We start from the raw sequence: 56200 nt of genomic DNA on the forward strand, positions 1-56200 counted from the left end.
CACTACCGTCAAAAGCAAACACCCGGCTGTCGGCAACAAAGATGTCATTGACGCTCGATCCCTTGATCACCTCGATGTCGGTGTAGGTATCCCCCGCTGCGATCCCGGAATTGACCCCGGTCTTGAAGTTGAGCGTTACACCCACGGTGCTGTCGGTGTAGTCCACGGTGTCTCTGCCCGCACCACCGATGAATTGGTCCGCGCCGGCGCCGCCCTGGAAAATATCGTTGCCGATGCCGCCCGTGATGATGTTATCGCTGGCGTTGCCAAATCCGGAAAAACTGGCGGTTCCGGTGTAAGTCAGTCGTTCGACGTTGGCCGACAGGTATTGAATTGCATAATTGGTACGGACTTCGTCATTTCCGCCTCCAGCCTGCTCGATCACCGTGCTGACAACGGTGTCGTTGATGATGTAGACATCGTCACCCGCACCGCCTTGCAGGACCACGGTACCGCCCGCCACATTGAACGTGTCGTTGAACGCGGTGCCGATCACCTTCTCGATGCCGGTCAAGGTGTCGCCCTGAGCATCACCACCGATGCCGGCACGGCCGGTACCATTGGTTACGAGTTCGACATTGATCGCCTCGGCAGACGTCGAATAATCCACCACGTCAGCCGTACCGGCGCCGCCGTCAAAAGCAAACACCCGGCTATCGGCGACAAAGGTATCGTTGCCGCTCGAGCCGAGGATTCGTTCAATGCCGGTGTAGGTATCGCCCGCCGCGATGCCGCTGTTGACACCGGTTTTCAGGTTGATGCTGACGCCGACAGTACTGTCGCCGTAGCTGGCGGTATCGATGCCGGCGCCACCGATAAATTGATCGGCGCCCGCGCCTCCATAGAACAGATCGTTACCGACACCACCGGTAATAATGTTGTCGCTGGCATTGCCCCAGCCGACGAATGCCCCGGTGCCGGTATAGGTCAGACGCTCGACGTTCGCGCTCAGGTAGATCTGGCCGAAGCTGGAACGCACCTCGTCGTCGCCACCACCTGCCTGCTCGATCACCGTACCGCCATTGTCGAGGATGTAGACGTCATTACCGGCGCCGCCTTCAAAGGTGAACGTGCCCTTCTGCGCCGTGAACGTGTCGTTGAATGCGCTACCGATAACCTTCTCGATATTGGTCAGGGTATCGCCCTGGGCATCGCCGCCGGTACTGGCAAGACCTGCAAGGTTTACATTGACCGCCGCTGAGGACGCCGAGTAATCGACGGTATCGGCGTTTCCATCACCACCATCGATCTTGTCAGCTCCGGCACTGCCCCTGATGAGATCATTACCCGCCAGACCGTTGATCTCATCATCACCCGAAGTACCGTTCAGCGTATCCGCGCCGCTTGTTCCGTTTATGACTGCCATCGTTTCTTCCTTGCCTTTGTATGAACCGGTACCTGTCAGCGTGGCGAACGCACTTGATCGCGGCGCACCGCTCGTTAAGCGAATCTGTTGATATCGACAGAAAAATCCCAACGCTTGAGTGCGCCGACAAAAAAAAGTATCGCGATTGATACAAATACGTTTTTTGCAGCGCAAAAAAACAGGCGACTCGAAAGTCGCCTGTTTTGCAGAGGGTCATGCGCGAGCGGATCAGTCCGCCAGCCAGCCCGCTTCCCAGTACCGCAGGTTGTCGCCGCGCAGTACGTAGTCGCGCAGTACGACTTCACGCAGCTCATCACCCATGCGATAGCTGGCGTCCGGGTCGGCCAGGTGCATGCGGATCGCTTGCAACCACTCATCCGTGGAGTTGGTCTTGATCCGCGTGCAAGGCAAATAACCGCGATAAGCCTCGGTGTCGGTGCAGATCACCGGGTAGCCGCAAGCGCCATACTCCAGCAGGCGCAGGTTGCTCTTGCAGTCGTTGAAGATATGGAACTCCAGCGGTGCCAGGGCCAGGTCGAGGTTGAGGCTGGCCAGTTTCGCCGGGTACACGTCGAGGCCGATCACGCCATGGAACTCATGCATGTACGGACGCAGATCGTCCGGGCACATGCCGAAGAACACCCAGTCGACCTCGTTCGCCAATTCGCGAACCACATCGGCGATGACAGCAAGGTCACCGTGGTGACTGGTGCCGCCACCCCAGCCGACCCGCGGTTTTTTCGACGTGCGGCGCTGGCTGCGCAGGTCTGACCACAGGTGTTTGGCCAACATGTTCGGAACAACGCGAATATCGTTGTGCATGCTCGACAGCGCATTACCCAGCGGTGCCGTGGACACCACGACCCGGTCGCACATGCCGATCGCACGACGTACCAGCGCCTCCATCTCATCCTTGCCCGGCATGTTGCGAATGTGGGCATTGCGATGGGGAACATGGATCACGTAATCGTCGAGCTCGTAGATCCGGCGGGCATTCGAATATTTTTGCAGGCTCGGAATCTCGTTGATCGGGCCTTCGGAATATCGTCCCTGCAAAATGATCACGTCCGGCGACTGACGCTCGATCTCAATGATCGTCGGCAGGTTGTAGTGAATACGCCCCAGCGCCCGGCCGGCCGCTTCCAGCTCGATCAGCGGTTGCGTCACGCGGTAGTGACCGATGGCCGATGCGTTGACCGGCAGTGCGAGGATTTTCGGCAACTGCGGCTGCGAAAACGGGCTCCAGCCCGTGCGCAACCCCGGATCGAGACGGAAGCTTGACCCGACAATCCCGTTCAATGACAGGTTGGCGTTGTACGCAGGATCGCGCGCCACAATCGGCAGCCAGCGCTTGTAGAAGACTTCCTGCTCCTGACTGTGCAACGCCACTTCAGCGTCGCTCGCCGCCACGACCGGCTGTGCGCCGAGTGCCAGTTGGGCGAATGGTGTCCAGACCACCAGATAGCCTTCCTGACCAACGCGCAGGCACAGGTCGACCTCGTGCAGCGACTGCGCCAGGTTCTGCTCGTCAAGCCCGCCGACCGCATCGAACACCGACTTGCGCACCATCAGGCAATCGCTGCCGACTGCGCTCAGATCCTGAGCGACCAGCAGCCGGTACATGTAACCCGTCGCGTGCATCGACTCGCCGTAAAACGGCACACCCGCCGGCCCTTGCAGGCCGAGAATCAGACCGGCATGCAACACCCGGCCATCCGGGTTGAAAATCTTGGCACCCACCACGCCGACTTCCGGGCGCTGTGCGTGATTGAGCATTTCCGCCAGCCAGTCACCGTGGGTGATCACGCTGTACGGATTGAGCAGCAGCACATACTCGCCACGAGCATGGCTGACCGTGACATTGCGCACCGCCGCCACATTGTCCTGCAGCGGGCAGTCGAGGACGCGAATCCGCTCGCTGCCCAATTGCGACATGCCGTCAAACCAGGCCTTCGCCTCGGCGCTCTGGCTGCCGTTGTCGACCAGCAACAACTCATACTCGCCGTAGATGGTTTTCTCCAGCAGACTCTCGACACAACGCTGAACCGCCGCCGTCTGATCCTTGCTGACGATGACAATCGACACCAGTGGCTGGCTGGCGTGGTGGTAGTTCACCCGATTGAGCAAAGCCGAACTGCCCCGGCGGATCTCATGCGAGATGCCCAGACGGTGCAGGTGTGCTTCCAGCAATTGCGCGTTGTTGTCTGCCAGTTGCGGCTCCGACAGCCATTTGGCCAGATCGAATGCCGACTCCAGCAGAATCTCCGAAATGTGGCCGACCGCCTGCAAACCGTCGTTCTCGACCATGCGCAGCAATAAGTCGTGCGGCGCCAGTTCGCCAAGGGCGGAGTCGAAACCACCCAGCGTCAGGAAGCGTTCACGCTCGAATGCCAGCGCCCTGCCTACGTACGGATAGCTGCGCATCAGGTCCAGGTTGAAATCCGGCTTGAACACGGGCTCTGTGGATTCGCCCTGGCTCAACCCGCCTTCATCGCTGTACAGACACATCAGCGTGCGCGAAAGCGCAATGCGCTCAGCCATCACCAACAACGCCGGCACGACCAGACGATCACCGGCACGCAGCAGATAGAACCAGTCAGCGCCGTCCAGTTGCGGCAACAGTTCATTGAGCTGCTGGCGCCAGTCATCCTGTAGCGGCATGCGCACGACACGCTCATCCAACTGCGCTTCGCTGCACGATGCCGACAATACGAGGGTCAGCTCAGGCACATACTCCTGGGCTGCGAGCGATTGAAGCGTCAACTCCAGGGCAGAAACGCTGTCCTGCTCGTCGATGATCACCGGCACGATCTTCGGAATGCGCGGCCAGTTGGCCATCGTCTCCGGCAACAGCTCGCGCTGCCCTTCTGTCAGGCTTCGGCACGCCAGCCATTGTGCGTACAACTGAGCAAAACTGACGCTGGCGATACCGACGTGCCAATCCTGGGTCGTCTGCTTGGTGCCCAGAGTCCGGCTCAACGGCAACTCTTCCCAGACCCGAGGCGACTCCTGCGCCTTGGTGACCGGCAAATAACGCACCCAGCCCGGCGCAGGCGCTGACTCGCCGCTGCGAGCCTTGAGCATCTGGGTCAACCATTGCCGTTCGACCATTGTCGCATCGCGCATCGCTTGCTGAGCGCTCAAGCGCTCGGGGTACAGGCGCTCGACGCTCAGAATGTGATTGGACACCACCATGTTGGCGCGACGCAGCAGGCACACATACAACGCAAAATCCAGGGAAGCGACAAAACAATGGCCCGGCTGTGTCAGGGCCGGCAGCAGCTCCAGCACATCGGCTCGACGGAACAGGGCATTACTGAAGCCGCCAAGAATATTGACCGGGAAGTTTTCGAAAATGGCCAGCAGGTCTTCGCCCTTGAACAGGCCGGACACCGGAGACAGCGGAGTATTTTCCAGACGCGAAGGCAGCGGCAGATCGTCGGCATCCCAGAACAGTCGCTGGGCCAACACCAGATTGACATCTTTCTGATCGATGAGCGTTTGTGCCTGACTTTCGATGCACGTAATAAACAACTGATCGTCGTCGCACAGGAACTTGATGAACTCACCCTGCGCCTGTTCCAGGCACGCCTGGAAGTTGCCGACCATCCCCAGAGTGTGCGGATTACGCACATAGCGCACGGCAAACCCGGTTCTTTCGACGGTCGATACGACAACCGCTTCGATCTCGTCGCCACGGCTGTCGTCGCAGACAATGATCTCGAGATTGCCGTAGCTTTGGCTCACGGCACTGTTCAAGGCCCGTTCGAAAAAACGCGGATTGAAGGCAGGGATGACGAGGCTGACAAGGGGAAGTGAATTCACGGCGGACTCGCAAGCGGCGGGAACCCGCCCGGAACAGCGAGCCCTTTGAAACCGCAAAAAAAAGACGATTGATACAGAGCGGTCAGAGCAAACGGGCGCTTGCGCGCCCGTTCAGGATCAGATCTTGTTGAACAGGCCCAACTGAGAGATTTTGCTGAACGCCAGTTGCGAGGCCTGCAGCATGGTCTGCTGCAAGGTCAGGCGGGTCATCACCTCGGCCGGATCCGAATCACGGATCGTGCCCTGGGTGTTGGAGTTTGCCAGCTGCAGGCTCTCGTTGGTGGTGCTCTGGTCATCCAGCGACTGCCCGCGGGCACCGATGGACGTCACCGCGCTGCCGATCTGGTTGGCGGCGCTGTCGATGTTGCCGAGGCCGGCTTCCATGGCACCCTGGAATTTCTGCTTGGCAACCGGATCACCGTCGATCGGAGTGTTCAGCGCCGTGACCATCTGGCCCAGGGTGTCGAGCACGTTCTGGGTCTGGTGGTTGTTGGACTGGATCGAGAACTGGTCACCGGCCGCCGGTGTGCCACCGAGGGCGAAGGTCACACCCGCTGCCGTGGCGTTGCCACCGGCCACGGTACCCGACGAGATCGGCTTGCTGTCGGCAGTGACAGGCGCCGCGTACAGGTCGAACGCGGTGGCGCTGGTGAACTTCAGGACTGCGCCGCCACCCGACGGGAAAGCCGCGTCGTAGGCTGCCTGGTTGGTCACGCTGGAACCGGTGATGACTGCGGTCGACGGGTTGCCCGGGCTGCGCGAAGTGGTGAACGAGTCCGGCGAAGCCGACAACTGGAAGCTGTGACCGGCAATGACCGCGTCCGGGTTGGTATCGCCGGCCTTGAGGTTGATGTTCAACTTCATGTCGACGCCACGGAAGCTGACCGTCTGGTTCGCGCCGTTGCTGTTGCTGATCAGACCGTTCTGGCTGGCTTCGGCGGTCACGTCGTTGCCCAGGGCATCGGTGATCTTCAGCTGAGTGCTGCTGATGAAGTCCACGGTGTAAGGCTGACCGGCCGCAAACTTGGCGTTGTAGGTGGCGGCGGTGCCGATCGTACCGTTGGTCAGCACCACGCGACCGTCATCGACAGCCGGAGCCGTCATTGTGGTCTGGGTGCGGCTGGTGTTGATGGTCTGCTGGAACGCATCCCAACCAGTGGTGTTGGTGGCCACCGACAGGCCGTCGCCAATGCCCAGGTTGATCTGGGTCTGGTCACCGTTGTAGGTGTAGGTGCCATCGGCGTTCTGCGAGTACGGCGCGGTGTCGGTCTTCGAACCGGAGAACAGGTAGTTGCCGTTGGCATCCTTGGAGTTCATCAGGCCCAGCACTTGTTGCTGGATCTGGCTCAGTTCGGCGGCGTAAGCCTGACGGTCCTTATCGGTGGCGATGCCGTTGTTGGCGGCCAGACCGATTTCCTTCGCGCGCTGCAAAGCAGTGGTGATGGAGTTCAGTGTGGATTCCTGAACGGTCAGCGCGCTCTTGGTAGTGTCGATGTTGCCTTTGTACTGATCAAGCATCGCGGCCTGCTGGCCGAGCTTGAGCAAGCGACCGGCGCCGATCGGATCGTCGGCGGCGGTGTTGATGCGCTGCAGGCTGCTGGCTTCGTTCGCGGTCGCGACAGCCTTGCTGTAGTTGCGCTGATATTGAGCAGCTTGCGTCGCGTAATACTGAGCGGTGGAAATGCGCATGAATTACGACTCCTTAAAGACTGTTGATCAGCGTGGCGAAGGTTTCCTGCGCAGCTTTGATGATCTGCGAAGACGCTGTGTAGTACTGCTGATACTTGACCAGGTTGCCGGTCTCTTCGTCCAGGTTGACCTGAGACAGCGAATCACGCGCGCCCTGCGCCTGATCCAGAATGGCCGTGGTGGCTTCAATGTCGGACTTGCTTTGAGCAGCCTTGGTACCGACGTTGGTCACCAGCTTGTTGTAGGCGTCGGTCAGGCTGATGCCCTTGCTGCCCGAGCCGGTGTCCACGGTCTGCTTGGTCTGCAGGCCGACCAGCGCCTGGGCGTTGCGGTTGTCCGAAGACGCCGCGCCGGTCAGGCTCATGGTGAAGGTTTCGCCGGCTTTCGGCGTCGCGCCCACGGTGGTCTGCACGGTGAAGGTTTTCTGCACGTTCGGCGTGACGCTGGTGTCCATCACCGGAGCGCCGGTGGAGTCGACCATGCCGATCTTCAGGTTCAGGGTGTTGGCCTGCCCCGGCACGATGGTTCCGCTGCCGATGGTGTTGCCCTTGGCGTCGACCATGTTGTACGACTGGCTGCCGCTGGCGACTGCACCGAACACCAGTTTGACCGGGGTCGAATACTTGAGCGCGTTCTGCAACTCGGCCTGGGAAGTCGGGTTGTAGATGTCGATGGTGTCGGTCAGCGTCGGCTGGGTGTAAGTGCCGGAGTTGTTGGCACTGGCAACGCCGGTCAACGGTGCCGCCGCCGCGATTTTCTTCGGGTCGGTGAGCACGGTCTGGATGCTCGAGGCCGCGCCACGGGTCGGGGTCACCTTGAAGGTGTCACCGGCGCTCAGGGCACCGCCATTGAGGGCCAGAGTAAAGCCGTCGATCACCGGAGGCGGCGTGGTCGTGGTGCTGAACGAACCCATGTCGGTGCCGTCCGAGCGCTTGACCGTGTAGTTGGTCGCGCTGGTGAAGGTGACCTGGTAATCGTTGGTGGTCAGCTTGCCGGTGTCCTTGATGGTGACGTCAAGGTTGCCCGAACCCGCACTGTTGCCCGCCTGGGCAATGCTGCGCTGACTGATCAGCGCGGCACTGTTGATGTTGTTGAAAATCGCGGCGCCGAAGTCACCGTTCTTGTCGATGCCCTGGGCTTGCTGACGGTTGACCTGATCGGCGATCACCAGCGCTACACGGCCCAGTTCGTTGAGCGACGGGTCGAGCACTTCCTTGCGATAGCTCAGCAGACCGCCGATTTCGCCACCACTGATCACCGAAGTGATGTCGATGGTGCTTGAACCGCGATCCATCTGGATGCCCATGCGCGACGGGTCATCCTTGCTCGGCACAGTGCTCAGGGTGTTGGTGGTGTTACCGACAACCAGCGGCTGACCGCTGCCGACGTAGACGTCGAAGCTGGTGCCGCGCTCGACGACCTGCGCGCCGACCAGTTGGGAGAGCTGGCGCACGGCTTCGTTACGGGTGTCGAGCAGATCGTTCGGCTGGCCGCCGCTGGTGGAAATCTCGCCGATCTTCTGGTTGAGATTGGCAATCGAGGTGGCCAGCTTGTTGACCTGAGCCGCCATGTCGCCGAGGTTGCCGTTGAGCGTGGTGTTCTGGTCGTTGAGCTGCTTGGCCAGGGCGTTGAAGCGGCTGGTCAGGGCTTGCGCGCCGGTCAGCACCGATTGACGGGAAGTGTCGTCGGTGGCCGAGGTCGATACGCCTTGCATCGAGGTAAAGAACTTCTGCAGCACGCCGGTCAGGCCGGTGTTGGTGTCGGACAGCGAGCCGTCCAGTGCGGTCGCCTGTGCGCCATAGGCGGCGGCTTCGCTGCTCAGCGAGGTGGCGGTGTGCAGCTGCGATTCGAGGTAGGAGTTGTACACCCGGCGCACGTCGGCGAGGGTCGTACCGGTACCGATGAACACGTTACCGTACTGAATCGAGGACTTGGTGCCCTGCACGGTTTGCTGGCGTGAATAACCGGCGGTGTCGACGTTGGCAATGTTGTTACCTGTCACAGCCAGAGAGGACGAACTCGCGGCCAACCCCGACATCCCGATATTGAGCAAACTCATGATTCAAACCTTACCTTGTGTTTATAAGGGCGTTGTTGAAACGCCGGCCGCAGCGTAGTTCTGATTGACCGTCATCTGCCTGGCAATCTGCGAAATCTTCGTCGCGTAGTTCGGGTCGGTCGCGTAACCGGCCTTCTGCAATTCGCGTACAAACTGTTCTGGGTTATCGGCCGACTTCAGCACATCTTGATAGCGATTATTGCTCTGCAGCAAAGTCACCAGATCGTGGAAGCTGTCCTTGTACGAGGCATAGGAACGGAACTCGGCCGTCTCCTTGACCATCTGCCCGTTGCGGAACTCACTGGTGATCGCCCGGGCCGAATCGCCCTTCCAGTTGCTGCTGGCCTTGATGCCGAACAGGTTGTGACTGCTGCTGCCGTCCTGGGCGCGCATGACCGATTTGCCCCAACCGGTTTCCAGTGCAGCCTGAGCCACCAGATAACGCGGATCGACGCCAATGCGTGCGGCGGCTTCCTGGGCCATCGGCAGCATGGTGTTGACGAACTGGTCGGCGTTGCTGAACGCGCGCTTGGCCGGTGCCAACGGGATCTGCGCCATGGCGCGGCCGTAAATCTGCATCTGTCCGCCAGAGGCCTTGTCCGCCTCGGCGCGGTCCAGCCAGTCGCCGTTGTACAGCGGGCCGGAACCGGTGACAGCGGCGGTCGTGGCGCGTTGCGGCAGTTGAGTGGCCGCTGCCGGCGTGGCCGACGGCACCAGACCTGCGAGCAAGCGATCCGCCAGTTTCGGCGGCAACGCCAGACGACGCTGGTTGATCATTTCCATGTCATTGCGATGGGTCAGCTCGGTGTTCGGCGCATGCACCGAGCGCGACGCCCACAACGGACGCTCGCCATTGAGTCGCGACAACGGGCCATTGGTGGCCACGGTGCCGGCGGCAATCGGCGTGGCCACGGCAGCGGCCTTGGCCTTGGCTTCTTCCTGCTTGGCGGCGGATTCGGCTGCAGCCTCGCCCGGCGCCATCGGTTTGTTCTTCGACATCTGCTTGATCAGCACGTCGGCCAGGCCGATACCACCGCCCTCGCGAGACATGGAAACCGCCAGTTGCTGGTCGTACATTTCCTGATACTGCTTGGCGGCCGGCGTGTTGAGCGGGTTGTCCTGGCCCAGCGCTTCGGTGGCCGAACGCATCGACTTGAGCATTTCACCGAGGAACAGCGATTCGAACTCCTGCGCAACCTTGCGCATGTTTGCGTCGCTGTTCTTGTCGCCGACCTTGAGCTGGTTCAAGCGATTGAGGTCGGAGTACGAACCCGAATCGCTGCTGCTGACCAGACCGCTTTTGCGCATATCCATGGTCGCCGTCCTCAGATCACGATCAGGTCGGCTTGCAACGCGCCGGCCTGCTTCAGTGCTTCGAGAATGGCCATCAGGTCACCCGGCGCTGCGCCGACCTGGTTCACCGCCCGGACGATCTCGTCGAGGGTGGTGCCCGGGCCGAACTTGAACATCGGTTTGGCTTCCTGCTCGGCATTCACCCGCGAGCGCGGCACCACGGCGGTCTGGCCGTTGGACAGTGGGCCCGGCTGGCTGACGATCGGGTCTTCGGTGATGGTCACGGTCAGGCTGCCGTGGGTCACGGCGGCTGGCGATACCTTCACGTTCTGGCCGATGACGATGGTGCCGGTACGCGAGTTGATGATGACTTTCGCCACCGCCTGACCCGGATCGACTTCGAGGTTTTCCAGGATCGACAGGTAGTCGACGCGCTGGCTCGGATCGAGCGGCGCGGTCACGCGGATCGAACCGCCGTCGATGGCCTGGGCGACGCCAGGGCCGAGCATGTCGTTGATCTTGTCGACGATGCGCTTGGCGGTGGTGAAGTCGGAACGGTTGAGGTTCAGCGTCAGGCTGTTGCCCTGGTTGAAACCGCTCGGCACCGAACGCTCGACCGATGCACCGCCAGGGATGCGACCGGCCGACGGAACGTTGACGGTGATCTTCGAACCGTCACGACCTTCAGCGTCGAAACCGCCAACCACCAGGTTGCCCTGAGCGATGGCGTAGACGTTGCCGTCGATACCCTTGAGCGGGGTCAGCAACAGAGTGCCGCCGCGCAGGCTCTTGGAGTTACCGATGGACGACACGGTGATGTCGACCTGCTGACCCGGCTTGGCGAACGCCGGCAGATCGGCACTCACCGATACCGCCGCAACGTTTTTCAGCTGCACGTTGCCCGATCCCGGCGGCACCTTGATGCCGAACTGCGAGAGCATGTTGTTGAAGGTCTGCAGGGTGAACGGGGTCTGCGTGGTCTGGTCGCCGGTGCCGTTAAGACCGACCACCAGGCCATAGCCGATCAACTGGTTGGAACGCACGCCGGAGATGCTGGCGATGTCCTTCAACCGTTCGGCTTGTGCATTGAAGGCCGCCGACAGCAACAGCGCAGCCACCATAAAGCTTTTCAGATTCAACGTAGCCACCTAGAAAGGGAACAGCGGGCTGAGGAAGAAACGGTCGAACCAGCCTGGCTGACTCGCATCGGCGAACGAACCGGTGCCCGAGTAGGTGATGCGCGCATCGGCAACCCGGGTCGAGGACACGGTGTTGTCGGTGGCGATGTCATCGGCCCGCACGAGACCGGCGATCCGCACCAGCTCGTCACCGGTGTTGAGGGTCATCCACTTCTCGCCACGCACGGCGATGATGCCGTTGGGCAGCACGTCGGCGACGGTCACGGTGATCGAGCCGGTCAGGGTGTTGCCCTGGGCGGCCTTGCTGTCACCTTTGGTCGCGCGGTCGCCTTCGTAGCTGGCGCTCAGGCTCAGGTCATTGCTGCCGATCGGGTTGTTGGTGGTCGCACTGCTGCCGAACAACGATGTCAGACCGATGCCGGTCTTGCTGTTCTTGGCCACCTGCGAGTTGGCGTTCTTGCTGGCCTGGGTCCGCTCGTTCAGGGTGATGGTGATGATGTCACCGACCCGGAACGCCTTGCGGTCGCTGTACAGGTTCTGCTCGAAACCGGCCTGATAGATCGAGCCGTTGTTGGCGGCCGACGGCAACGGTGTGCGCGGCAACACCGGGGCGTAGTAAGGATCATTGGGCTTGGGCGTCGGAGCGACGCAGCCCGCGAGCGAGACGACCCCACTCAATGCCACAACAGATACAAAGCGCTTCATGACCCTTACCTCACGGTGTTGCAGGCGACCTCATGGCCGCCTCATAGACTTGATTACAGATTCTGCGTTACGAACGAGAGCATCTGGTCGGCGGTGGAGATCACCTTGGAGTTCATCTCGTACGCGCGCTGGGTGGTGATCATGTTGACCATCTCTTCCACGGTGCTGACGTTGGAGGTTTCCAGGGTGTTCTGCAGGGTGGTGCCGAAACCGTTCAGGCCCGGAGTACCGACTTGCGGTGCACCGGAAGCGGCGGTTTCCAGGAACAGGTTGTTGCCTACCGCTTGCAGACCGGCCGGGTTGATGAAGTCGGCGGTTTGCAGGTTGCCGATCACTTGCGAAGCGGCGTTGCCGGCCACGGTGATCGACACGGTGCCGTCACGGCCTACGGTGAAGGTCTGGGCGTTGTTCGGGATGACGATAGCCGGCTCCAGAGCGAAACCGCTGGCGTTGACGATCTGGCCGTTGGAGTCGAGGTGAAAAGTACCGTCACGGGTGTAGGACGTGGTGCCGTCCGGCTGCAGGATCTGGAAGAAACCGCGACCGTCGATAGCCATGTCCAGCGGCTGCTCGGTAGTTTGCAGGCTGCCGGCGGTGAAGTTTTTCTGGGTGCCGACGATGCGCACACCGGTACCCACTTGCAGACCCGACGGCAGTTCGCTGTCCTGGGTCGACTGGGCGCCTGGCTGACGCTTGATCTGGTACAGCAAGTCCTGGAACTCGGCGCGGTCACGTTTGAAACCCGTGGTCGACACGTTCGCCAGGTTGTTGGAAATGGTGGTCAGGTTGGTGTCCTGGGCGGACAGACCGGTTTTGGCAACCCATAGAGCCGGAAGCATTCGATTCTCCTCGTGCGCCTGTTTTACGGCGCGACGTTCTGATAATTAGCTGATCTGCAAGACCCGAGCCATGGCCTGGTCGTCGTCTTTGGCGGTGTTCATCATCTTGACGTGCAGTTCGAACTGCTTGGCCAGGGCCAGCACCGACGTCATTTCTTCCACGGCATTGACGTTGCTCGACTCCAGGAAACCCGACACCAGTTTGACGTTGGCATCGGCCGGCGCAGGCTGGCCGTCCTTGGTGTAGATCGAACCGTCCAGGCCCTTGTTCATGTTCTTGATGTCCGGGTTGACCAGCTTGATGCGGTCGACTTCGGCCATGACGCGCGGGCCCTCGCCCATCGCACGGATGCTGATGGTGCCGTCTTCACCGACTTCCACCTGCTGCTCCGGCGGCACGGCGATCGGACCGCCGTTGCCCATGACCGGCATGCCGTTGCCGGCACGCAATACGCCAAGGGCGTCGATATTGAGGCTGCCGGTGCGCACGTAGCTTTCACCGCCATTGGGGTTCTGCACGGCGATCCACCCGTTGCCCGACACGGCCACGTCGAGGTCACGGCCGGTCTGCACCAGCGAGCCCGGCGTGAAGTCGGTGGCGGGCCGTTCGCTCATGGCAAACGCACGCGCCGGAAAGCTGTCACCGAACACCGGCATCGAACGCGCCTGCTCCAGGTCGCGCTGAAAACCGTTGGTGGAGATGTTCGCCAGGTTGTTGGCATGAGCCTTTTGCGCCAGTGCGTTCTGGCTGGCGCCGGTCATTGCCACATAAAGGTACTTGTCCACACTCTTTCCTCTGCATGCCGGACGTTTGCCGCCCACCGCTGTACTGCTGAGCCATAAGCAATTTGCAGACCAACTTTTTTCTGGCGGCCGAGGGCCCGGTAAACAAAGGACTTGAGGGATTTTGCGAGGATGAGGGAAATGTATCGAAGTCGAAAAACCGGCGGTGTCATGCCGCTTGGCGGCAAACACTGATGCGGAGGTTGCCCGGACTACCGCTTTCGCGAGCAAGCTCGCTCCCACAAGAGATCGCGTTTCCACTGTGGGAGCGAGCTTGCTCGCGATGAGGCCATCAGAAGCGATGCAACTACCGGTCAAGACTCGCTCTTGCCGACTTCATACTCACGCAGTTTGTTGGCAATCGTGGTGTGCGAAACCCCGAGCCGCTTGCCCAGCTGCCGGCTGCTCGGATGCTCTGAATACAGTCGCTCAAGCACCGCTTTCTCGAAGCGCCCGACAATCTCGTCCAGCCCGCCTTCGAGGGAGAAATCGCCAAGCGGCTGACGCACGCCGTAATCCGGCAGGCGAATGTGCTCGGCCTTGACCGTGCCGCCTTCGCACAGCGAAACCGCCTGGAACAACACGTTCTCCAACTGCCGCACATTGCCCGGCCAATGGTAATGACTGAGCCGGTCCATCGCCGCCGGCGCCAGTTTCGGCAACGGGCAGCCGATCTGCCGGCTGGCCTGATCGAGGAAGTGTTCCACCAGCGGCGTCAAACCGTCGAGGCATTCGCGCAGTGGCGGGATGTGCAGCGACAGCACGTTCAAGCGGTGATACAGATCCTGGCGAAACTCGCCGCGCGCGCACAACTCCGACAGGTCGACCTGGGTTGCGCAGATCACCCGCACGTCCAGGTAAACCTCTTCATCACTGCCCACCCGCCGGAAGCAACCGTCCTGCAGGAAGCGCAGCAATTTCACCTGCAAGCGCGGGCTCATTTCGCCGACGCCATCGAGGAACAGCGTGCCGCCCGCCGTCAGCTCCAGCAGCCCGAGCTTGCCTTCGGCGCGCGCGCCTTCAAAGGCACCGGGGCCGTAGCCGAACAGTTCGGTCTCGGCCATCGACTCCGGCAGTCCCGCGCAGTTGAGCGCCATCAACGGCGACTGACCGCGCGGGCTCGCCAAATGGCAGGCCCGTGCCAGCAATTCCTTGCCAGTGCCGGTTTCGCCCTCAATCAACAACGGCGCATCCAGCGGCGCCATGCGTCGCGCTTCACGCACCACCGCCGCCATCACTTTCGAGCTCTGGAAGATGCTATCGAAGCCACGCAACTCTTGTTTGCGCACGTTATAGATGCGCTCGCCGACCCGGTCCGCGCGGTGCAGGGTGAGCACGGCACCGGCCATGGCCTCGCTGTCGTCGTGTTCCGATTGCAGCGGCGCGATGTCGGCCAGAAAGATGTCGCCCTTGACCTTGACCCGCATGCCGTTGATTCGCGATTTGTTGGCGCGCACCAGTTCCGGCAGGTCAAAATCTTCGGCGTAACGCGACAACGGAATCCCCGGCACCTCGTCCACCCGCACCCCGAGCAACTGCGCCGCCGCACGGTTGGCCGCCACGATGGAGCCGCCCATGTCGATCGACAGCACCGGAAACTCCAGCGCACCGAGCAGCGCATTCAACTCCATGTGCCGCCGCTCGCTGGGCATCAGCCCGACCCGCTTGACGCCGAACACCCCGGCAATCGCCTCGAACTTCGGTCGCAACGCCTGGAACTGAATGTTGATCAGGTTCGGGCAATGCAGGTAGATCGCGTTGCCATGCTCACCGCCCACCTCGCCACGGGCGACGTTGATCCCGTACTCCACCAGCAGATTGAGAATGTCGCGCAGGATGCCGATGCGGTTCTGGCAGTGGACTTTGATACGCATATAAAGGCCCGAAACAGGTGAAGAGGCGGTCTGACGCCGGAATTTTCTGCGCAGCGCGCAAGATAGTCGTCAAGATTATGTGACAGCCATCGGCCTTTTCAAACCCGGCAGTCACCGCAAACACGACTTATCGCACGAAGCGTAACGAAAATTTTACGAATTAAAGAGACTTTTCCTACTCGACCAGCCTTCAACCTGCTGCAACAACGAACGTTCCGGGGTATTTCTCAGTCCATCGCAGGACATAACAAGAACGAAATTCCCCTCGCAGGAGAGCAGTATGAAGCAGACGCAATACGTGGCCCGCGAGCCCGATGCGCAAGGTTTTATCGACTACCCCGCCGAAGAACACGCGGTGTGGAACACGCTGATCACCCGCCAGTTGAAAGTGATCGAGGGTCGTGCGTGCCAGGAATACCTGGACGGTATCGAAAAACTCGGTCTGCCCCACGACCGCATTCCGCAACTGGGCGAGATCAACAAGGTGCTCGGCGAGACCACCGGTTGGCAGGTTGCCCGCGTCCCGGCGCTGATCCCCTTCCAGACCTTTTTCGAATTGCTCGCCAGCAAGCAGTTTCCGGTGGCCACGTTCATTCGTACCCGTGAAGAGCTGGACTACCTGCAAGAGCCGGACATTTTCCACGAGATCTTTGGCCACTGCCCGCTGCTGACCAACCCGTGGTTCGCCGAATTCACCCACACCTACGGCAAGCTCGGCCTGCAAGCGACCAAGGAAGAACGCGTTTATCTGGCGCGCCTGTACTGGATGACCATCGAGTTCGGCCTGGTCGACACCCCGCAAGGCAAACGCATCTACGGTGGCGGCATCCTGTCTTCGCCGAAAGAAACTGTTTATTCGCTGTCGGACGAGCCCGAGCATCAGGCCTTCGATCCGCTGGAAGCCATGCGCACGCCGTATCGCATCGACATTCTGCAACCGCTGTATTTTGTCCTGCCGAACCTCAAGCGCCTGTTCGACCTGGCCCACGAAGACATCATGGCCATGGTCAAGCAAGGCATGCAGCTGGGTCTGCACGCACCGAAGTTTCCGCCAAAACCAAAAGCCGCGTGACCCGCGACTTTTGCTTACAAGTGAGTCTGTCCGTCGTCGCCACTTTGGTTTAGCGTGGCGACACTGACCGCCAATATAAAAAAACACCTTCAGATTTCAGGAAGTCCACCATGTCCACTTTGAACCAAGCCCATTGCGAAGCCTGCCGCGCCGATGCCCCACAAGTCAGCGATGAAGAACTGCCGATCCTGATCAAGCAGATCCCTGACTGGAACATCGAAGTACGCGACAGCATCATGCAGCTGGAAAAAGTCTTCCTGTTCAAGAATTTCAAGCACGCGCTGGCCTTCACCAACGCCGTCGGCGAGATCTCCGAGGCCGAAGGTCACCACCCGGGCCTGCTGACCGAGTGGGGCAAAGTCACCGTGACCTGGTGGAGCCACTCGATCAAAGGCCTGCACCGCAACGACTTCATCATGGCCGCGCGCACTGACGAAGTGGCCAAGACCGCAGAAGGACGCAAGTAATGCACTTCGACGCCATCGGCCGGGTGCCCGGCGACCCGATCCTCGGCCTGATGGAGGCCTACGCGCAGGACTCCAACCCGCGCAAGTTCGACCTCGGCGTGGGCGTCTACAAGGATGCCCAGGGCCTGACGCCGATCCCCGAAGCGGTGAAAATCGCCGAGGCGCGTCTGGTCGAGAGCCAGGACACCAAGACCTACATCGGTGGCCACGGCAATCCGCTGTTCGGCAAGGTCATCAACGAGCTGGTGCTCGGTGCCGATTCGGCACTGATCGCCGAGCAACGCGCCGGCGCCACCCAGACCCCGGGTGGCACGGGCGCCCTGCGCCTGGCAGCGGATTTCATCGCGCAATGCCTGCCGGGCAAAGGCGTATGGCTGAGCAACCCGACCTGGCCAATCCACGAAACGATTTTCGCGGCCGCCGGGGTCAAGATCAGCCATTACCCGTACGTCGGCAGCGACAACCGCCTCGACGTCGACGCGATGCTCGCCGTGCTCAATGAAGTGCCGAAAGGCGATGTGGTGCTGCTGCACGCGTGCTGCCACAACCCGACCGGTTTCGATCTGAGTCACGACGACTGGCAGCGAGTGCTGGATGTGGTGCGCAGCCGTAATCTGCTGCCGCTGATCGACTTTGCCTACCAGGGCTTTGGCGACGGTCTGGAGCAGGATGCATGGTCGACCCGGCTGTTCGCCGCCGAGTTGCCCGAGCTGCTGATCACCAGTTCCTGCTCGAAGAACTTCGGCCTGTACCGCGACCGCACCGGTGCGTTGATCGTCAGCGCGAAAACCGCTGACAAGCTGATCGACATACGAAGCCAGCTGGCGCACATCGCCCGTAACCTGTGGTCAACGCCGCCGGATCACGGCGCGGCTGTGGTCGCCACGATCCTCGCCGACCCGGAGCTGAAAAGCCGCTGGGCCGACGAAGTGGAAGCCATGCGCCTGCGCATCGCCCAATTGCGCAGCGGGCTGGTGGAAGCGCTGGAACCGCACGGTCTGCGTGAGCGCTTTGCGCACATCGGCGTGCAACGCGGGATGTTCTCCTACACCGGCCTGTCGCCGGAACAGGTGAAAAACCTGCGCGAGCATCACAGCGTGTACATGGTCAGCTCGGGCCGGGCCAACGTCGCCGGGATTGATGCAACGCGCCTCGACCTGCTGGCCGAAGCGATCGCCAGCGTCTGCAAATAACTCCCCCTTGTCTTGATCGTTCCCACGCTCCGCGTGGGAATGCCTCAATGGACGCTCCGCGTCCGCTTCGGCAGGGACGCAGAGCGTCCCGGGCTGCATTCCCACGCAGAGCGTGGGAACGATCATCGCGAACAGGCTCGCCCCTGCATTCGCCCTGCGTCACCCTGTCGCACTTGTCTAGACAATCCCGCCCGTCGAAACAAATGGATTTAAAAATCTGTTTGTCACTTTTCCTGCTGTATCCTTCGCAGGCTTTCTGAAAGCGCGGATCTACCAGATCTATCAACAGACTTAGCGAGGAGCGCAACCATGCACGAGATTCCGAATCTCCCCTTCCCAAGCCTGCACGAAACTGAGCAGACGACCACGCAACAAGCCGGTGCCCAACAGCCCGAGCCGAAAGAAGCCGCCGAGAGCCGTCCGGCCGACAGCGAAGAGTAAGCAACACCCGCCGTACAGACCGTGTGGAAAGCGCTAACATGCGCTTTCCACACTGCCTGAAACCTGAGCTGCCATGTCCAAAGAATTCGATGAACAACAGGCCGAGATCCTGATCGGTGCCACCGAGAAGATGATCGAGATCTGGAGCCGTCTCTCGCCCGAGAAACAGGCCGCCCTGCTCGCCCGTTTCGGCAGCGAGGAAAACGCGCTGGCCGCACTGGTCACCACGCAATTGGTCGCCCCGGCCAAATAGTTTTACTTTTCCCCGCCCCAGACGCGTCCGCATCGGTATCATGAGCAGCCTATCTATTCTGCTCTTCCCGTGGATCGTAATTCATGTCGTCCTCTATGCCAGAACCCCAGCGCCCCCTGGCGGTCACGCTGCAAGTCGTTTCCATTGTTTTGTTCACCTTCATCGGCTACTTGAACATCGGCATTCCGCTGGCGGTGCTGCCAGGTTATGTGCACAGCGACCTGGGCTTCGGCGCGGTCATCGCCGGGCTGGTGATCAGCGTGCAATACCTCGCCACGCTGCTCAGCCGCCCGTATGCCGGCAAGATTATCGACAACAAGGGCAGCAAACGTGCAGTGATGATTGGTCTGGCCGGTTGTGGCTTGAGCGGTGTGTTCATGCTGATTTCGGCGTGGACGCCCAACCTGCCGCTGCTGAGCCTGATCAGCCTGTTCGTCGGCCGTCTGGTGCTGGGCAGCGCTGAAAGTCTGGTCGGCTCAGGCTCGATCGGCTGGGGCATCGGCCGCGTCGGCGCCGCCAACACCGCCAAGGTCATCTCGTGGAACGGCATCGCCAGTTACGGTGCGCTGGCGGTCGGTGCGCCGCTGGGGGTGTGGCTGGTCAGCCGTTTTGGCTTGTGGAGCATGGGCGTGAGCATTCTGTTGCTGGCCACGCTGGGGCTGTTGCTGGCCTGGCCGAAAACCGCCGCGCCGATTGTGGCTGGTGAGCGTCTGCCGTTCATGCATGTCCTCGGTCGCGTCTTCCCGCACGGCTGCGGACTGGCGCTGGGCTCGATCGGTTTCGGCACTATCGCCACCTTCATCACTCTGTATTACGCCACGCAGCACTGGGATAACGCGGTGCTGTGCCTGAGCCTGTTCGGCGCCAGCTTCATCGGTGCGCGGCTGCTGTTCGGCAACTTGATTAACCGCCTCGGCGGCTTTCGTGTGGCGATTGCCTGCCTGTCGGTGGAAACCCTGGGCCTGCTGTTGCTGTGGCTCGCGCCGGACGCGCACTGGGCATTGGCCGGTGCGGCATTGAGCGGTTTCGGTTTCTCACTGGTGTTCCCGGCGCTGGGCGTGGAAGCCGTAAACCTGGTGCCAGCCTCCAGTCGAGGTGCGGCGGTCGGGGCGTATTCGTTGTTCATCGACTTGTCGCTGGGCATCACCGGGCCGCTGGCGGGAGCCATTGCGGCGGGCTTCGGTTTTGCCTCGATCTTCCTGTTCGCCGCCCTCGCCGCGCTGAGCGGCCTGGCACTGAGCGTCTACCTGTACCGCCACACGGCGAAGTACCGCGAAGACTAGAAATCCACCTTGCCGCGCCCGGCCTTGATGCTGCCGCGCTTGGTTTTCGACTCGAGCCGACGCTTCTTTGAACCCAGCGTCGGCTTGGTCGGCCGGCGCTTCTTTTCAACCTTGGTAGCGCTGAGAATCAACTCGGTCAAACGCTCCAGCGCATCGGCGCGATTCTGTTCCTGCGTGCGGTACTGCTGGGCCTTGATGATCAGCACGCCGTCGCCGGTAATGCGACTGTCGCGCAACGCCAGCAGCCGCTCCTTGTAGAACTCGGGCAAGGACGAGGCCGGAATGTCGAAGCGCAGGTGCACGGCGCTGGAGACCTTGTTGACGTTCTGCCCACCGGCGCCCTGGGCGCGGATGTACGTCAGTTCGATCTCGGCATCCGGCAGATGCACGTTGTTGGAAATCACCAGCATGGAAAAGCGTCCGTATTCAGAACCCGCAGGATACCGCGAAAGCACAAAAAACCCGGCACGTGGCCGGGTTTGTTGTTTTTGCTGCGACGCTTACTTGGCAGCGTTCGCCGCGTGCAGTGCCTGCTGTGCACCGCGCTTGTTCTTGATCACGTAGCAGACCCACATGAACACCACCCACACCGGGATCGCGTACACCGAGATCTGGATGCCCGGGATCAGCAGCATCACGCCGAGAATAAACAGGACGAACGCCAGGCAGATGTAGTTGCCGTACGGGTACCACAGCGCCTTGAACAGCGGCTTCTGGTGGGTCTTGTTCATGTGCTGGCGGAACTTGAAGTGCGAGAAGCTGATCATCGCCCAGTTGATCACCAGCGTTGCAACCACCAGCGACATCAGCAGTTCCAGCGCGTGTTGCGGGATCAGGTAGTTGAGCAGCACCGCCACCAGAGTCACTGCCGCCGAGGCCAGGATCGAACGCACCGGCACGCCGCGCTTGTCGATCTTCGCCAGCGCTTTCGGTGCATCACCCTGCTCGGCCATGCCCAGCAGCATGCGGCTGTTGCAGTAGGTGCCGCTGTTGTACACCGACAATGCCGCGGTCAGAACCACGAAGTTGAGGATGTGCGCAGCGGTGTTGCTGCCGAGCATCGAGAACACCTGCACGAACGGGCTGCCGCTGTAGGAATCGCCGGAAGCGTTGAGGGTTTCCAGCAGGCTGTCCCATGGGGTCAGCGACAGCAGGATCACCAGTGCGCCGATGTAGAAAATCAGGATCCGGTAGATCACCTGGTTGATCGCTTTCGGGATCACGGTTTTCGGCTCGTCGGCTTCGGCTGCGGTGAAACCGAGCATCTCCAGACCGCCGAAGGAGAACATGATGATCGCCATGGCCATCACCAGACCGCTCACACCGTTCGGGAAGAAGCCGCCGTGGGACCACAGGTTGCTGACCGAAGCCTGCGGGCCGCCATGGCCGCTGACCAGCAGGTAGCTACCCAGGGCGATCATGCCGACGATTGCCACGACCTTGATGATCGCGAACCAGAATTCGGCTTCACCGAAGACTTTGACGTTGGCCAGGTTGATCGCGTTGATCAGCACGAAGAACGCGGCGGCGGTGACCCAGCTCGGGATCTCCGGCGCCCAGTAGTGGATGTACTTGCCGACTGCGGTCAGCTCCGACATGCCCACCAGGATGTACAGGATCCAGCAGTTCCAGCCCGACAGGAAGCCGGCGAAACCGCCCCAGTATTTGTGTGCGAAATGACTGAAGGAACCGGCCACCGGCTCTTCGACGATCATTTCGCCGAGCTGGCGCATGATCATGAAGGCGATGAAGCCGCAGATGGCATAGCCGAGGATCATCGACGGGCCGGCGGATTTCAGCACCCCGGCCGAGCCGAGGAACAATCCGGTACCGATCGCGCCACCGAGGGCGATCAGTTGAATATGGCGATTTTTCAGGCCGCGTTTCAGCTCGCCTGATTGCGAGTTTTGTCCACTCATGAAAAAGGTCTCACGCAAGGTTTGATGATGTTCAGTAGACGTTGCTGCAAGGTTGCGATTTCAGCCAACCTTGATCAAACCCCAGCGCAGGCACCAGGAATTCAGCTTTTTTACAACGGTCATGCGTCACCTGTTTGTTTTTATCTGTGACGAAATCGAACCCGACACGCTTGTGACGCGGCGGAGTGAACAAGGCGGATAAACCTTGAGGTTTGCGCGATTACGCAGAGGGTCACAGTTAAAACGCGGCGCATTGTACACCGCTAACCCCCTGCTGCCAGACCTCGCCGGATCAGCGTGTCGGTTGCCGGGATTGCATGTGTCCACCCCGGGAGGCCCGGGCGGCTGCAAAAATTGAGTCAGGCCTTTGCAGGCCATCGGCGTGGGCGATGGAAAATCCGCCCCACGTGGAGAAGTGAAATTGGATAACGGCGTTCATTGCGCCTCCTTCTTGTTATGCACCTGCACGACAGGCATGCAGCGCATCTCACCTTCCAAACGACGCTGAAACAAGCGCGCCAGAGCGCTGCGCAAGGCCCGGCGGGCCTGGCTCCGGCAGATTTTCCTTACAGCCTTACAAAGGCACCCGATTCACGGGACTGCGACGGCTTTTTCGTAAATATTCACTGACAGTGCGTAACGTAAAGTTTCCACTCCAGACCCATCGAAGCGCCGTCCGGTAATTGACGTTAGCTGGCTAACTATTTGAAAGGCGTTAAGTTTTTTGTTTTAAAACAAGAAAAACACGCCCAAAAAATAGAAATAAAAAGTCCAAAAAAAAAACGCCAACCCTGAGGTTGGCGTTTCTGTTTTCAGCTTGAAGCTTGCCGCTTGAAGCTTACAACCGCGTTATTCCGGCTTCTTGCGACCGAAACCCGGACGCTGGCCGGAACCGGCCGGTGCGCCACGGCGCTTGCCCGACGGCTTGTCATCGTCAGCCAGCTTGATGCCTGGACGCTTCGGCGCCGGCTTGGACGGACGCTTGGTGTCGACTGGACGATCCGCCACCGGCGTACCGCGACCTTCGCCCCGCTCGGTACGGCCGTTGGCCGGACGCGGAGTGCGTGGGCCGCGCTCGCCATCCGGACGCGCTGCCGGCTTGCGACCTGGACGCTCGCCTTCGATCTGCGGCTCGCGGACCGGACGCGGACCGGCGCCAATCGGTGCACCGTTGGCCGGACGCAGGGTGCGCACGCGCTCGGTACGGGCCATCGGGCGCGACGACTTGCGCTGCATGCGATCGAGCTTGTCTTTGCTCTTGGCGTTCAGTTGCGGCATGGCCACCGGGGTCAGGCCGACTTCGGCGCTCAGTACGTCGACTTCGTACTGGCTCATTTCGCGCCAGCGGCCCATCGGCAGGTCGGAGTTGAGGAACACCGGACCGAAACGCACGCGCTTCAGGCGGCTGACCACCAGGCCCTGGGATTCCCACAGACGACGTACTTCACGGTTACGGCCTTCCATCACCACGCAGTGATACCAGTGGTTGAAGCCTTCGCCGCCCGGTGCCTGTTGAATGTCGGTGAAACGCGCCGGGCCGTCTTCCAGTACAACGCCGGCCTTCAGGCGCTCGATCATTTCGTCATCGACTTCGCCACGCACACGCACCGCGTACTCACGGTCCATCTCGTAGGACGGGTGCATCAGACGGTTGGCCAGTTCACCGTCGGTGGTGAACATCAGCAGACCGGTGGTGTTGATGTCGAGACGACCGATGTTGATCCAGCGGCCTTCTTTCGGACGCGGCAGCTTGTCGAACACGGTCGGACGGCCTTCCGGGTCGTCACGGGTGCAGATCTCGCCATCGGGCTTGTTGTACATGATCACGCGGCGAACCGACTCGGCGGCTTCTTCACGCTTGATGACCTTGCCATCAATGGTGATGGCGTCGTGCATGTCGACACGCAGGCCCAAGGTGGCGTCTTTGCCATTGACCTTGATGCGGCCGGCAGCGATCCAGGATTCGACATCACGGCGCGAGCCGACGCCGATACGGGCGAGGACTTTCTGCAGCTTTTCGCCTGCTGGGCCGATTTCCTGGTCGTCTTTCTGATTGATGTCACTCATCTGGGCACCTCCCGGTGTGGTCTGTTCAGCGGCGCTGAATGAGCCGCTGAAGCGTTGAAATCTGGGTTTTCGGGCGAAGGGATCGCCGAAGGGTCGCGAATCATACGCGGATGTGGCCGCGCGCGCATCAGAGACTAGTCGATCAGGGCAAGGTTATTTCTTTTTCCGCCGACCGGTGGCCCCGAGCTTGATCAGACGCAGCGCGGCTTCAGCCAGTACGGTGCGCTTGTCGTCCTTGTCGAGTTTCTTCCAGGCCCGGATCTCGCGCTTGCTGCGGCCGCAGCCGAGGCAGATGTCGTCGCTGAACTTGCAGACGCTGATGCACGGATCCTTGGTCGAGCTCATGCTCAATCCTCGAACTCGCGGCGTTCGGCTTCAATGGCTTCGGCCAGGGCGCGGGCCTCGGCTTCTTCTTCGCTCAGCTCTTCTTCTACGACTGGTTCCGGAGCGGGCTGTTCGAGACGGGCGACGGCAGCCAGCAGTTTTTCCCGGGCTTCGGCCACGCCGAGCACATCGTCTTCCTGCTCGGGCTCAAATTCAGGCTCAAACTCAGATTCAGGCTCGAATTCAGATTCAGGCTCGAATTCAGTTTCGAATTCACCCTCAACCAGCGGCTCGACCGGATCGGACTCAACCCCGGTCGGCATCGACTCGCCACCCACTCCGTCACGCAGCAAGTCGTCGAAGTCGGTCTTGATCCCCTCCTCCATGCTGTCCAGTTCCAGCAGCAGGGTGTGGAAACTGGTTTCTTCCTTCGGCTCTTCCGGCTCGGCGCTGGCGTCGGCCAGTTCCTGCAGGCCCGGTGGCACCGGAGCGTCGTCGAAATCGAGCACCGGATCCGCCTCGATCTCGCGCAATTCGGCCAGCGGCGGCAGGTCGTCGAGGTTCTTCAGGTTGAAGTGGTCGAGAAACGCCTTGGTGGTGGCAAACATCGCCGGTTTGCCCGGCACGTCGCGGTAACCGACGATGCGGATCCACTCGCGCTCGATCAGCGTCTTGACGATGTTGGTGTTGACCGCCACACCCCGCACGTCCTCGATCTCGCCCCGGGTGATCGGCTGGCGATAGGCGATCAGCGCCATGGTTTCCAGCAGCGCTCGGGAATAGCGCTGCGGACGTTCTTCCCACAAACGACCGACCCACGGCGCGAACTTCTCGCGGATTTGCAGGCGATAGCCGGAGGCGACTTCCTTGAGCTCGAACGCCCGGCCCTCGCAGGACTTGCCGAGCAGGGTCAGGGCTTTCTTGAAGACCGGCGGTTCCGGGCGTTCGCCTTCTTCGAACAGTTCATACAGGCGCTCGAGGGATTGCGGCTTTCCCGAGGCCAACAGAAAGGCTTCAAGCAGGGACGCCAGCTCGCGGGGTTCAGTCAGGTTCATATCGGGACTCGTTATTCGGCTCGGGCTCGCACGTGGATCGCGGCGAACGGCTCATTCTGCACCAGCTCGATCAGGGATTCCTTGACCAGTTCAAGGATCGCCATGAAGGTCACCACCACACCGAGCTTGCCCTCCTCGGCGGTGAACAGCTCGACGAACGGCACAAACCCGCCGCCCTTGAGCCGCTCCAGCACGTCGCTCATGCGCTCACGGGTGGACAGCGCCTCGCGGCTGACCTGATGGCTTTCGAACATGTCGCCCCGGCGCAGCACTTCGGCCATGGACATCAGGATTTCTTCCAGCGCCACGTCCGGCAACAGCTTGCGTGCGCGGGCTTCGGGGGCGTCGAGCTTGGGCACGATCACGTCGCGACCGACCCGGCTCAGGCCATCGATGCCTTCGGCGGCAGCCTTGAAGCGTTCGTACTCCTGCAGGCGGCGGATCAGTTCGGCGCGCGGGTCGTCTTCTTCGTCCTCGACGGTTTCGGCACGGGGCAGGAGCATCCGCGACTTGATCTCGGCCAGCATCGCGGCCATCACCAGGTACTCGGCGGCCAGTTCCAGGCGCACCGACTGCATCAGCTCGACATAGCCCATGTACTGGCGGGTGATTTCCGCCACCGGGATGTCGAGGATGTTGATGTTCTGTTTGCGGATCAGGTACAGCAGCAGGTCGAGCGGGCCTTCGAAGGCTTCGAGGAAGACTTCCAGCGCGTCGGGCGGGATGTACAGGTCCAGCGGCATTTCCGTGACCGCCTGGCCATAGACCATGGCAAACGGCAGTTCCTGCTGGGCACCGGCCTGGGGATCAACGGTTTCCACTGCGGACATTCAGGCCTCGACCATGAATGGCGCAGGATCGCCGCAACCGACGCGGATCACTTCCGGATCGTCGCCCGTGAGGTCGATCACGGTGGAGGCCTTGATGCCGCCAAAACCGCCGTCGATGATCAGGTCGACCTGATGCTCGAGCAACTGGCGCATTTCGTACGGATCGCTCAACGGGTCTTCTTCGCCCGGCATGATCAGGGTCACGCTCATCAGCGGCTCGCCCAGTTCGGCCAGCAACGCCAACGCGATGGGATGGCTCGGTACCCGCAGACCGATGGTGCGTTTCTTCGGATGCAGCAACAGGCGCGGTACTTCACGCGTGGCGTTGAGAATGAAGGTGTACGGTCCCGGCAAGTGGGCTTTGAGGATTCGAAAGGTCCCGGTGTCGATCTTGGCGTAGTTGCCCAGTTGCGACAGATCGCTGCAGATCAGCGCGAAGTTGTGCTTTTCGTCGAGCTGACGCAGGCGTCGAACGCGCTCGATGCCGTTCTTGTCGCCGATCTGGCAGCCGATTGCGTAGGAAGAGTCTGTGGGATAGACCACCACCCCGCCCTTGCGGATGATCTCGACCGCCTGTTTGATCAGGCGCGCTTGCGGGTTTTCCGGATGAATCTGGAAAAATTGACTCACATTCTCTACCTGTTCAGACGGCGGCAATAACTGTGTCATGTTTGAACCGACACCACAGGGGTGGAAGGTCCTCCGGCACCGGCCGGTACTGGCCGATCTCTGACCAGCCACCAGGGCCATGGAAATCACTGCCGGCGCTGACCAGCAGACCGAACTCACGGGCAAGGATTGCTAGGCTGCCCACCTGTTCCGCAGGCTGGTGACCGTTGACCACTTCGATCGCATGCCCGCCTGCTTGAATATAGTCGGCAATCAGCTTTCGGCGCTTGCTGCGGGTGAAATCGTAGTGCCACGGATGCGCCAGGCTGACCCAGGCGCCGGCGGCGCGCAGCGTGCCGACGGTGTCTTCGAGGGTCGGCCAGTGTTGCTTGACGTCCCCCAGCTTGCCGGCGCCGAGCCATTTACGAAACGCCTCGGCGCGATCCTTTACAAAACCTTCACGCACCATCCAGTCGGCGAAATGCGGGCGGGCCGGCGCGTTGCCGCTGTCGCCCAGTTCCTGCTGGATCTGCCGCGCGCCGTCGAGCGCATTCGGCATGCCCTTGAGGGCGAGCTTGCGGCTTATTTCCTCAGACCGCAGCCAGCGGCCGTCGTGCAACTGCGCAATCGCCTCGACCAACGGCGCGGCGTTGACGTCGAAACCGTAGCCGAGCACGTGAATGGTCGCCCCGCCCCAGGTGCAGGACAGTTCGACGCCGTTGACCAGTTGCATGCCCAGCGCCTCGGCGGCCGTGCGCGCTTCGGCGAGGCCTTCGAGGGTGTCGTGATCGGTCAGGGCCAGGACTCGCACGCCGTTCTCGAACGCACGCGCAACCAGTGCCGCAGGCGCCAGGGCGCCATCGGAGGCCGTGCTGTGGCAGTGCAAATCAACATTCACGGGGATGTGTAACCTCAAATCAGCTGGCGCTATCGCGCGCCCATATGTTTGTTATTATGCCGCCACATCCAGCTTCTGGCTCTCACTGTGAAACAATTCATCGATTTCATCCCGCTTCTGCTGTTCTTCATCGTCTACAAACTCGATCCACGCACCGTCGACGTTGCCGGCCATGAACTGACGGTAGGCGGCATTTACAGTGCAACCGCCGTGCTGATCATCAGCTCCCTCGTGGTGTACGGCGCGATCTTCATCAAGCAGCGCAAGCTGGAGAAGAGCCAGTGGCTGACGCTGGTCGCCTGCCTCGTGTTCGGCAGCCTGACCCTGGCCTTTCACAGCGAAACCTTCCTGAAATGGAAAGCCCCGGTGGTCAACTGGCTGTTCGCCCTGGCCTTCATCGGCAGCCACTTCATCGGTGACCGCCTGCTGATCAAACGCATCATGGGTCACGCGCTGACCCTGCCGGATCCGGTCTGGACCCGACTGAACATCGCCTGGATCGGTTTCTTCCTGTTCTGCGGTGCCGCCAACCTGTTCGTCGCCTTCACCTTCCAGGACTACTGGGTGGACTTCAAAGTGTTCGGCAGCCTGGGCTTGACCGTGCTGTTCCTGGTCGCTCAGGGCATCTACCTGTCCCGTCACTTGCACGACGCCGATACCACAACGCCAAAAACCGAGGACTGACATGCTCTACGCCATCATTGCCACCGACGTCGCCAATTCCCTGGAAGCCCGCCTCGCTGCGCGCCCGGCACACCTTGAACGCCTGCAAGTGCTCAAGGGCGAAGGCCGCATCGTACTGGCCGGCCCGCACCCGGCGGTCGATAGCAATGACCCTGGCGCAGCAGGTTTCAGCGGCAGCCTGATCGTTGCCGAATTCGACTCCATGAGCGCGGCGCAAGCCTGGGCCGATGCCGACCCGTACATCGCCGCCGGCGTCTACGCCAACGTGATCGTCAAGCCGTTCAAGCAAGTCCTGCCGTAACCTCCCCCGCCAATACCCCTACGCGATGAACCTTGTCGGTTCATCGCGTTCTCAATCGCTCATTATTCTCGTTTGCCGGCCGACAACCTGCCCAATATCCATTTGGAAACAGGAGTCGCGATGCGCAAGGGTCCGTTGTGTCTGATGTTGGTCACGTTGTCGATCGTGGCGCCCGCCCATGGTGAAGAAAGCACTGAAGGTGGCAGCTCCACACCGCTTTCGTTGAGCGCCGGCAGTCAGATCACCGAGTTGCAGCAGCGCCTGAAGGCCAGCGAGCAGCAACGGGAAGAACTGAGCAAACAACTGCAAAGTGCCGACAACACCCGCGAAAGCGCCCAGCTTGCCCGGTTGCGCCAGGAGAACCAGCGTCTGAAGCTGCAACTCAAGGAAGCCCAGGCCAGCCCGCTGCCGCGCCTGCTGACCGAACAGCAGCAATGGTTCGTCACCGGGGCCGGGGTAGCGCTATTGGCGCTGCTCTGCGGTATCTTTGCCAGTGGAGCAAGCCGAAAACGTCGGCAATGGCTAAATTGAGTGAGTCATGAGCGAGCTGTTACTGATTGATGATGACCAGGAGTTGTGCGAACTCCTGAGTAGCTGGCTGAGCCAGGAAGGCTTTCAGGTCCGGGCCTGCCACGATGGTCAGAGCGCCCGCAAGGCGCTGGCCGAAACCGCGCCGGCGGCCGTGGTGCTGGACGTGATGCTGCCCGACGGCAGCGGCCTGGAACTGCTCAAGCAATTGCGCAGCGATCACGCCGACCTGCCGGTGCTGATGCTCTCGGCCCGGGGCGAGCCGCTGGACCGGATCCTCGGCCTGGAACTGGGCGCCGACGATTACCTGGCCAAACCCTGCGATCCGCGCGAACTGACCGCCCGCCTGCGCGCCGTGCTGCGCCGCAGTCATCCGGCCGCCGTGTCGACCCAGCTGGAGCTGGGCGACCTGAGCTTCAGCCCGGTGCGCGGCGTGGTCAGCATCGACGAAAAGGAATTCACCCTCACCGTCTCCGAAAGCCGCCTGCTCGAAGCCCTGCTCAAGCAACCGGGCGAGCCGCTGGACAAACAGGAACTGGCGCAGATCGCCCTCGGCCGCAAGCTGACGCTGTACGACCGCAGCCTGGACATGCACGTCAGCAACCTGCGCAAAAAGATCGGCCCGCACCCCGACGGGCGCCCGCGCATCGTCGCCCTGCGCAGCCGTGGCTACTACTACAGCCTCTGATCGTCTGTAAGTTTTGTCAGGTCGGCGCGAAAACGTGTTTACCCAAGCTTTACACAGCGCTGACCGCCGCTGACCTTGATCTCCGTAATCTGTACTCATCCGGAACGTACCGGGAACGAGACAAAGGAGATTCACCATGCGCAAGACTCTTATCGCTCTGATGTTTGCCGCTGCCCTGCCGACCGTCGCCATGGCCATGCCACAGGATGGCGGCCCGATGGGTGGCCCGCTGGACGGCCCGCGCCATGGCGGTCAGATGCACGGCATGCACGGCAAAGGCCCGTACAGCCAGCTGGACCTGTCCCGCGAACAGCGCGAGCAGATCCGCAAGATCATGGGCGAGCAGATGCACGAGCGTAAGCAGACGGTCGAAAAATACCTGGAGAAACTCTCGCCAGCCGACCAGAAAGCCATGAAGGACGAGATGGCGGCCAACCACAAGAAAGCCGAATCCGATGTCCGCGCCGTGTTGAAGCCGGATCAACAGAAGAAATTCGACGAGATCCAAAAGAAACAGGCCGAGCGTCGCGCCGAATGGGCCGAGTTCAAAGCCTGGAAAGCGCAACAGCCGCAAAAGGCGCAATAATGTTCGGACCCGACGGTTCACGCCGTCGGGTCTTTTTTCACCCAGCCCAATGTGGGAGCGAGCCTGCTCGCGATAGCGTAGTGTCAGACAGCTCAGTCTTGTCTGATACACCGCTATCGCGAGCAGGCTCGCTCCCACAGGTTTGCGCTTGTTTGAGGATTTTCTGTGCGTTCATTGTTCTGGCGTATCCTCGCCAGCTTCTGGCTGGCCATCGCTCTGGTTGCAGGGCTTTCCATTCTGCTGGGGCACATGCTCAACCAGGACGCGTGGATCCTCAGCCGCCATCCGGGCCTCAACACCCTGGCCGCGGAGTGGACGCAGACCTACGAAGCCCAGGGCGAAGATGCCGCCCAGGACATCCTCGAACAGCGCAAGCGCCAATACCACATCGACGTGCAAGTGCTGAACGAAAGCGGCGACCCGGTGGTGCGCGGCACCTTCCCCCGGCGCGCGGCAGCCTTCGAGGCGCGGCAGAACAACGATGACCGACGCCTGCCCTGGCGTCGCCTGACCGACGAATTCACCAGCGACAAAAGCGGCGACACCTACCTCTTCATCTACCGCATCCCGCACCCGGAACTCGACGCCTGGCACCGCGAAAGCCTGCTCTGGCCGCTGAGTGCGCTGGGCATCGCGCTGGTAGTGCTGACCCTGTTCAGCCTGCTGGTGACGTTTTCCATCACCCGCCCGCTCAGTCGCCTGCGCGGTGCAGTGCATGACCTCGGCCAGACCACCTATCAACAGAACAGCCTGGCGCAACTGGCCAACCGCCGCGATGAGTTCGGCGTGCTGGCCAACGACTTCAACCGCATGGGCGCACGTCTGCAAAGTCTGATCGGCAGTCAGCGCCAGTTGCTGCGCGACGTGTCCCACGAATTGCGCTCACCGCTGGCACGCCTGCGCATCGCGCTGGCACTGGCCGAGCGTGCAAGCCCGGAAGAACGGGAAAAACTCTGGCCGCGCCTGACCCGCGAGTGCGATCGGCTGGAAGCGCTGATCAGTGAAATTCTGGTGCTGGCGCGGGTCGATGCCGACAACGCCAGCGCCGAAGACGTGGATCTGAATGCCTTGCTCGCCACCCTGCAAAAGGACGCGCAACTCGGTTCGCCGGAGCAGACCGTGCGTCTGGAGGCCGAGCCGGCGCTCAATCTGACAGGCTGGCCGACCATGATCGAACGCGCCGTGGACAACCTGCTGCGCAACGCCCAGCGCTTCAACCCGGTCGGGCAGTCGATTGAAATGCAGGCGTCACGTCAGGGCGAGCGGATCGTGGTCAGCGTGCGTGACCATGGGCCGGGGGTGCAGGCCGAGCATCTGAGCCAGTTGGGCGAACCGTTTTATCGAGCGCCGGGGCAGACCGCTGCGGGCCATGGCCTGGGGCTGGCGATAGCCCGGCGGGCGGCGGAGCGGCATGGCGGGACGCTGGTGCTGGCCAATCACCCGCAGGGCGGGTTTGTGGCCAGTCTTGAGTTACCGCTGGAGCCTGGGGCTGTTGTTCAGCCCTGATGGAGTCAGGCTTTACCCGACCAGGCACTGACAAACTCCGCCAGATCAACCTTCTCGGCCACCCGCGGTTCTTTCTGCGGCGTGCCGAGGTAGAGGAACGCAATCACCTCTTCGTCATCCGTCAGGCCCAAACCCTTGGCGACATGTTTCGAATACGCCAGATCACCCGTACGCCACACCGCGCCAATTCCCTGCGCGTAAGCCGCCAATAGAATCCCGTGCGCCGCACAGCCCGCCGCCAGCAGTTGCTCGGCCTTAGGGTATTTGACGTGATCCTGCAATTTGGCGATGACCACGACCACCAGCGGCGCCCGCAGCGGGCCGTTGCGGGCCTTGTCGATCATCGCTTCGGTGACTTCGCCTTCCTGCATTTTTGCAGCTTCGGCCAGCAACTCGCCCATCTGCTCACGCGCCGCGCCTTCGACGGTCAGGAAGCGATACGGCTGCAAATGGCCGTGATCCGGTGCGCGGGTCGCGGCGGCGAACAGCACTTCGCGCTGTTCGGCGGTGGGGGCCGGATCGATCAGTCGTGGAACGGAAACACGGTTGAGCAAAGCGTCGAGAGCCTGCATCGGCCACCTCCTGAAAAAAATGTCCGGCTATTCTAGCTGCAAGTGATCCAGACGCGTCGGTTTACATGCCTTGCACCGCAGGTAGAATGGCGCCCTTCCCACATCAGCCCGAGCGGACTTCATGGCGTTGCCGACCTTACGGATCATTGGTTTCATCATCGGCATCTTCCTGATCACCCTGGCCATCGCCATGGTCGTGCCCATGGCCACCCTGGTGATTTTCGAGCGCACCGGCGATCTGCCGTCGTTCCTCTGGGCGAGCATGATCACCTTCGTCGCCGGCCTCGCGCTGGTGATTCCCGGTCGCCCGGAACACATTCACCTACGCCCCCGGGACATGTACCTGCTGACCGTCAGCAGCTGGCTGGTGGTGTGCATCTTTGCCGCGCTGCCGTTTTTGCTGACTCAGCACATCAGCTACACCGACTCGTTCTTCGAAAGCATGTCCGGCATCACGGCCACCGGGTCGACCGTGCTCAACCATCTGGACGACATGTCCCCCGGCATCCTGATGTGGCGCTCGCTGCTGCACTGGATCGGCGGCATCGGCTTCATCGGCATGGCGGTGGCGATCCTGCCGCTGCTGCGCATCGGCGGCATGCGCCTGTTCCAGACCGAATCCTCGGACCGCTCGGAAAAGGTCATGCCCCGCTCGCACATGGTGGCGCGGCTGATCGTGGCGGCCTACGTCGGCATCACGATTCTCGGCAGCCTGGCGTTCTGGTGGGCCGGGATGAGCCCGTTCGATGCGATCAACCACGCGATGTCAGCGATCTCCACCGGCGGGTTCTCGACCTCCGACCAGTCACTGGCCAAGTGGACGCAACCGGCGGTGCACTGGGTCGCGGTGGTGGTGATGATTCTCGGCAGCCTGCCGTTCACCCTGTACGTGGCGACACTGCGCGGCAACCGCCGGGCGCTGATCAAGGATCAACAGGTGCAGGGTTTGCTCGGGATGTTGCTGGCGACCTGGCTGGTGCTGGGCACCTGGTACTGGTGGACCACCAACCTGCATTGGCTGGACGCCCTTCGCCATGTGGCGCTGAACGTGACGTCGGTGGTCACCACCACCGGTTTCGCGCTGGGGGACTACAGCCTGTGGGGCAACTTCTCGCTGATGCTGTTCTTCTATCTGGGCTTCGTCGGTGGCTGTTCCGGTTCGACGGCGGGCGGGATCAAGATCTTCCGATTCCAGGTCGCCTACATTTTGCTCAAGGCCAACCTTAACCAGCTGATTCACCCACGGGCGGTGATCAAGCAGAAGTACAACGGTCATCGTCTCGACGAAGAGATCGTCCGGTCGATTCTGACCTTTTCGTTCTTCTTCGCGATCACCATCTGCGTGATCGCCCTGCTGCTGTCGCTGTTGGGCGTGGACTGGATGACGGCGTTGACCGGCGCCGCCAGCACCGTGTCCGGCGTAGGCCCGGGCCTGGGCGAGACCATCGGCCCGGCCGGCAACTTCGCCAGCCTGCCGGATGCGGCCAAGTGGATTCTGTCGTTCGGCATGCTGCTCGGCCGACTGGAGATCATTACGGTGTTTGTACTGTGTATTCCGGCGTTCTGGCGTCACTGATCGCCTTCGGCGCCTCGAGCAACCGCGCCCGGTAATCGCCGGGCGTGGTGTCGAACCAGCGGCGGAAGGCGCGAAAAAAATTGCTCGGGTCGGCAAACCCCAGCAGATAGGCAATCTCCAGCAAGGTCATGCTCGGCTGTGCCAGGTATTGCTCGGCGAGTTCGCGGCGGGTGTCGTCGAGCAACTGCTGAAAACTGGTGCCCTCCTCCTGCAAGCGCCGTTGCAAGGTGCGCTGCGACAAGTGCAGGGTCTGCGCAACCGTGTCGCGCTTCGGCTCGCCCTGCGGCAGCAGGCGGCACAGCACCTGACGCGCCTTGTGGGTCACGCGACTTTCGGAAAACCGCGCCAGATATTCCCCGGCAAACCGGTCGTGCAACAGCGCCATCGCCTCGTTGGCGGTGGGCAGTGGCGCTTCCATGTCGGCCCGTTCGAAGATCAGCGCGTCATACGGCGCGTTGAACACCAGCGGTGCATGGAAGGCTTGTTTGTAGGGTTCAAGATCATCCGGCTCATCGCCCTGCACCAGCACTTTGCGCGGATGCAGCGTGCGCCCGGTCAGCCAGCCGCACAGCGCGAGTGCGCAGGCCAGCGAGGCTTCGGCACTTTGCCGGGTCGGCGGCAGATGATCGCCATGCACCGTCAGGATCAGCGCATAACCTTCATCGAGCAGGCGAAAACTCAGGTCGGCACTTTCGGCGATGATCCGCTGATAACGCACCAGTCGCTGAAAACCTTCCGCCAGCGTATTGCTGGACATCAGCGCATAGCCCGCAACATGGAACGAAGCCGGCCGCACCACCTTGCCCATGTTCAGGCCGATGGCGGGATTGCCGGACAGCTCGACCGCCCGTTGCCAGAGTCGGGTCATGGAATCCTGTGGGAAGCGTGCGTCCGGATCCTCCAGCGCCGCGTAGTCGAGCCCCAGCTGTCTGAACAAAACCCGGCAATCCAGGCCGTCCATTTCCAGTGCTTTGACAATCCCCATCGCCCAGCTTGCAGAAGTCGTTCGTTCGCTCATGGCGTTTTTTCTTGGATGACATGGTGAGCCGCATACTACGGCCGATTTCCCAAGGATAGTAAAGTGGCGCCGATTGTCACTGGCCGACGCCATTGATCACTCTAGACTCAAATAAGCTACCCGCCGAACAACTTGCAATCAGAACAATAACCACAGAGATCGCAGTCGTGGAAACCATCAAGCATTTCAACAGCTTCGCCGAGTTCTATCCGTATTACCTCAGCGAGCACAGCAACAGCACCTGCCGTCGCCTGCATTTCATCGGCACGACGCTGGTGATCTTCATTCTCGCCCTGACCATCGCCAAGGGCGCCTGGCTGCTTTTACTTGCGTTGCCACTGGCGGGCTACAGCTTTGCCTGGGCCGGCCATTTCTTTTTCGAGAAAAACCGCCCGGCCACCTTCCAGCATCCGTTCTACAGCCTGCTCGGCGACTTCGTCATGTACCGCGACATGATCCTGGGCCGCGTGCCGTTCTAGAAATTCCGACCAAGAGGACTGCCGATGAATGCCACTGCCCGTTTCACCCACATGAAGGACGGCACACAGGACGACTGGGCGATCATTGCGGCGGATTTCAGCGCCTACGCCCGTCAGTTGCCGGGCCGGATCATGGCCCACCTGAAACTGCTCGAAGGCGATTTCGGCGGTTTCCCGGTGGATCGCCTGACCCACTCACTGCAAACCGCGACCCGTGCCTTTCGCGACGGGCGCGACGAAGAGTACGTGGTCTGCGCCCTGCTCCACGACATCGGCGACACCCTCGGTTCCTACAATCACCCGGACATCGCTGCCGCCATCCTCAAGCCGTTCGTCAGCGCCGAAAACCTGTGGATGGTGGAAAAACACGGGATCTTCCAGGGCTACTACTTCTTCCATCACCTGGGCATGGATCGTCACCTGCGCGAGCAATTCAGCGACCATCCGCAGTTTCTGGCGACCGCAGAGTTCTGCGCCAAATATGACGCGGCTGCGTTCGACCCCGAGTACGACACCCTGCCGCTGAGCTTCTTTGAGCCGATGATGGAAAGGCTGTTTGCCCAGCCGAAAAACTCGATCTACAAGGCGGCGATGGAAGAGCACTCCCCCGCTTGAATTTGATGTCGACTGTACCGGCCTCTTCGCGGGCAAGCCCGCTCCCACAGGTTTCGCGCCGTACACAGAATCTATGAGCGACGCGGTCACTGTGGGAGCGGGCTTGCCCGCGAAGAGACCATCGAAACCACCAGAGATCCTAAGCCAGCTCGGCAACCTTCGCCGCTTTCAATTCCGCTTCCCGCGCCTGCGCATCCGCCAGGCGATACAGCTCGATCGTGCCGTCCCAGTGCTCGATCAGCGCCGTGCATGACTCCACCCAATCGCCACAGTTGAGGTAATCCACCTCGCCGACCTTGCGGATCTCGGCGTGGTGAATGTGTCCGCAAACCACGCCGTGCAACTCGCGCTTCACGCATTCGTGGGCGATGGCTTCTTCGAAGTCGCTGATGAAGCTGACCGCGGTCTTCACCTTGTGCTTGAGATAGGCCGACAGCGACCAGTAGCCGTAACCGTATTTCGCCCGCCAGTGATTGAGCCAGCGGTTGAGGGTCAGGGTGAATTCATAGGCCGAATCGCCGAGGAACGCGAGCCAGCGGTGATAGCGGGTGATCACGTCGAACTGGTCACCGTGAATCACCAGCAGATGCCGGCCATCGGCGGTGACGTGCACCGCTTCGTCGACCAGCTGGATATTGCCCAGAATCAGCTTTGAATAGCGGCGCAGGAATTCGTCATGGTTGCCGGTGACGTAAATCACCTCGGTGCCGCGCTTGCTCATGGTCAGCAAACGGCGGATCACGTTGGTGTGCGCCTGGGGCCAGTACATGCCGCCGCGCAGCTTCCAGCCGTCGATGATGTCGCCGACCAGGTAGATCTTGTCGGCGTGGTAGCCCTTGAGAAATTGCGACAGATGCTCGGCCTGGCAATCCCGCGTGCCCAGGTGCACGTCGGAGATCCACAGGGTGCGAACCCGTTGTTTACGGCTGGGTCTGGCGAGCTCGGCGCTGGTCATGGGCAACCCTCTGCGATGTTTTCGCCACTCTGCGCGCGCCCGGTTAATCGACCATGACAGGTATGCGTCAGTCGTGTGACAAACGCGTCGCCCCTGCGCCGGTGTAGACTGGCGGCTCGCCCGGAGACCGCCATGCAACCGATCCTGACCCTGCGCCATTACAGCCACGACCTGATCGCCCACAGCCACGACCACGCGCAACTGGTGTTCGGCCTGTCCGGCGCTTTGGATTTTGAAGTCGAAGGGCGTGGCAGTCAGGTATTGCAGCAGAGCTTTGTGGTGATCCCCGCCGGCGCGCATCACGCGTGCGGCAGTCCCAAGGGCAGCCGCTGTCTGGTGCTGGATGTGCCCGACGAACAATGGCTGACGCGCTCGTTGGGCGATCACGCCGATGCCAGCCGCCGTCTGCTGGACAACGCCGCGCGGTTGTCGCTGGATGCCGGGCAAGGTCAATTGGTCAACTGGCTGGCGAACAGTCCGGTGGACGACCCGCTGATTGCGCAACAAGGCGCGGTGTTGTTGCTGGCGAGCCTGAACCACGTGCCACCCGCCGAGATCGTCGCGCGCCGCCTGCCCTACGCGGCACTCGATGCGCACATCGAGCAGTACGCGGCCTATCCGCTGCAAGTGGCGGATCTGGCGCGTGTCGCCGGATTGTCCAGCGCCCGGCTGCATGCGCGGTTCGTCGCCGAATGCGGGCAGACACCGATGGACTACATTCGCAGTCGCCGTCTGCACAAAGCCGTGGCGCTGTTGCGCAACACCACGCTGCCCGTCGGTGAAGTGGCCAGCCGGGTCGGCTACAACTCGCAAAGCGCGTTTTCGGCCGCCGTCCTGCGTGAGTTCGGCACCTCTCCTACACAATTGCGACGCGAGGCTGACGACAAAAGTCGATAGCCTGCCGACAGACTTTTCGGCCGTTACACGCTTCAATGTGTGCCTGTAATCGTGTTTGGAAAAAGGACTGCAATGACTCCCCGTACCGCCCTCGGCGCCCTGCATATCGGCGCACTGATGTTCGGCCTGACCGGCGTCTTCGGCAAACTCGCGGCCGCAACGCCCGCCGTCATCGTGTTCGGACGCGCCGCGTTTGCCGTGCTGGCCCTGGCGTTTTTCGCCCGCTTCGCCCAACAGGGCGGCTGGCAGAAACTGCAAGCCGTCGACTGGCGGCGACTGGCTCTGAGCGGCGTGCTGCTGGCCGGTCACTGGGTGAGTTTCTTCATTGCGGTCAAGGTCGCGGGCGTCGCCATCGCGACCCTGGGTTTCGCCAGTTTCCCGGCCTTCACGGTGATCCTCGAAGGGCTGATTTTCCGCGAACGCATCCGCATCAATGAAATCGTGCTGGTGGTGCTGGTGAGTGTCGGGCTGGTGCTGGTGACCCCGGCGTTCGATCTGGCCAGCGGCGCGACCACCGGCCTGCTCTGGGCGATCCTGTCCGGCCTGCTGTTTTCCCTGTTGTCCCTGACCAACCGCGCCAGCTCCGGGCGCATCCCGGCGGTGCAGGCGGCGCTGTGCCAGAACGTGGTGGTGGCGCTGTGTCTGCTGCCGGTGGCCGCACCGCAACTGAGCGAAGTGCGGGCCATCGACTGGTTGTGGATCGGTCTGCTCGGGGTGTTCTGCACCGGCGTCGCCCACAGCCTGTTCGTCGCCAGCCTCGCGGTCATCAAGGCGCGTACCGCCGCGGTGGTGTTCGCCATGGAGCCGGTGTACGGGATTACCGTGGCCTGGCTGCTGTTCGATGAAGATCCGACCTTGCGCATGTTGATCGGCGGCGCGCTGATCATCGTCGCCATCGTGGTGTCGAGCCGGATGTCAGGCAGCAACGAAAAGAAAACCGTCGCGGCCGAAGCGGCGTCTCACTGAGTACGGTCGTTGTGGCCGAGGTCGCGGTCAGGGTCGATCTGGTCGCGCACCCGCTGCTTGAGCACCTTGGCCTCCGGGAAACCGCCGTCAGCCTTGCGTTCCCAGATCTGCACGTCGTTGCAGGTAATGTGAAATATACCGCCGGTGCCCGGCACCAGTGACACTTTGCCGAGATCGTCGCCGAAGGTACTGAGCAGCTCCTGCGCCAGCCACGCGGCGCGCAACAGCCACTGGCATTGCGTGCAATAGGTGATGACGATTTCCGGTTTTGTGACGGTCATGATCGCTGAAACTCCTGAGCCAGAGGGCGCCGCTATAATAGCCGGCTTTATCGCTCGCCCCGAGACTCACAATGCGTCGTCTGCTGATCTGCCTGTTGCTTGGTTTCCTACCCCTGTTCGCTGGTGTCAGCGTCCATGCCAGTGAGGCAACACGCCCGAAAGTCGGCCTGGTGCTGTCCGGCGGCGCGGCCCGTGGCCTGGCGCACATCGGCGTGCTCAAGGCCCTGGAGGAACAAGGCATCAAGATCGATGCGATTGCCGGCACCAGCATGGGCGCGGTGGTCGGCGGGCTGTACGCCTCGGGTTACAAGATCGACGAGCTGGAAAAACTCGCCCTGACCATCGACTGGCAGCAGGCGCTGTCCGACGCCCCGCCCCGTGAAGACGTACCGTTCCGGCGCAAGCAGGACGACCGCGACTTTCTGGTGAAACAGAAACTGAGCTTTCGCGATGACGGCAGCCTCGGCCTGCCATTGGGCGTGATTCAGGGCCAGAACCTCGCGCTGCTGCTGGAAAGCCTGCTGGCCCATACCAGCGACACCCGGGATTTCGACAAGCTGCCGATCCCGTTCCGCGCCGTCACCACCGACATTGCCAACGGCGAAAAAGTGGTGTTCCGCAAGGGCCACCTGCCCCAGGTGATCCGCGCCAGCATGTCGATCCCGGCGGTGTTCGCCCCGGTCGAACTCGACGGCCGATTGCTGGTGGATGGCGGCATGACCGACAACATTCCCCTCGATGTGGCCCGTGAAATGGGTGTCGACGTGGCCATCGTGGTCGACATCGGTACCCCGCTGCGCAATCGCAAGCAACTGGTGACCGTGGTCGATGTGCTGAACCAGTCGATCACCCTGATGACCCGGCGCAACTCCGAAGAACAACTGGCGACCCTGCATCCCGATGACGTGCTGATCCAGCCGCCACTGGCGAGTTTCGGCGCCACCGATTTCGGTCGCGGCCAGGAGATGATCGACGCCGGCTACCGCGCGACCCAGGCCCTGAACGTGCGCCTCGCGCGCCTCAAACCCGTGCAGTCGCAGGACGCCGAGCTCAACGCCGCCCGCGCACCGGGCCAGCGAACGCCGATCATCACCGCGATCAAGGTCGAGAACGACTCGAAAGTCGGCGATGACGTGATCCGCTACTACATCCGCCAGCACATCGGCGAGCCGCTGGATCTGGGCCGTCTGCAAACCGACATGGGCACCCTGTACGGCCTCGATTACTTCGAGCAGGTGCAATACCGCGTGGTGCACAAAGGCGCGGATCACACGCTGGTGATCAGCGCGCGCGGCAAACGCACCGGAACGGATTACCTACGGGTCGGCCTCAACCTGTCGGACGACATGCGCGGCGACAGCGCCTTCAACCTCGGCGCCAGTTACCGCATGAACGGCATCAACCGGCTCGGCGCGGAATGGCTGACCCGGGCGCAGATCGGCGATAAACAAGAGTTGTACAGCGAGTTCTATCAGCCGCTGGACGTGGGCTCTCGCTACTTCGTCGCACCTTATGCGTCGTTTGCCGCACAGAACGTCGACTCGGTTCTGGACAACGATCCGATCGCCCAGTATCGCGTCGAGCGCTATGGCTTCGGCCTCAACTTTGGCCGGCAGATCGGCAACAGCGGCGAAGTCCGTTTCGGCGTCGGCGAAGCCTGGGGCAAGGCGGATGTGCGGATCGGCGATCAGGATCTGCCGAGCGAAAACTTCAACGAAGGGTTCTATGCGCTGAAGTATTCCTTCGACTCGCTGGACAACGTCTACTACCCCCACGAAGGCGAAGACATTGGCCTGACGCTGGTGCAGTTCGAACCGAGCCTGGGCTCCGATACGCGCTACCGGCAGTGGGAGTTCAAACTGGACAAGGCCATGAGCAGTGGCCCGGATACGCTGATTCTGGGTGGCCGTTACGGCCGCACGCTGGACGATGCTAACGTGGTGACCTCCAGCTTCCTGCTCGGCGGCGCCCGGCAATTGTCCGGTTTCCGCGAGGACGCGATCTCCGGGCAGAACGTCAGTCTGATGCGCGCGGTGTATTACCGCCGCCTCACGCCGCGCTCTTACCTGCCGCTGGACTTCCCGCTGTACGCCGGCGCCTCGCTGGAACGCGGCCGGGCCTGGAACAACGACAATGAGTTCGACAGCGGCTACATCAACGCGGCCAGCGTGTTCATCGGCTTCGATACGCCGCTGGGGCCGTTGAATTTCAGCTATGGCCTGAACGATGCGGATGAACAGGCGGTGTACCTGAACCTCGGGCAGACCTTCTGACAGCGGTCAGCGAATCCCCGCCAACAGCGTGCGCGCCGTTTGCCTGAGGGGTTCGTCGGCTTCCTTGAGCAGTTCGTTGAGCAAGGCAATGGCGCTGTCGATATCGCCGTCGTCGATGCAGGTCTGGGCCTGTTCGAGTTTGCCGGCGTTGGCGGTGTCCGAGGGTTCGGGTTCCGGGGCTTGTAGCTCCAGTGGTTCGAGCGAGAGCGACGTGCCGGGATCGCCAAACTCGTTGAGGAAGTCCTCATCCAGCGGCTGCGTTTCCGGTTCGACGATCCATTCCAGCTCGGCGGTTTCGGCGTCGTCGGGCAGGGTTTCCGGCAATTCGAAATCCTGTGGCAATACCTGCAGATCTGAGCCGAGCGTTGATGGCGGCTGTTCAGGTGCTGTGGTGGCCGGGCGAGTTTCTTCAAGATCCCAACTGGAGGCCATCGAGAGTTGATCCAGATTCAGTTCGAAATTGTCTTCGGGTTCCGGCTCCACAGGGGGTTCGATCGGCAGCGCGGCAATCACCGGGGCCGCCGCCACCAAAGGCGCGGCGCTGACCAGTTTCGGGTAGCGGGCGCGAATCTCCTGCAAGCGCTGATCCTCGACCCCGAGCTGGCGCAGACGATTTTCCTGCTCGTCATAGGCCGGGGTGTCGCCCTGCCGCCCCAGCACTTCAAGCAATTGCACGCCGAGGTCGATGCGCTCCGGTTCCCGCTGCAACGCATCACGCAACAGACCGGCGGCCTCGCCCAAGCGTCCGTAGGCCAGATAAATGCCGACCGCTTCCAGCACATCGCCGTTGGCGTGTTCCTCGCGATGCTCGACAGCACTGTGAACGGCACTCGGCTGCATCGGTTCGGCGTCGTCGACCGGGGGTTCGTTTCGTACCGGCAGGAACGGTCTCGGCGCCTCAGCCCTTTGCGCCTGCTGGCGTTGCCGGCGCACGTACAGTCCCGCCACCAGCAATCCCAGTACCAGCAGCAGTCCGCCGAGCAGCGGCCAGTTGAGTGAATCCTCCTGAGACTCGACCGGGGCAATGACCGGCGCAGGCGCAGGTGCCACGGGCGCTACCGGTGCCGGCGGCGCCTGTTGCACTTCAATCAGCCGGGCCTGCAAATCACCGAGCTGTTTCTTGCCGTCAGCGATCAGCACTTCCTGGGCCTGAAGCTTCACGTTCAGTTCATCGATGGTTTTTTGCAGTTGCTGATTCTGCACAAGGCTCGCCGCCAATTGCTCGGCCTGCGCGTCGGCGACCGGTGTCGGTGGCTGAACAGGCGCAGCAGGTTTGGCCGGCGTGGTTGCAGACGGAGCCTCGGGGGTCGGGAACTCCGACGATTGCGCACGCGCAGTTGGCTCATCGGTGGCCGGGACAATCCCCGGCGAACCCGGCGGATCGATCAGCACGGTGTATTCGCGCAGCAGGTGGCCATTGGGCTGATCGAGCTGCACGAGGAAATTCAGAAAGGGTTCGTTGACCGGTTTGCTGGAGGTCACCCGGATCATGTTGCGATTGCCACGCAGGATCGGGGTGAACTTGAGGTCATTGAGAAAGAACACGCGCTCGATGCCGGCGCGGCCAAACTCGTCCGCCGAGGCCAGACGAACCGCCAGTTCGCTTTCGCCGACGCCCCCGACATCCACCAGAGCGATGTCAGCCTTGAGCGGCTGATTGAGGGCTGAATGCACGGTGATGTCACCGAGCCCCAGCGCCAATGACGCGGTGGACCAGGTGAGAACACCGGCCACCAACAGCGAGTTGGCGCAACGCAGTACCACGTGCCGACTTCCGAGCATGAGCATCCCTTAAATAAGCAAAACCGACTTCTATGCGTTCGCACATCCGGTACGAACACGATATTGCCCAGTAGTTCTTATAGTCTGCCCAGCGCGATCTCTCAAAAAAACGGCACGCGGTTGTGCCTCAAGACTTTTCCAGATTGGCCAGAATGTGCCCGTGTACCCGCATGCACACCTTCAGATCCGCCTCGTCGACGCCTTCGAACAATTCCTTGCGCAGTTGCGTGGCGATGGTTTCGATCTGTTCGATCAGCGGCAGGGCCGGTGCGCACAGCACGATTTTTTTCGCCCGGCGGTCTTCCATCACGGACTGGCGTTGCACCAGGCCCTGGCTTTCCAGGCTGTCGAGCAGACGGGCCAGGGTCGGCCCTTCGACGCCGACGCTTTGCGCCAGCTCCCGCTGGGTCGGCGCCTCTTCGAAGCGCGCCAGATGCAGCAGCACCAGCCAGCGTGCCTGGGACAAGCCCAGACCGGCCAGCCGGCGATCCAGTTCGGCACGCCAGCCACGCGACATCTGGGCCAATTGCATGCCAAAACGGTGTTGATCGGTTAACGGCATAAAACACTCATGATTAGACTGAACAAATAGAGAAAAACTAATTATTAGTCAGCTAAGCATGACATTTGGCTATAGGCAAGAGGCGTCCTGTACTGAATCGTTACAACCGTATAACGGTTGGCACAAACGCCCTCTTACATTTCAAACTCGGATTGCAGCGCAGCCCGCACGCAGTAAAGCACGCCCTCCGGTACGCGACCGGCAAACAGCTCGGCCACTTCGGCGACCGACGGCAACTCGCCTTCGCCGTCGAGGAACGCATCCTGGACTTCCCCCATCAGGTCTTCCGGCAAATCCAGCGCTTGCTCGAGCGACAGCTGCTGCTTGCCGATGGCTTCGGCGAGCATGGTGTAGACGTTCTTTTCCGAGCACTGCAACTGACCGGAGATCTGCAACGGCGTCATGCCGGCGCGGGCCAGGGTGATCAGTTCGTGGCGCACGTCGGCCACCACTTTCGGCGCCTCGGCCTCGCCGCCGAGCACTTCGAGGAAGGCCTCGCCGTAACGCTCCAGCTTGCGCGCGCCGACGCCGCTGACCCGTGCCATATCCGCCAGCGAGGTCGGCTGGCTGCGGAGCATTTCCAGCAGGGTCGAGTCGGGGAAGATGACATACGGCGGCACGCCATGTTCTTCCGCCAGTTTGCGCCGCAGGGCACGCAACGCTTCCCACTGTTCGCGCTCTTCGCCGCGCACGAGTTGGCTGGCCGGGCTCTTGCTGCCGCTCTTGGCGCTGACTTGCGGCTTGAGGTCGCGGCGCAGCTCCAGGCTCACTTCCCCCTTGAGCAGCGGACGGCAGGTGTCGCTCAGGCGCAGCCCGCCATAACCTTCGTGATCGACATCGGCCAGACCGCGGGCAACCAGCTGACGGAACAGCGAGCGCCATTCGCTCTCGCTCAACGCCTTGCCGACGCCGTACACCGACAGGTGCTGATGGCCGAAGCTGCGGACCTTTTCGTTGTCCTTGCCCAGCAGCACGTCCACCAGATGGCCGACGCCATAACGCTGGCCGGTGCGGTAGATCGCCGACAGCGCCTGACGCGCAGGCTCGGTGGCATCCCAGGTCTGTACACCGTCGGTGCAGTTGTCGCAGTGGCCGCACGGCTCGGGCATGTCTTCGTCGAAGTACGCCAGCAGCGCCTGACGGCGGCAGCGGGTTTCTTCGCAGAGCGAGAGCATGGCGTCGAGCTTGTGCTGCTCCAGACGCTTGTGGCGCTCGTCGCCCTCGGAGTTCTGCAGCATCTGCTTGAGCATCACCACGTCTTGCAGACCGTAGGCCATCCACGCGTCCGCCGGCAGACCGTCACGGCCGCCGCGTCCGGTTTCCTGGTAATACGCCTCAAGGGATTTCGGCAGGTCGAGGTGAGCGACGAAGCGCACGTTGGGTTTGTCGATGCCCATGCCGAACGCCACGGTGGCGACCATGATCAGGCCTTCCTCGTTGAGGAAGCGCTTCTGGTGATAGGCGCGCAGATCGTTGGGCAGACCGGCGTGGTACGGCAGCGCCGGGAAGCCCTGCTCGGTGAGAAACGCGGCCACCTCCTCCACCTTCTTGCGCGACAGGCAGTAGACGATGCCGGCGTCGCTGCGCCGCTCGGCCAGGAACGCCAGCAACTGCTTGCGCGGCTGCTCCTTGGGCACGATGCGGTAGAAGATGTTCGGCCGGTCGAAGCTCGACAGGAAACGCTCGGCGTTCTGCAGGTGCAGGCGGGTGACGATTTCTTCGCGGGTGCGTTTGTCGGCGGTGGCGGTCAGGGCGATGCGCGGCACGTCGGGGAACATTTCCGCCAACTGCCCCAGTTGCAGGTATTCCGGGCGGAAGTCATGGCCCCATTGCGACACGCAGTGCGCTTCGTCGATGGCGAACAGGGCGATGTTCAAGCCTTGCAGGAACGACAGCATGCGCGGCTGCACCAGGCGTTCCGGCGCCAGATAGAGCATTTTCACTTCGCCGCGCTTGATCCGGTTGGCGAGGTCGCGCTGCTGTTCGGCGCTCAGTGTGGAGTTCAACGCGGCGGCGGCCACGCCCAGCTCTTCGAGGGTGGCGACCTGATCGTCCATCAAAGCGATCAGCGGCGAAACCACCACCGCCAGGCCATCACGCAGCAGCGCCGGCACCTGGAAGCACAGGGACTTGCCGCCGCCGGTCGGCATCAGGACAAGGGCATCACCGCCACTGGCCACGCGCTCAATGATTGCACCCTGACGGCCACGGAAACTGTCGTAGCCGAAGATGTCCTTGAGGACGCGTTGAGCCTGTTCGAGCATAAAAACTCCAAAAATCCACCGAAACATCCCTGCACAGGCTGGTTCAAGACAGCCGAGGCTGCTTTAAACAAAACGTAAGCGCGCATTGCATCGCGCCGTACACAATCAGCCGCGACACCGGCAGGGATCGCAAAGCGCGGCAGTATACCCGAGCCCTCCCCGGCAAAGGGCACCCGCCGATAAGAAGCTTGTGCGGGCAAATCTGCCGTGCGGCTGGCTTGAGGGCTCAAGAAGGCCTAGAATTCCCGCATTGTTTATTCCCCCAAGGTAGCCCTTTAATGTCCTTCGCCGAGCAACTAACCCGCCTGCAAGTCTTCCTCGACGCCGACGAGCTGCATGAAGAGGCGCTGGACTACGTGGCCGCTCACGGTTACCTGACTGCGCTGTCGATCTGCGCCGACGTGGTGCCGGATCGTGAGTGGATCGACGCCCTGTTCGCCGAAGAGCCGCATTACAGCAGCGAAGCCCAGCGTGAAGAGATCGAAGCCACGCTGATCGGCCTCAAGGCCCACATCGCCCGCCAACTGGCGTCGGATGAAGAATTCGAGCTGCCATGCGAACTGGACCTGGGCGACGACCCGGACGATTCCGAACTGCGCGGCTGGTGCATCGGCTTCATGGAAGGCGTGTTCTTGCGCGAGGCAGCCTGGTTCGAAACCGCCGAAGAAGAAGTCAGCGAAATGCTCCTGCCGATCATGGTCGGTTCGGGCCTGTTCGACGAACAGCCCGAGTTCGAAGACATCGCCAAGGACGCCAACCTGATGGACGACATGATCGTCCAGATCCCGGAAGCCCTGACCGCGCTGTACCTGCTGTGCCAGGCGCCCGACGAAAAACCGGCGATCCTCAAGCCACGTCACCACTAAGATCCGGCCTATGGACAACCCCATAGGCAACCGCCCCCTGATGTTGCGCTACATCCTGCTGGCCATCGGCTGGCTGAGCGTGGCATTGGGGGTGATCGGGATATTCCTGCCTGTTCTCCCCACCACCCCCTTCCTTCTGCTGGCAGCCGCGTGCTTTGCCCGCAGCTCTCCGCGTTTCTATCAATGGCTGGTCGAGCATCCCCGGCTCGGGCCATGGATCCGCGACTACCTCGACGGCAACGGCATTCCGCTCAAAGGCAAGGTCTACGCGATCGGGCTGATGTGGGTGAGCATTCTGTTCTCGTGCTACCTGGTGCCGCTGGTGTGGGCGCGGGGGTTCATGTTGACCAGTGCGGTGCTGGTGACGGTTTATATCTTGCGGCAGAAGACCCTGAATAAATCTTGAAGCATTACGGGATGGCGAACAGGTATTCACCTGTTTTCATTCACAGTAGAATTTGCGCCAAATTGGTTCCCGCAAATACAGCGACTGCCGTAGCCTGGCATCGGTCTACATGGAGGAAAGTCTTTGAAACTGATCAGGCTCGAGCTGGAAAATTACCGCTGCTTTCCTGCACTGACGCTCGAACTGGACCCGCAGCTCACCTTACTGGTTGCGCGTAACGGTCAAGGCAAGACTAGTTTGCTTGATGCTCTCAAGGTGGCGCTGTGGCCCTTTGTGCGCGGTTTTGACTTGGGTAACGCTCCCCTGACCGGCATTCAGCCCGACGATGTTTTTTTACGTCCGGTCAAGACACATCAAATGGAGCCCTCTCTTCCAGCTCGATTGACAGCTCATGCTCATTTCCAGGACACCGAAACTTCGTGGTCGCGCAGTCGAATCAGCATCCGTAAGGGGACGAAAACCCGCAGCGATCCGGGCGCGCGAGCTCTTGAAAACAGAGCTCGCATTCTACAAGGCTGGATCTTTCACAACGTCTTGATGGATGTCAGCGAAACGATCAATCTGCCCGTTCTGGCGTATTACGGTACGAGTCGCCTGTGGAGGGATAACACCCCCACTTCTGATCCCGTCGATAACGCAGAGTTTTCCAGAACCTATGGATATCGGGACAGTCTTGACCCTGCGTCCAATTACAAACAGTTCAGCAAATGGTACACACGAATTTTTCGCAGCTATCGCGAAGAACAAATTCGCAGTCTTGAACGTGGAAAAGCTACTTTCGATGTTAAAGACGATTTTTTGAATCCGGTTAAAGCAGTCCAATACGCAGTTAACTCGATGCTTGAATCACAAACTGGATGGAGAAATCTGGCCTACAGTAGTGAATTCGCAGATTTGGTGCTGGAACACCCAATACATGGCGTGCTGAAAGTCAGCCAGCTCAGCGACGGTATCCGCAACATTGTTGCCTTGGCAGCCGATATCGCCTATCGCTGCGTAAAGCTGAACCCCCACCTTGGAAGCGCCGCATCATACCAATCAAGGGGCGTGGTTCTGATCGACGAAGTCGATATGCACCTTCATCCCGCGTGGCAACAAACCGTAATACCTGATTTGCTTAACGCATTCCCCAAAATTCAGTTCATCGTCACTACTCACAGTCCTCAGGTCCTCACCTCAGTCCCTGCACATTGCATCCGAGTGTTACAGACCGTATCCGACGAAGGAATCAGGCGCATCACTGTGAGTAATGTAGATCAACAGACTCAAGGAGTAGCTAGCTCCCAGGTACTGGCGCATGTCATGGATATCGACCCGACACCCAACAATGAGCCTGCACGAAACCTGAGTTTGTACAAGGGTTTGATCCAACAAAATCTGCATGAAACAGCAGAAGGATTGGAGCTACGAACGTATCTGGAAAAGCACTTCACAACCCAGCACCCATATATGCTGGATTGCGATCGACTGATCCGTCTTGAAGCCTTCAAGCGCAAGCAACTGACGAAACAGTAAGGACAAAGGAATCGGCCAATGCGAAAGCTTGTTCGAGGTGACAGCCCGCCATGTCTTACCCGCTACAGACATGGCGTGCATAGATGGACTCTTCAATCTCCAACACAGCCCGAACGCGACCAAGTATGGGAGCACCTTCGAGCTATGCAAGACACCCGTTGCGCCTACTGCGACGCAGATATCAGCAACCTCAAACGTGCTCACATCGAGCACTTTCGGCAGAGAGATCGTTACCCACAGGGCACTTTCGACTGGACCAACTTGTTTGGCTCATGCAATCGGGAAGATGCCTGCGGCAAATTCAAAGATGACTGCGGCCCGTATGATCACAATCTCCTGATCAAACCTGACGTAGACGATCCCGATGATTTTTTAATCTTCGTCAAAGATGGCACCATTATTCCACGCGCCGATCTGAATGACCGTGCACGGCGCAGAGCTCTTGAGACGTTGCGCATTTTCAACCTGGATGCCCAAAATGGAGCACTGCGTGCAATGCGGCAGGAGGCCATTCGCCCGCATCTGGACACTGCACATGCAATCATGGAGATGTTTGAAGAGTTCCCTCAAATTGATATTCAGGAGTTCATCGAGGGAGAGATTCAGAAGATTGCACACCTCCCGTTCTCTACATCGATCCGGCACACGCTTTCCGTAAGATCTTGATTAGAGCACTCACCGAGTTCGAAAAGCCCGCCTTCCTGATCAACCGGGAGCGCGGGTTTATCCTTTTCGCGCCTTCGCAAATCCTTGTTGAATAGTGTTGAAAGTTATATCTGTCAGACCACGCAACCTTGCGCCTTTGCCTACGCATCCGCCAGAATCCGCCGGCTTGTGCGCCTTGGGGGCGGGTTCTATTGTTTGGCGGTCGCTGAAAAGCAGCGATCGGGTTTAGCAGCCCGGTTAACTTCAAGGCACGTTGGTGTCGCCAATGTTTTGTCATGGCGGCTGACGTGGGGCACTTCGGTGCGCCGGGATCCTTGAGCCTGGTCTGCTAACCCGCGTTCAGCCGCCACCCCCTTCGTTTAGCAGCGATGGATGACGGCTCCATTTCTCAAGGAGCTTCACCATGATCAAACCAACGCCAAACCCGCCCGAAGTCGATTCGACTTCCCCCTACGAAACCCTCGACTCCAAGAAATTCCACGAAGCCGCCGAGCGCGCGCTCGATCATTACCTCAATCCCCTCCTCCCCCGAAAACCGCTGCTCAAACCCAACACCCGCTACCTCATCGCGCCCGGTATCGACAGCGAAGAACTGCTGGCCGATGCGTGCGAAACCCTGACTTCGGCCAAGACCATGGCCAATGACTTCGCCGGGCTGGTGGATGGCTCGCACCGGCATGTGTTGTTAGGGATTGCGCAGTTGATCATGCTGGGTGAGCTGGCGGTGAATCGGGTGCTGGATAATCTGGAAGTGAAGGCTGAGGCGCCCGCTGTAGCCTGAGCAAAGAAAAACCCGCCGCCTGATCGTTCCCACGCTCTGCGTGGGAATGCAGCCCGGGACGCTCTGCGTCCCAAAGAGCGGACGCAGAGCGTCCATTGAGGCATTCCCACGCGGAGCGTGGGAACGATCGAGCCTCTGTCGCCTGCGAAAAGAAAAACCCGCCGTCCCGTTTGATCGGGGCGGCGGGTTTTGTCGTTTCAGCGTTCAGATCAGACCGTATCCACCTTCAACGAATGATCATTGAGCATGCCGTTGATGATGGTCGCCGTGTCGTGCCCGCTGGCAATCAACCCACCCGCGCCCGGCGTTACACCGTAGTGGCTGGCCAGGTTGACGCCGGCCAGGTCGATGGTCTGGTTCGGCGTGGCGCCGGCCATGGCGCTGACGTCGATGCTGGTCATGACCGAGGCGCCGCTGCCGGTGACGGTGAAGTGCAGGTAGTCATCCAGTGACGCCGACGTGCCGTTTTCACCTTGCAGCAGTTGCGACAGGTCGAGCTTGTCGGTGCCGGGGGTGAAGTCGGTGACGAGGTCGTGGCCGCTGTTGCCCTTGAGCCACTGGAAGGTGTCGGCGCCCGGCCCGCCGGTGAGGGTGTTGTTGCCCATCCCGCCGATCAGCAGGTCATCGCCCCCGCCGCCGTTGAGGATGTCGTTGCCCAGGCCGCCGTTGATCACGTTGTTATTGTTGTCGCCGGTGAGGGTGTCGTTGAAGTTCGAGCCGACGAGGTTTTCGATACCGGTCAGGGTGTCTGTCCCGGCGCCAATGGTGTTTTGCGCACCGAGCAGGCCGAGGTTGACCGTCACCCCGGCAGTCGCGTGGGCATAGCTGGCGGTGTCGATGCCAGTGCCACCGTCGAGCAGGTCATTGCCCGGGCCGCTGTAGAGCAAGTCGTTGCCGGCGCCGCCGTGCAGTTCGTTGTTGCCGGAGCCTGCGGTCAGCACATCGTTGCCGTCGCCGGCGTTGATGATGTTGTCGCCGGTGCCGGCCACCAGTACGTCATCACCCGAGGTGCCGGTGAGGGTGTGGCCGTCCTGATAGCTGATGGTCACGTTGGCCGTGTCGCTGCCTCCGTGGTTGTCGTTGGCGGTGTAGGTGCCGTGGTAGTCCGGGGTGATGTCGTGGGCCCCGGCGTAGTTGAGGGTCATGGTCAGCTGGTAGTTCTCCGCCGCGTTGGCGTTGCTGCCCGTGGTGTTGCTGATGTTGGTGATGTGGATCTGGTAGACGCCGTCGGACGTCGCGGTCAGGGTCTGGCCGTCGGCGAGGGCGATGTAGGCGCCGCCGTTGATCGAGTACTCCATGGTGATGTGACCGGCCGCCAGGTTGTGGTCCAGGTTGAGGGTTTCGCCCTGGCGCAGGTTGACGGTGATGCGGTCTTCATCGTTGGCGTTGGTGTTGGTCACCGCGCCGAGGTAGCCGCTGACCACCAGCACGGCGGTCATGGTCGCGGCGTTGGCGCTGAACGAATTACGCACGTTGGCCAGGTTCTGGTTGGCGGCGGTGTTGGCGTTGGTGCCAGTGAAGCTGATCGCGCCGGTGCCGGTGAAGTCCGCCGACCTGGAGATCCAGCCGGTGTTGAACGAGGTTGGCGTGGCGTTGAGCGTATCGCCGTTCGGGTCGGTGTCGTTGGCCAGCAACAGCTCACCCGGCACCACGATGTTGCCCGACAGCACGTTGGTGATGATGTGATCGTCCGCCGCTACCGGAGGCGCGTTGGGGATCACTTTCACGGTCAGCGTCGAGCTGGCAAGGTCGCCGTCGTTGTCGCTGAGGGTGAAGCCGATGTTCTCGGTGATCACCACGGCGGTGGTTTTCTGCGAGGTGTAGCTGTAGTCGCCGGTATCGAGGTTGACCACCAGGGTGCCGCTGTTGTTGGTGGCGATGCTCAGGGTGTTGTTCACCGTGTTGAACGTGCCGTGGTTGGCGCCGCCGCTGGCGACCAGTGAACCCTGGCCACCGTTGGCTTTCGGGTCATAGGTGTAGGTGGTGCCGTCGACCACAATGGATTTGATGAACCCGCCATCGGCGCCGAACGTGCCGCCCTCGCCGATCAACGAACCGGTGACCGGCGCGCCCTGCACCGTGCCGGACAGCACCGAGTTGAGCTGGTTGAGATCAGTGACCACCACCGCGTTGGTGTTGGTGTGGGTGATGCCGTCGTACGCCAGCGGATCGAGGTTGGCGTTGCTCACGCCGCTACCCAGGCCGATCGCGTAGTTCTTGATGTTGTTGGCATCGAGGAACGCCTTGAGCGTCGCTTCGTCGGCGGTGCCGATGTCACCCTCGTTGGGTTTGCCGTCGGAGAAGAAGTAGCCGACGTTCTGAGCCCCGGTGAGTTTGCCCGAGGTGTTGAACGCGTTGTACATGGTCGCCACGGCCGCGTCGTAGTTGGTGCCGCCGCCCGCGCTGAGGCCGGCCAGAATGGTCTTGGCCGTGGCGACATCGACCCACACCGAAGTGCGGTCGGTGGCGTTGCTGCTGAAGGTGACGAGTTGCACTTTCACGTCGCCCAGATCGTCGTACTTGTCGAGCAAGGCGCTGATCGCCTGCTTGGCCAGCTCCAGCCGCGACAGGCCCGGTACGCCGGAGGCGTCGGCCATGCTGCCGGAGATGTCGAGGACGATGAGGATGTTGGAGTCGATCTCCACCGCCGCCACCGAACGATCCGACGCTACCGCTTTGGGCACGTCGTCGACGATGTTGACCACGATGGTGCTGGTGGTGCTGTTCCCCAGCGCATCGGTGGCCTTGTAGGTGAAACTTTCGCTCAGGGTGTTCGGCCCGTCGTTGGCGTTCGGCGTGGTTTTCGGCGCCGAGGTCAGGGTGTAGGTGTAGGTGCCGTCGGCGTTGAGCTGGATCTGTCCGTAAGTGCCGGTGGCGCTGCCGACCAGGGTGTAGGTGATCGCCCCGCTGCCGCCGCTGACCGAACCGACCAGCGTGCCGGTGGCGGTTTCGCCGGCGTTGCTCGGGTCGCTGCCGGTGACCGTGCCGGGGGCCAGGTCTTGCCCGTCCTTGGTCAGGTCGAGGGCTTTCTCGTAGACGGTCACGTCCTGATCGGTCGAGGCCACGAGTTTGCTGTCAGCGACGTTGACGGTGATGGTGGTGGTGCTTTCGTCGCCGTCACTGTCGCGGATGGTGTAGGTGAAGGTGTCGGTGGCGCCCGGCGGGCTCACCGAGTTCGGGTTGCTGTGATAGACCGCGTTGCCGGCCGCATCGAGGGTCAGATAACCGTAGTTGCCGTTGATGTTGCTGTTGAGGCTGCCGATGGCCGAGGTCGCGGTGTTGCCGCCGGCGCGCACGCCGACCACGATCGCCGCGCCATCCGCGCCGCTGATGTCATTGCCCAGCACGCTGATGTTGACCGTGCCGCCCTCCGCCACCGAGCCGGTGTCGGGTTTGGCGGTCGGCAGGTCATCGATGATGTTGACGTTGATCTGCCCGGTCGCCGTGCTGCCGTCGGTGTCCGTCGCCACCACGTTGAAGTTCTCGGTGATGCTGTTGGCGCCGTTGGCGTTCGGGTGGGTTTCGTTATCCACCAGGGTGTAGCTGTAACTCACCACGCCGGTGGTCGGGTTGTAACCGGTGATGGTCAGCGTGCTGCCCAGTGGGGTGACGGTCGATTGCGGGAAGCCGGCGGCTACGCCGTTGGTCATCACGGCGATGCCGCCCACGGTCAGGGTTTGCAGACCGTCGAGCGCGGTGACAGTGAAAGTGCCGCTCTGGGTCAGCGCCGGAGTGTTGGGGCTGGTGCCGTCGCTGAGGTTTTTCTCATAGACGGTGAGTTCGCCGCCATTCACGTCGAGGCCGTTGAGGACCACCGGATCGTCGTTGTTGTGGATGTTCAGCACCAGGTTGGCGGTGCTGGTGTCGCCGTCGGCATCGGTCAGGGTGTAGGTGAAGGTCTCGGTGCCATTGCCACCGCCGTGCAGGTTTTTGAAGTCTGCATCGTTGGTGTTCAGCGTGTAGGTGTACGTGCCGTTGGCGTTCAGCACCAGGGTGCCGTAAGTACCGGTGAAGGTGCCGGGGGTGATCGGGCCGGCATTCGGGCCGGTCGCCACCACGTCGGCGCCTTGCACGTCGTTGGTCAGCACGTTGCCGTTGAGGGTCAACTGGGTTTCCGACGCGGTGCTGGCGTTGCTGTCGTTGATCGCCTTCGGCACGTCATCGACGATGTTGACCACGATGGTGCTGGTAACAACGTTGCCCAGCGAATCGGTGGCCTGGTAGGTGAAGGTTTCGGTCAGGGTGTTGGCGCCGTCATCGGCGTGCGGGGTGGTGCTGGCCGGTGAGGTCAGGGTGTAGGTGTACGTGCCGTTGGGGTTGAGCACGATCTGCCCGTAGTTGCCGGTGGCGCTGCCGACCAGCGCGTAGCTGATCGCACCGACCGCGCCGGTGACCGAGCCGACCAGCGTGCCGGACGCGGTTTCCCCGGTGCTGGTCGGATCGCTGCCGGTGACCGTGCCGGCGGCCAGATCTTGCCCGTCCTTGGTCAGGTCGAGGGCTTTTTCGTAGACGGTGACGTCGGTGTCGCTGACCGCGCACAGTTGGCTGTTGGACACGTCGATGGTGATGGTGGTGGTGCTTTCGTCACCGTCGGAATCTCGCACGGTGTACACGAACACGTCCACCGCACCCAGGCCGCTCACGGCATTCGGGTTGCTGTGATAGACCGCGTTGCCGTTGGCGTCGAGGGTCAGGTAGCCGTAAGTGCCGTTGATGTTGCTGTTGAGGCCGCCGATGGCCGAGGTCGAGGTGTCGGAACCGGCGCGCACGCCCACTACCGCGCCACTGGCAGCCGGGCCGTCGGCGCCGCCGATGTCGTTGTCCAGCACGTTGCCGCTGACGGTGCCGCCCTCCGGCACCGACGTAGCGTCGGGTTTGGCGGTCGGCAGATCATCGATGATGTTGACGTTGATCTGCCCGGTGGCGGAGCTGCCATCGGTGTCGGTCGCCACCACGTTGAAGTTCTCGGTGATGCTGTTGGCGCCGTTGGCGGTCGGATGGGTTTCGTTATCCACCAGGGTGTAGCTGTAGCTGACCACGCCGGTGGCCGGGTCGTATCCGGTGATGGTCAGCGTGCTGCCCAGCGGGGTGACCGCCGATTGCGGGAAGCCTGCCGCGACACCGTTGGTGATCACGGCAATGCCGCCCACGGTCAGGGTTTGCAGACCGTCGAGCGCTGTCACCGTGAAGGTGCCGCTTTGGGTCAGTGCCGGGGTATTGGGGCTGGTGCCGTCGCTGAGGTTTTTCTCGTAGACGGTCAGCTCGCCACCGTTGACGTCGAGGCCGTTGAGGTACACCTGATCGTCGTTGTTGTGGATGTTCAACACCAGGTTCGCGGTGCTGGTATCGCCGTCTGCATCGGTGATGGTGTAGGTGAAGGTTTCAGTGCCGTTGCCGCCGCCGTGCAGGTTTTTGAAGTCTGCATCGTTGGTGTTGAGGGTGTAGGTGTA

48 protein-coding genes and 1 pseudogene are annotated in these 56200 nt (G+C 61.5%); 23 read left to right on the forward strand and 26 right to left on the reverse strand.

Annotation, left to right across the window (positions count from 1 at the left end):
• From K5E37_RS05690 to K5E37_RS05735, 10 genes and pseudogenes are all read right to left on the reverse strand, one after another.
• A pseudogene (locus K5E37_RS05690) lies at nucleotides 1-1366 on the reverse strand (calcium-binding protein); the annotation flags it as partial.
• A gap of 228 nt (nucleotides 1367-1594) precedes the next feature.
• On the reverse strand, nucleotides 1595-5191 hold the full coding sequence (locus tag K5E37_RS05695; RefSeq protein WP_221533353.1) for a glycosyltransferase: 3597 nt from the start codon (nucleotides 5189-5191) through the stop codon (nucleotides 1595-1597).
• A 117-nt stretch (nucleotides 5192-5308) separates the two neighbouring features.
• Nucleotides 5309-6880, reverse strand: coding sequence for a flagellar hook-associated protein 3 (locus K5E37_RS05700; protein ID WP_221533354.1), 1572 nt, complete (start codon nucleotides 6878-6880; stop codon nucleotides 5309-5311).
• 13 nt (nucleotides 6881-6893) lie between these two features.
• Complete coding sequence (gene flgK / locus K5E37_RS05705; RefSeq protein WP_221533355.1) at nucleotides 6894-8939, reverse strand: flagellar hook-associated protein FlgK; 2046 nt, start codon at nucleotides 8937-8939, stop codon at nucleotides 6894-6896.
• A gap of 21 nt (nucleotides 8940-8960) precedes the next feature.
• A complete protein-coding gene (flgJ, locus tag K5E37_RS05710) occupies nucleotides 8961-10253 on the reverse strand; it encodes a flagellar assembly peptidoglycan hydrolase FlgJ (protein WP_221533356.1) in 1293 nt (430 codons plus the stop codon).
• Between the two features lie 11 nt (nucleotides 10254-10264).
• On the reverse strand, nucleotides 10265-11353 hold the full coding sequence (locus tag K5E37_RS05715; protein ID WP_045121865.1) for a flagellar basal body P-ring protein FlgI: 1089 nt from the start codon (nucleotides 11351-11353) through the stop codon (nucleotides 10265-10267).
• A 27-nt stretch (nucleotides 11354-11380) separates the two neighbouring features.
• A complete protein-coding gene (flgH, locus tag K5E37_RS05720; RefSeq protein ID WP_085605729.1) occupies nucleotides 11381-12076 on the reverse strand; it encodes a flagellar basal body L-ring protein FlgH in 696 nt (231 codons plus the stop codon).
• Nucleotides 12077-12129: 53 nt separating this feature from the next.
• Nucleotides 12130-12915, reverse strand: coding sequence for a flagellar basal-body rod protein FlgG (gene flgG / locus K5E37_RS05725; protein WP_007958342.1), 786 nt, complete (start codon nucleotides 12913-12915; stop codon nucleotides 12130-12132).
• A gap of 45 nt (nucleotides 12916-12960) precedes the next feature.
• Complete coding sequence (locus tag K5E37_RS05730; protein ID WP_007958343.1) at nucleotides 12961-13701, reverse strand: flagellar basal body rod protein FlgF; 741 nt, start codon at nucleotides 13699-13701, stop codon at nucleotides 12961-12963.
• 311 nt (nucleotides 13702-14012) lie between these two features.
• On the reverse strand, nucleotides 14013-15572 hold the full coding sequence (locus K5E37_RS05735) for a sigma-54-dependent transcriptional regulator (protein WP_085605727.1): 1560 nt from the start codon (nucleotides 15570-15572) through the stop codon (nucleotides 14013-14015).
• Nucleotides 15573-15852: 280 nt separating this feature from the next.
• Between K5E37_RS05735 and phhA the strand changes: the two genes are divergently transcribed.
• The 6 genes from phhA (at nucleotide 15853) to K5E37_RS05760 (ending at nucleotide 20281) form a co-directional block, all read left to right on the forward strand.
• Nucleotides 15853-16644, forward strand: a complete 792-nt coding sequence (gene phhA / locus K5E37_RS05740) for a phenylalanine 4-monooxygenase (RefSeq protein ID WP_011333014.1) — start codon at nucleotides 15853-15855, stop codon at nucleotides 16642-16644.
• A 110-nt stretch (nucleotides 16645-16754) separates the two neighbouring features.
• The gene (locus tag K5E37_RS05745) at nucleotides 16755-17111 is read left to right on the forward strand and encodes a 4a-hydroxytetrahydrobiopterin dehydratase (protein WP_003222798.1); all 357 of its coding nucleotides are present in this window, start codon (nucleotides 16755-16757) and stop codon (nucleotides 17109-17111) included.
• Entirely contained in the window at nucleotides 17111-18304 is a 1194-nt protein-coding gene (locus tag K5E37_RS05750) for an amino acid aminotransferase (RefSeq protein ID WP_221533357.1), read from the forward strand. Before K5E37_RS05745 ends, K5E37_RS05750 begins: the two co-directional genes overlap by 1 nt.
• Nucleotides 18305-18613: 309 nt before the next feature.
• A complete protein-coding gene (locus K5E37_RS29395; protein ID WP_007958347.1) occupies nucleotides 18614-18745 on the forward strand; it encodes a hypothetical protein in 132 nt (43 codons plus the stop codon).
• 73 nt (nucleotides 18746-18818) lie between these two features.
• Nucleotides 18819-18998 carry a hypothetical protein gene (locus K5E37_RS05755; protein ID WP_007958348.1) on the forward strand — a complete coding sequence of 60 codons (180 nt, stop codon included), beginning with the start codon at nucleotides 18819-18821 and terminating at the stop codon, nucleotides 18996-18998.
• A 95-nt stretch (nucleotides 18999-19093) separates the two neighbouring features.
• A complete protein-coding gene (locus K5E37_RS05760; RefSeq protein ID WP_162831796.1) occupies nucleotides 19094-20281 on the forward strand; it encodes an MFS transporter in 1188 nt (395 codons plus the stop codon).
• On the opposite strand, the gene arfB is transcribed toward K5E37_RS05760, so the two are convergent.
• From arfB to K5E37_RS05800, 8 genes are all read right to left on the reverse strand, one after another.
• Complete coding sequence (gene arfB / locus K5E37_RS05765; RefSeq protein WP_011333010.1) at nucleotides 20278-20691, reverse strand: alternative ribosome rescue aminoacyl-tRNA hydrolase ArfB; 414 nt, start codon at nucleotides 20689-20691, stop codon at nucleotides 20278-20280. The genes K5E37_RS05760 and arfB overlap by 4 nt on opposite strands.
• A 90-nt stretch (nucleotides 20692-20781) precedes the next feature.
• On the reverse strand, nucleotides 20782-22200 hold the full coding sequence (locus tag K5E37_RS05770) for an amino acid permease (RefSeq protein ID WP_221533358.1): 1419 nt from the start codon (nucleotides 22198-22200) through the stop codon (nucleotides 20782-20784).
• An 849-nt stretch (nucleotides 22201-23049) separates the two neighbouring features.
• Nucleotides 23050-24267, reverse strand: a complete 1218-nt coding sequence (rluB, locus tag K5E37_RS05775; RefSeq protein WP_085605721.1) for a 23S rRNA pseudouridine(2605) synthase RluB — start codon at nucleotides 24265-24267, stop codon at nucleotides 23050-23052.
• A gap of 153 nt (nucleotides 24268-24420) precedes the next feature.
• Nucleotides 24421-24612, reverse strand: coding sequence for a DUF1289 domain-containing protein (locus K5E37_RS05780; RefSeq protein WP_007958358.1), 192 nt, complete (start codon nucleotides 24610-24612; stop codon nucleotides 24421-24423).
• A gap of 2 nt (nucleotides 24613-24614) precedes the next feature.
• Nucleotides 24615-25646 carry an SMC-Scp complex subunit ScpB gene (gene scpB, locus K5E37_RS05785; RefSeq protein ID WP_221533359.1) on the reverse strand — a complete coding sequence of 344 codons (1032 nt, stop codon included), beginning with the start codon at nucleotides 25644-25646 and terminating at the stop codon, nucleotides 24615-24617.
• A gap of 11 nt (nucleotides 25647-25657) precedes the next feature.
• Nucleotides 25658-26356, reverse strand: a complete 699-nt coding sequence (locus tag K5E37_RS05790) for a ScpA family protein (protein ID WP_170844946.1) — start codon at nucleotides 26354-26356, stop codon at nucleotides 25658-25660.
• Between the two features lie 120 nt (nucleotides 26357-26476).
• Nucleotides 26477-27106, reverse strand: a complete 630-nt coding sequence (locus K5E37_RS05795; protein ID WP_045121866.1) for an L-threonylcarbamoyladenylate synthase — start codon at nucleotides 27104-27106, stop codon at nucleotides 26477-26479.
• Nucleotides 27107-27119: 13 nt separating this feature from the next.
• The gene (locus K5E37_RS05800; RefSeq protein WP_085747145.1) at nucleotides 27120-27983 is read right to left on the reverse strand and encodes a PHP domain-containing protein; all 864 of its coding nucleotides are present in this window, start codon (nucleotides 27981-27983) and stop codon (nucleotides 27120-27122) included.
• Nucleotides 27984-28070: 87 nt separating this feature from the next.
• Here K5E37_RS05800 and K5E37_RS05805 point away from each other — a divergent pair, with 87 nt between their 5' ends.
• The 6 genes from K5E37_RS05805 (at nucleotide 28071) to K5E37_RS05830 (ending at nucleotide 32276) form a co-directional block, all read left to right on the forward strand.
• Nucleotides 28071-28667, forward strand: coding sequence for a septation protein A (locus K5E37_RS05805; RefSeq protein ID WP_007958367.1), 597 nt, complete (start codon nucleotides 28071-28073; stop codon nucleotides 28665-28667).
• A 1-nt stretch (nucleotide 28668) separates the two neighbouring features.
• Entirely contained in the window at nucleotides 28669-28968 is a 300-nt protein-coding gene (locus tag K5E37_RS05810) for a YciI family protein (protein WP_221533360.1), read from the forward strand.
• A 120-nt stretch (nucleotides 28969-29088) separates the two neighbouring features.
• Nucleotides 29089-29499, forward strand: coding sequence for a hypothetical protein (locus tag K5E37_RS05815; protein WP_007958369.1), 411 nt, complete (start codon nucleotides 29089-29091; stop codon nucleotides 29497-29499).
• A gap of 7 nt (nucleotides 29500-29506) precedes the next feature.
• Nucleotides 29507-30184: a response regulator transcription factor gene (locus K5E37_RS05820; RefSeq protein ID WP_007958370.1), complete on the forward strand. Its 678-nt coding sequence runs from the start codon at nucleotides 29507-29509 to the stop codon at nucleotides 30182-30184.
• A 136-nt stretch (nucleotides 30185-30320) separates the two neighbouring features.
• Complete coding sequence (locus K5E37_RS05825; protein ID WP_007958371.1) at nucleotides 30321-30770, forward strand: Spy/CpxP family protein refolding chaperone; 450 nt, start codon at nucleotides 30321-30323, stop codon at nucleotides 30768-30770.
• Between the two features lie 165 nt (nucleotides 30771-30935).
• On the forward strand, nucleotides 30936-32276 hold the full coding sequence (locus K5E37_RS05830; protein ID WP_085605709.1) for a HAMP domain-containing sensor histidine kinase: 1341 nt from the start codon (nucleotides 30936-30938) through the stop codon (nucleotides 32274-32276).
• 5 nt (nucleotides 32277-32281) lie between these two features.
• Here K5E37_RS05830 and K5E37_RS05835 read toward each other — a convergent pair whose 3' ends face one another.
• Entirely contained in the window at nucleotides 32282-32848 is a 567-nt protein-coding gene (locus tag K5E37_RS05835; RefSeq protein ID WP_085605707.1) for a nitroreductase family protein, read from the reverse strand.
• Nucleotides 32849-32969: 121 nt separating this feature from the next.
• Between K5E37_RS05835 and K5E37_RS05840 the strand changes: the two genes are divergently transcribed.
• On the forward strand, nucleotides 32970-34424 hold the full coding sequence (locus K5E37_RS05840; RefSeq protein ID WP_007958377.1) for a TrkH family potassium uptake protein: 1455 nt from the start codon (nucleotides 32970-32972) through the stop codon (nucleotides 34422-34424).
• Here K5E37_RS05840 and K5E37_RS05845 read toward each other — a convergent pair.
• The gene (locus K5E37_RS05845; protein WP_011332998.1) at nucleotides 34381-35442 is read right to left on the reverse strand and encodes an AraC family transcriptional regulator; all 1062 of its coding nucleotides are present in this window, start codon (nucleotides 35440-35442) and stop codon (nucleotides 34381-34383) included. The two genes, K5E37_RS05840 and K5E37_RS05845, sit on opposite strands and share 44 nt — an antisense overlap.
• A gap of 167 nt (nucleotides 35443-35609) precedes the next feature.
• Here K5E37_RS05845 and K5E37_RS05850 point away from each other — a divergent pair, with 167 nt between their 5' ends.
• Together K5E37_RS05850 and K5E37_RS05855 are read left to right on the forward strand one after the other, a co-directional pair.
• Complete coding sequence (locus K5E37_RS05850) at nucleotides 35610-35921, forward strand: DUF962 domain-containing protein (RefSeq protein ID WP_007958381.1); 312 nt, start codon at nucleotides 35610-35612, stop codon at nucleotides 35919-35921.
• Between the two features lie 24 nt (nucleotides 35922-35945).
• Complete coding sequence (locus K5E37_RS05855) at nucleotides 35946-36536, forward strand: HD domain-containing protein (RefSeq protein ID WP_085605701.1); 591 nt, start codon at nucleotides 35946-35948, stop codon at nucleotides 36534-36536.
• A gap of 139 nt (nucleotides 36537-36675) precedes the next feature.
• Here the strand turns inward: K5E37_RS05855 and K5E37_RS05860 are convergent, their stop codons facing one another.
• Nucleotides 36676-37491: a UDP-2,3-diacylglucosamine diphosphatase gene (locus tag K5E37_RS05860; RefSeq protein WP_007958385.1), complete on the reverse strand. Its 816-nt coding sequence runs from the start codon at nucleotides 37489-37491 to the stop codon at nucleotides 36676-36678.
• A gap of 132 nt (nucleotides 37492-37623) precedes the next feature.
• Here K5E37_RS05860 and K5E37_RS05865 point away from each other — a divergent pair, with 132 nt between their 5' ends.
• Entirely contained in the window at nucleotides 37624-38388 is a 765-nt protein-coding gene (locus K5E37_RS05865; protein WP_007958387.1) for an AraC family transcriptional regulator, read from the forward strand.
• Nucleotides 38389-38460: 72 nt separating this feature from the next.
• Entirely contained in the window at nucleotides 38461-39354 is an 894-nt protein-coding gene (locus tag K5E37_RS05870) for a DMT family transporter (protein WP_221533361.1), read from the forward strand.
• Here K5E37_RS05870 and K5E37_RS05875 read toward each other — a convergent pair.
• Entirely contained in the window at nucleotides 39348-39635 is a 288-nt protein-coding gene (locus K5E37_RS05875; RefSeq protein ID WP_011332993.1) for a SelT/SelW/SelH family protein, read from the reverse strand. The genes K5E37_RS05870 and K5E37_RS05875 overlap by 7 nt on opposite strands.
• 71 nt (nucleotides 39636-39706) lie before the next feature.
• On the opposite strand from K5E37_RS05875, the gene K5E37_RS05880 reads away from it, so the two are divergent.
• Nucleotides 39707-41908, forward strand: coding sequence for a patatin-like phospholipase family protein (locus K5E37_RS05880; RefSeq protein ID WP_085605695.1), 2202 nt, complete (start codon nucleotides 39707-39709; stop codon nucleotides 41906-41908).
• A 6-nt stretch (nucleotides 41909-41914) separates the two neighbouring features.
• Here the strand turns inward: K5E37_RS05880 and K5E37_RS05885 are convergent, their stop codons facing one another.
• The 3 genes from K5E37_RS05885 to recQ form a co-directional block, all read right to left on the reverse strand.
• Complete coding sequence (locus tag K5E37_RS05885; protein WP_221533362.1) at nucleotides 41915-43690, reverse strand: FimV/HubP family polar landmark protein; 1776 nt, start codon at nucleotides 43688-43690, stop codon at nucleotides 41915-41917.
• Between the two features lie 127 nt (nucleotides 43691-43817).
• A complete protein-coding gene (locus K5E37_RS05890) occupies nucleotides 43818-44252 on the reverse strand; it encodes a MarR family transcriptional regulator (RefSeq protein ID WP_039765478.1) in 435 nt (144 codons plus the stop codon).
• A 134-nt stretch (nucleotides 44253-44386) separates the two neighbouring features.
• Nucleotides 44387-46516, reverse strand: coding sequence for a DNA helicase RecQ (recQ, locus tag K5E37_RS05895; RefSeq protein WP_007958398.1), 2130 nt, complete (start codon nucleotides 46514-46516; stop codon nucleotides 44387-44389).
• A 278-nt stretch (nucleotides 46517-46794) separates the two neighbouring features.
• Here recQ and K5E37_RS05900 point away from each other — a divergent pair, with 278 nt between their 5' ends.
• The 5 genes from K5E37_RS05900 to K5E37_RS05920 all read left to right on the forward strand — a co-directional run bounded on the left by K5E37_RS05900 (nucleotide 46795) and on the right by K5E37_RS05920 (nucleotide 50750).
• Nucleotides 46795-47382, forward strand: coding sequence for a YecA family protein (locus K5E37_RS05900; RefSeq protein ID WP_007958400.1), 588 nt, complete (start codon nucleotides 46795-46797; stop codon nucleotides 47380-47382).
• A 10-nt stretch (nucleotides 47383-47392) separates the two neighbouring features.
• Nucleotides 47393-47788 (forward strand): YbaN family protein, encoded by a 396-nt coding sequence (locus tag K5E37_RS05905; protein ID WP_221533363.1) that lies wholly within the window; start codon nucleotides 47393-47395, stop codon nucleotides 47786-47788.
• 123 nt (nucleotides 47789-47911) lie between these two features.
• A complete protein-coding gene (locus K5E37_RS05910) occupies nucleotides 47912-49303 on the forward strand; it encodes an AAA family ATPase (protein ID WP_221533364.1) in 1392 nt (463 codons plus the stop codon).
• Between the two features lie 18 nt (nucleotides 49304-49321).
• A complete protein-coding gene (gene ptuB, locus K5E37_RS05915; RefSeq protein ID WP_221533365.1) occupies nucleotides 49322-49969 on the forward strand; it encodes a retron Ec78 anti-phage system effector HNH endonuclease PtuB in 648 nt (215 codons plus the stop codon).
• A gap of 403 nt (nucleotides 49970-50372) precedes the next feature.
• Complete coding sequence (locus tag K5E37_RS05920; protein WP_221533366.1) at nucleotides 50373-50750, forward strand: DUF6124 family protein; 378 nt, start codon at nucleotides 50373-50375, stop codon at nucleotides 50748-50750.
• Nucleotides 50751-50959: 209 nt separating this feature from the next.
• On the opposite strand, the gene K5E37_RS05925 is transcribed toward K5E37_RS05920, so the two are convergent.
• Nucleotides 50960-56200: S-layer family protein (locus K5E37_RS05925; protein ID WP_221533367.1), on the reverse strand; the 5241-nt coding region annotated here is incomplete at its 5' end.

It is taken from the genome of Pseudomonas sp. RIT778 (genome assembly GCF_019718735.1).
In the GTDB taxonomy this organism is placed as follows: Bacteria; Pseudomonadota; Gammaproteobacteria; order Pseudomonadales; family Pseudomonadaceae; genus Aquipseudomonas; species Aquipseudomonas aphyarum.

Excerpts from the sequence above, each read along its gene's own strand:
- flgK (WP_221533355.1), bottom strand. The coding sequence starts at position 8,939 with ATGAGTTTGCTCAATATCGGGATGTCGGGGTTGGCCGCGAGTTCGTCC.
- flgG (WP_007958342.1), bottom strand. The coding sequence starts at position 12,915 with ATGCTTCCGGCTCTATGGGTTGCCAAAACCGGTCTGTCCGCCCAGGAC.
- recQ (WP_007958398.1), bottom strand. The coding sequence starts at position 46,516 with ATGCTCGAACAGGCTCAACGCGTCCTCAAGGACATCTTCGGCTACGAC.
- K5E37_RS05880 (WP_085605695.1), top strand. The coding sequence starts at position 39,707 with ATGCGTCGTCTGCTGATCTGCCTGTTGCTTGGTTTCCTACCCCTGTTC.
- K5E37_RS05745 (WP_003222798.1), top strand. The coding sequence starts at position 16,755 with ATGTCCACTTTGAACCAAGCCCATTGCGAAGCCTGCCGCGCCGATGCC.
- K5E37_RS05750 (WP_221533357.1), top strand. The coding sequence starts at position 17,111 with ATGCACTTCGACGCCATCGGCCGGGTGCCCGGCGACCCGATCCTCGGC.
- K5E37_RS05840 (WP_007958377.1), top strand. The coding sequence starts at position 32,970 with ATGGCGTTGCCGACCTTACGGATCATTGGTTTCATCATCGGCATCTTC.
- K5E37_RS05760 (WP_162831796.1), top strand. The coding sequence starts at position 19,094 with ATGCCAGAACCCCAGCGCCCCCTGGCGGTCACGCTGCAAGTCGTTTCC.
- K5E37_RS05700 (WP_221533354.1), bottom strand. The coding sequence starts at position 6,880 with ATGCGCATTTCCACCGCTCAGTATTACGCGACGCAAGCTGCTCAATAT.
- K5E37_RS05860 (WP_007958385.1), bottom strand. The coding sequence starts at position 37,491 with ATGACCAGCGCCGAGCTCGCCAGACCCAGCCGTAAACAACGGGTTCGC.
- K5E37_RS05835 (WP_085605707.1), bottom strand. The coding sequence starts at position 32,848 with ATGCAGGCTCTCGACGCTTTGCTCAACCGTGTTTCCGTTCCACGACTG.
- K5E37_RS05905 (WP_221533363.1), top strand. The coding sequence starts at position 47,393 with ATGGACAACCCCATAGGCAACCGCCCCCTGATGTTGCGCTACATCCTG.
- phhA (WP_011333014.1), top strand. The coding sequence starts at position 15,853 with ATGAAGCAGACGCAATACGTGGCCCGCGAGCCCGATGCGCAAGGTTTT.
- flgJ (WP_221533356.1), bottom strand. The coding sequence starts at position 10,253 with ATGGATATGCGCAAAAGCGGTCTGGTCAGCAGCAGCGATTCGGGTTCG.
- arfB (WP_011333010.1), bottom strand. The coding sequence starts at position 20,691 with ATGCTGGTGATTTCCAACAACGTGCATCTGCCGGATGCCGAGATCGAA.
- K5E37_RS05845 (WP_011332998.1), bottom strand. The coding sequence starts at position 35,442 with ATGAGCGAACGAACGACTTCTGCAAGCTGGGCGATGGGGATTGTCAAA.
- K5E37_RS05825 (WP_007958371.1), top strand. The coding sequence starts at position 30,321 with ATGCGCAAGACTCTTATCGCTCTGATGTTTGCCGCTGCCCTGCCGACC.
- K5E37_RS05855 (WP_085605701.1), top strand. The coding sequence starts at position 35,946 with ATGAATGCCACTGCCCGTTTCACCCACATGAAGGACGGCACACAGGAC.
- K5E37_RS05885 (WP_221533362.1), bottom strand. The coding sequence starts at position 43,690 with ATGCTCGGAAGTCGGCACGTGGTACTGCGTTGCGCCAACTCGCTGTTG.
- K5E37_RS05820 (WP_007958370.1), top strand. The coding sequence starts at position 29,507 with ATGAGCGAGCTGTTACTGATTGATGATGACCAGGAGTTGTGCGAACTC.
- rluB (WP_085605721.1), bottom strand. The coding sequence starts at position 24,267 with ATGAGTGACATCAATCAGAAAGACGACCAGGAAATCGGCCCAGCAGGC.
- K5E37_RS05810 (WP_221533360.1), top strand. The coding sequence starts at position 28,669 with ATGCTCTACGCCATCATTGCCACCGACGTCGCCAATTCCCTGGAAGCC.
- K5E37_RS05870 (WP_221533361.1), top strand. The coding sequence starts at position 38,461 with ATGACTCCCCGTACCGCCCTCGGCGCCCTGCATATCGGCGCACTGATG.
- K5E37_RS29395 (WP_007958347.1), top strand. The coding sequence starts at position 18,614 with ATGCACGAGATTCCGAATCTCCCCTTCCCAAGCCTGCACGAAACTGAG.
- K5E37_RS05920 (WP_221533366.1), top strand. The coding sequence starts at position 50,373 with ATGATCAAACCAACGCCAAACCCGCCCGAAGTCGATTCGACTTCCCCC.
- ptuB (WP_221533365.1), top strand. The coding sequence starts at position 49,322 with ATGCGAAAGCTTGTTCGAGGTGACAGCCCGCCATGTCTTACCCGCTAC.
- K5E37_RS05755 (WP_007958348.1), top strand. The coding sequence starts at position 18,819 with ATGTCCAAAGAATTCGATGAACAACAGGCCGAGATCCTGATCGGTGCC.
- K5E37_RS05780 (WP_007958358.1), bottom strand. The coding sequence starts at position 24,612 with ATGAGCTCGACCAAGGATCCGTGCATCAGCGTCTGCAAGTTCAGCGAC.
- K5E37_RS05715 (WP_045121865.1), bottom strand. The coding sequence starts at position 11,353 with ATGGTGGCTGCGCTGTTGCTGTCGGCGGCCTTCAATGCACAAGCCGAA.
- scpB (WP_221533359.1), bottom strand. The coding sequence starts at position 25,646 with ATGAACCTGACTGAACCCCGCGAGCTGGCGTCCCTGCTTGAAGCCTTT.
- K5E37_RS05875 (WP_011332993.1), bottom strand. The coding sequence starts at position 39,635 with ATGACCGTCACAAAACCGGAAATCGTCATCACCTATTGCACGCAATGC.
- K5E37_RS05815 (WP_007958369.1), top strand. The coding sequence starts at position 29,089 with ATGCGCAAGGGTCCGTTGTGTCTGATGTTGGTCACGTTGTCGATCGTG.
- K5E37_RS05900 (WP_007958400.1), top strand. The coding sequence starts at position 46,795 with ATGTCCTTCGCCGAGCAACTAACCCGCCTGCAAGTCTTCCTCGACGCC.
- flgH (WP_085605729.1), bottom strand. The coding sequence starts at position 12,076 with ATGAAGCGCTTTGTATCTGTTGTGGCATTGAGTGGGGTCGTCTCGCTC.
- K5E37_RS05890 (WP_039765478.1), bottom strand. The coding sequence starts at position 44,252 with ATGCCGTTAACCGATCAACACCGTTTTGGCATGCAATTGGCCCAGATG.
- K5E37_RS05865 (WP_007958387.1), top strand. The coding sequence starts at position 37,624 with ATGCAACCGATCCTGACCCTGCGCCATTACAGCCACGACCTGATCGCC.
- K5E37_RS05735 (WP_085605727.1), bottom strand. The coding sequence starts at position 15,572 with ATGCGTATCAAAGTCCACTGCCAGAACCGCATCGGCATCCTGCGCGAC.
- K5E37_RS05770 (WP_221533358.1), bottom strand. The coding sequence starts at position 22,200 with ATGAGTGGACAAAACTCGCAATCAGGCGAGCTGAAACGCGGCCTGAAA.